The following is a 57,671-nucleotide window of genomic DNA, read 5'->3' as shown; positions in this document are numbered from 1 at the left end:
GAATTTGGCATTGTTTTATAAATACTTTGTAATAAATCCTTTGGGTTAGTTGTAGTTTCAATAATTATATAACTGTTACTTCTATTTTTATTTTCAACTGTTTGTGAAATGAGAAAAGAATATTGAGGATTAAATCCTTCATAAAAAGAGGGTTTTGAATATTTGTTTATTATATAATCTGATTGTTTATCTTGAAAATTTTGGATGATATCAGATTCTTCTTTTTGGTTAGGCTTTTCTTTAACCCCTTCAACGTAAACTATTTTTCCATTAATATAATAAGGAAATCCAAGTATATTAAACTTTTTATCCTTAACAAAAAGCAGTTCTGTAATTGGTCTTCCATTAGGAAAAAGTGTTTTTGAGACGAAAAAATAGTGTTGAAATTCCTGATCGGAAATGAAAAAATTTTCATTTAAAATATAAGATTCGACAAAACTATTTAAGTTAAATATAAATTCTTGTGAGGCTTTACCATAACCACCAATAACATGGTCTAACTCATCTAAAAGTTTGAAATTATAATATGCTGAATTGTAATTAGGATTTATTTCTTTCACGGTTTTTTATAATTATGCCTAACTTGCATACAGGCGAAACAAACCTTCGTATACCCACCCAAATAGGGATAGATTGGCGAAGGTTTGTTTCACTTTATGTCTTTTCAAATATATTAAAATTTTCTTACAAATCATCAAACGGACGTTTTATATGTTGTAAATTTTTGGCGGTAAAAAGCTAGTGGTAAAAAGTCAGGACACTCTATGAGACTTACATTTTGTCCCCCCATTATAAAACAAAAAAAGACACCTCTCAGCATCTTTCTACCTCTTCCCCTTACTCTTCCAGCTACCGTTTTTATCATAATCCCTCCTAAACTCATAAAACTTCCCTCTCAGGTAAAGACCTAAAAACCAAACCACAATAAATCCTATTATTTCATACCATTCCATAACTCAAATATAGAAAGTATAGGAATTCGTCTTTTAACTTGAAATCAAGTAATCCTTTTTTGATAAGAAATAATCCCGAATTGACAAGTGTTAAGTACCAGGAATGATATGTTGTCGTATTTAACAATGTCAAACCCTCAGTAAAGACTAGGGTTGTTATAAAAATAAATTCAACATTATTTTAATCACATTACTTACTATTGCTATATAAAAAAAAGATGCCTCGTGGCATCTTTTTATTTTACAAACCTACAAGTTTAAAAAACTCCGAAAGCTTTATATTTCGAGCCTCGCAAATTTTATTTAAAGTATATAAGGTTATCGTATAATTTTCATCATTATAAATTCTACGGACTGTTTTTTCATCAATATTATGGTTTAGTGCAAATTCAGTTTTTGCCTGAGTTTCACCAATCCATTCGTTAGCAATGAAGTCGCATATTTTCCTATTTAAATCACCCATATAAACAAAATAAGTTGTTAATAATTAATTTTAATCGGACAACTGTCCGATTGTGAAAAATTTATACTATATTTGTTTTAGAATTAATACATTTGCGTTTCTTCATTTAAAAATATTTGAAGCATTCGCTTTGAATCTCGTATCAGAAAATTGGCGTTTTAAAACCACGAGATGATAAGTTAAGATGCTCACGACCATGGCGTGGGCTCACTTATTTGTGGTTAAGGTATGCCAATGCCTCTGATGCAATAAGCTGAGTTCCATGCCATTTTTTTATTCTTTGGCCAGATTATTCCGCTTTTATTCTTAGCACCGCTTCTTCCTTTTTCATAGTCTCGCAGCAGTTTAACCCTCTAAAACACGCATGCCTATGAGTAAAATACAACTACACATCTAAAACAGTCAACGCAAGGCGTTAAACTTGGTTTCAATCATTAAACCACAAATTCCCCGTTAATAAAACGCTCTTTTCTTAATCGGCAGTAGAGACCTATGCCTAGCTTTAAACAAAAACCGCCTATGGCTAAATAAAATGTAATCCATGATTTGATGAATTCTGAACTTTGATTAACTAAAAAGCACCTGCACCGCAAGCTTCTTTGAACAAAAGATCTCATTAATTTAATTTGAATTTATTAATGGTGCAGGATGTTTTATCGTAAGAACAGATAACCAACAACAGATAACAATAAAATGAAATATTACAAACAAATACTAGCAGCATTAATACTGGCATTTATAACACTTATATTCCTTTGGCTTTATGGCTGCAACAAGTATACTGAAAAGGATTATCTAAAATCACAACTAATTAAAACACCATTATGCTTATGATATAGTAAATCACCATTCCTAAAGACTTAAAGACATTCCATTGGATGACTTTAAGACTAAACAAAAGGCCCTCTAACTCTTCTTGGCGGACGAATAGAGGACCATAGCAAAACAAAACTCACATTCCATCTAACCAATAACCAATAATATGAAAAAAAAATCAGTTTATAGGTCTAGGAAGCCATTTATATATCCGTTAATTTTCGGAATATTCCTAAACTCCATTTCTCCAACACTAGCGCACAATCCTTTTCCAAATAATAATAAAGAAAAGGAACGACCAAAAATAAAATTTTGCACCATTGTGCCTTTATGGCAATACAAACAACAAAATCAAATCAGCGGTACTATTACTGATGGTACAAGCCCTTTACCCGGCGTGACAATTTCCATAAAAGGAAAGGCTACAACTGGAACTATTTCTGACTTTACCGGGCAATATACCCTCGCAGCATCGCCTGATGATACTTTAGTCTTTAGTTTCATGGGATTTAAAACCGTTACAGAACCCATAAACGGGCGAAAAACAATAAACATACAACTAAAAGAAGATGCTACCCAACTGCAGGAGGTGAAAATTAATGCGGGTTACTATAGCGTAAAAGAAAGCGAACGCACGGGGAGTATTTCTAAAATCACGGCAAAGGATATTGAAAAACAACCCATAAATAATCCGTTAGCAGCAATGCAAGGAAAAATGTCTGGTGTGAATATTACACAAGCCACTGGAACACCAGGTGGAGGTTTTGATATTCAAATTAGAGGGATAAACAGCATTCGCACTGATGGCAATGCGCCGCTATATATTGTGAATGGGGTACCTTACAGTTCGCAATCATTAGGCTCGGTAATGACATCGGGCAATATTTTGGCAGGATCAGCAAGCCCTCTCAACAATATTAACCCATCAGATATTGAGAGTATGGAAGTACTAAAAGATGCTGATGCTACTGCAATCTACGGTTCAAGAGGATCCAACGGCGTCGTGCTCATAACAACCAAAAAAGGAAAACAAGGAAAAACCAAATTCGATATGAATACGTATTCCAGTTTTGGAAAATTAACTCGTACCATGGATTTACTAAATACAGCACAATATCTATCCATGCGTAGGGAAGCTTTTGCCAATGACGGAATTACAGACTATCCGGGGTATGCCTATGATGTAAATGGTACTTGGGATCAAAACCGTTACACCAATTGGCAAAAAGAATTACTGGGAGGTACTGCAAATACGAATAACATTCAAACTATGGTCTCTGGTGGAAATGCCGAAACTCAATTTTTGTTAAGTGGCACTTACCGTAACGAAACAACCGTTTTCCCTGGGGATGCAAAATATGAAAAATTTGCGTTTCACAACAGCCTAACGCATCGCTCTATTGACAATCGTTTTAAAATGAGCTTTACAGCAGACTATGCTACTGATAAAAATAGCCTACCCGCAAACGACTTGATGTACCAAGCTACAATTCTAGCACCAAATGCCCCAGCTCTATACGATGCCCAAGGAAACTTAAATTGGGAAAATGGGACCTGGAACAATCCGTTAAGCTATTTGGAAGGCAAATATGCAGCAAACACAACCAACCTAATTGCTAATACTGTTCTTTCGTACAACATACTAGAAAACTTGGAAATAAAAACAAATCTAGGATATACAGACTATCATATCTTCGAAAATCGGACATTTCCTTCTACCATGTACAATCCAGCGTATGGACTGGGCAGTGAAGTTTCCACACTTATTATAAACAATGCCAAACGTAGCTCATGGATTATTGAACCTCAGATCAATTGGAAGAAAACAGTAGGCAATTCAGAATTAATGCTATTGGCAGGCACAACTTTCCAGAGGCAAACCGGGCAACAATTGGCACAAATCGGATCAGGTTTTGCAAGTAACAGTTTACTGCACAATATAGCTGCAGCTTCCTATTTAACAATTACTGACGATCAGTTAACCATTTACAAATACCAAGCATTCTTTGGTAGAATTAATTACAATTGGAAAAGTAAATACATCATTAACTTAACAGGAAGAAGAGATGGTTCCAGTCGTTTTGGCCCTGGCAATCGCTTTGCTAATTTTGGAGCTATAGGTGCAGCCTGGATATTCTCAAAGGAGGCGTTCATAAATAATAGTAGTTTCTTAAGTTTCGGAAAATTACGCACCAGTTATGGTACCAGTGGAAATGACCAGATTGGTGATTACCAATTCTTAGACACTTATGAGATTACTGGCAACAATTACAATGGTACTATTGGGATAAAACCTACTCGTCTTTTCAATCCTTCTTTTGGTTGGGAAACCAATAAAAAAAAGGAAGCCGCAATCGACCTAGGTTTTTTCAACGATCGTATTTTCTTAACTACAGCCTATTTTTGCAACCGTTCTTCTAGTCAACTTGTGGGTGTACCACAACCAGGAACTACAGGTTTTTCTTCTTTACAAGCCAATTTAAATGCAACAGTTCAAAATACAGGTTTAGAACTGGAATTGCGAACGGTTAATTTTAGAAAGACAGCGTTCAATTGGACGACTACATTAAACCTGACCCTACCTAAAAATAAACTCTTGGAATTCCCTGATTTAGAGGGATCTACTTACGCCAATTCGCTGGTAATAGGTAAATCATTGAGTATCCAAAAAACATACCACTACACAGGAATTGATCCAGTTACAGGTGTTTATCAATTTGAGGACTACAATGGTGACGGAAAAATTACAGGACCAGAAGACCGCCAATGGATTGAAGATACAGCACCTCAATTATTTGGAGGATTTGGTAACCAACTCAGCTATAAAAATTGGGCACTGGATTTTCTATTTCAGGGCGTAAAACAAAAAGGGCGTAATTACTTATACACCGCTTCTTGGGTAGGCGATTTCTCCAATCAGCCACAAGCGGTTTTGAATCACTGGCCACAAAATGGTACCGATGCCGAAATTCAGCAATATACAACAGGAGCTAATGCTGCAGCATTGGATGCCTATTTTTTATACAGCAACAGTAACGCAACCATAAGTGATGCTTCCTACATCCGATTGAAAAGTATCAGTATTTCATATACTATTCCAAAAGAAGTTACAAAAGGGGGGACAGCAAAAATCTATTTACAAGGACAAAACCTCCTCACATGGACCAAGTACAAAGGTGCCGATCCTGAAAATCAATCCGCTTTCTACTCCCCCCCTTTACGTCAATTTACTTTTGGACTAAACCTTAGCTTTTAAAAACTTTAAATATTGCGATATGAAATACTATAAATTAATACAGTCAATGCTAATAATAGCATTAATAGTACTCCTTTGCTTGTGGCTTAACGGCTGCGAAAGTTTTACGGAGGTAGATTTGCCACAATCACAACTTACTGGTACTGCAGTGTTCGAAGAGGTTACAACAGCAAATGCGGCACTTTCAAATTGCTATTCACAATTAAGAGAAAGTGGCATACTATCTGGAAACCAAGATGGACTTTCAAATGGACTGGGAAACTATTCGGATGAACTAACCTATTATGGAAGTCCCAGTGCGCCTTTAGAAGACTTTTACAATCATACCGTACTCCCCTCAAATCCTATGGTTAGTTCTTTATGGAATAGCAGTTACAGTCAAATTTATGCAGTAAACGCGCTTTTGGAAGGTCTTGAAAAATCAACCGCAATTCCTTCAGAGCAACGTAATATCTTAAAAGGAGAAGGCTTGTTTCTTAGAGCATTTATTCACTTTTATCTACTAAATCTATTTGGAGATATTCCTTACATCGATACAACGGATTATAAAAAGAACAGCACCGTTTCGAGAATGTCCGAAGACGAAGTATATGATAAAATTACAACCGACTTAATGCTATCCAAAAGCATATTAACCGATAATTATGGTACTGCAGAGCGCATTCGACCAAATAAAGGGACGGCAACAGCATTACTAGCACGAGTCTACCTGTACAGAGGAGCTTGGCAACTAGCCGAAGAGGAAGCCTCCCAAGTAATTAATACGAATACATACCAGTTGGAAGCGGATTTAGATAAGGTATTTCTAAAGGAAAGTCCGTCAACAATTTGGCAATTACATCAAGGGATTTCGGGGCTGAATACGCATGATGCCCATACTTTTATTTTTAGTAGCAGCCCTCCTCCAATTACTGCTATAAGTACCAATTTACTAAACGCATTCGAAACTGGAGATAAAAGAAAACAACATTGGTTGGGGAATGTGACGGACGGTACTCAAACATGGTACTACCCATTCAAATACAAACAAATCGCCAATACAGGAAGCTCTCAGGAATTTGCAATTATATTGCGATTAGAAGAACAATACCTCATCCGTGCCGAAGCTAGGGCTCATCAAAATAATTGGATTGGTGCTTTAGCTGATTTAAACCTAATTCGAAACCGCGCAGGATTAGCAGATACGAGTGCCGACACTCCCCAAAACGTGTTGCTGGCTATTCAACAAGAACGCAGGGTTGAATTATTCACTGAATTAGGGCAACGCTGGTTTGACTTAAAAAGAACAGAACAAGCAGATGGGATTTTAAGTCCTTTAAAGCCCGGATGGAAAAGTACCGATAAATGGTTACCCATTCCTCAAACAGAATTACTACTGAACAAAAACCTACATCAAAATCCAGGATATTAAAATGAAAAAGAGGATGGAATTAAAAGGGAATACGAATTGGATTTTTCTCCTTTTGATACTTGGGATTGGCTCTTCTTGGAGCCAATCCTTTTCAAAAAGGCAACTTAAACCCACAGACTATGCACTATGGAGTACCCTTTCAGAGGAAAAAATTTCAGGGGATGGAACTTGGATAAGTTACAAGCTTAATTATCAGTCAGCAAAGGACACATTATTTGTACAAAACACACAAACTGCGAAGAAAAAGTATTTTCCAACTGCAGAAAATGGTCTTTTTAGTCCAGATAGTAAATGGTGGATTGCGCAAGATTCAAAGAAAGGAATGGCATTACTAAACTTAAAAACGGCTGTACTGCAATGGATTCAAAATGTTTCTAAATTTGAGTTTGTAGCTGGTGGAAAATATGTAGTACTAACGAAACAGCAATCACAGAAGGAAGAGTCTCTCCACATACTCCATTTACAAACGGGTAAAGAACAGACGATCAATGAAATTTCAGAATATCGTTTTAATGGGGATGGTACTCTTTTAGCCTACGTAACACCAAAAGAAAATACAGTGAATCTGATTCGAATGAATTCCAATTTTAATAGTGAAACACTAGTTCAAGAAAATGAAGGAGATTTTAAATACCTTACGTGGAATAGTAAAGGCGATGTACTCTCCTTTTTACAGGAATCTAATAACGAGACCGCTAAACTAAAAAACCACAAGCTATACTACATAACCCAATTAGAACACAAACCTAAAATAGTAGTTTTAGATCCATTATTGTCGACAGATTTCTTTAAAGACAAACATATTGTAATTCCCTTTGCTCGCGTGCCGCTTGAAATTTCAGAAGATGGCAAACGAATATTCTTTAACCTAGCTGCTGCAGTTCCTCAAAAGGAAGAAAACGAAACAGTGCAAATATGGAGTAGTGTTGTAACAGGCGTACATCATGGACAACAGCTAGACCCTTCCCATATTCCTAAATTAGCAGTATGGTGGCCAGAGGAAAATAAAATAGTCCAAATAGGAACAGATGATTTGCCAAACGTTTTGTTAACTGGCAATCAAAACTATGCATTGACCTTTAATAACCGGGCCTATGAACCTCAGTATGAATTTGAGGCAATACCCGACTTCTACCTGACCGATTTAAATACAGGAAAAAGCAGTTTAATAGTAAAGAAACAGCTCCATTCCATTGGAAATATAGGAGCAGCACCACAGGGCAGGTATATCAATTACTTTAAAGATAAAAAATGGTGGATATACGATCCTATATTGGAAAAACAGACCAATGTTACAACACTAATTCGATCAGCCGTTTACAACTTAGAATTCGATCAGCCTGGAGCAACGCCGCCTTATGGTAGTCCGGGTTGGACACAGGACGGTAAGCTTATTGTGTACGACCAGTATGATATTTGGACAGTAACTCCAGATGGAAAAAACACCAAAAGACTAACCAAAGGTCGGGAGCAAAAAATTCGTTTCAGAATCTACCAAAATTTAAATGAAAGCAACATCATAAATACCTCATCTAATTTACCAACCCGCACTTTTAACTTTACTAAAGGAACGGTACTTGAGGCCTTGGGTGATAATAAAGCCTCAGGATATTATTACTTGCAAAGCAATGGTCATTGCAATGTGATGGTATATAAAAACGCAAGAATCAGCATGCTGAAAAAGGCAAAGCAAACTGAAAAATATTTATATAAAGAAGAGTCGTTTGAAATGTCCCCACAATTACAGCTTTGGAGCAAAACCATGAAAAAAGAGCAGCTGGCATTGAAAACCAATCCGCAGCAAGATAAATTCTTTTGGGGACTTGCTGAACTGATTTCTTATACAAACCAAAAAGGGCAACCCTTGAAAGGGGTATTATTTTATCCCGCAGGTTTTCAATCTACTAAAAAATATCCAATGATTGTTCACCTATACGAAAGACAATCCGGGATGATGCATCATTATATTAATCCTACACAATACAATTCGGATGGGTTTAATCCGACTAATTATACATTTAATGATTATTTAGTATTCTACCCAGACATTGCCTATGAAGTAGGAACACCAGGACAATCTGCCGTTTCATGCGTACAAAAAGCTATTGATACTGTTCTAGCGAAGGGCATCGTAGAATCCAATCACATTGGTTTGATAGGCGGTTCCTTTGGTGGATATGAAACTGCCTATATTATTTCACAAACTATTAGGTTTGCAACAGCAGTCGTGGGTGCTGCCTGTACAGATCTAGTCAGCAATTACCTGAGTATGGAATCCAGTGGCGAACGCTCCCATATGTGGCGCTATGAATCCGCACAATTGCGAATGGGTGCCTCTTTGTTTGACAATTACAAAGGATATATTGAGAACTCACCTATAGCACACGCTTCCTCAATAAATACTCCAGTGTTGATTTGGACGGGCCAGCAAGACCCTAACGTGAATTGGACGCAAAGTATTGAACTGCATTTGGCGTTACAAAGACTTCAAAAGCCACATACGTTTCTGGTATATCCTGGCCAAGGCCACGCCATTGGCAAGCCTGAGTCTCAAATAGACCTCGATAAAAGAGTAAAAGAATGGTTCGATTTTTATCTTAAAGGAATCCCTTTTTCCACAAAAAGAAGCTAAACTACAAATTGCTACTTACGATGTTCACCTTTTTTATAATGAAAAACTCCAAATTTTCGATTCCCTTTAGGGACGGGGCAAAACGAAAATAATCAATGTACTTTGTTAAAACTAAAACGTAAGTTTAAAAGGATAAAGCGCAATATTTTCGACTCCCTTTAGGGACGGGGTAAAACGAAAATGATACGTACACTTGTTCACTCGCTCCTATTGAATTGTCTGTGAGAGGGTAAAACAATGCCGAACCTGAAATTTTCAAGTTCGGCATTGCCATTTCCCCTACTTAATATAGGGTTGTTAAAGTCCTACTGAATCTTTTTGTAAAGAGCCTGTGGACAAGCTGTACCTGCTGCATTTAGTTTGTACAACTGTTGAGCACCATTAGTACACATTTGTGGATTAAAATTATCCGAACAAACAACACTTGTTTCGGCACAAGTGGAAGGAATTCGTCCGTTAACATCAGCGTAAGTGCTGACATTGGTTCTGGAAATGTTGGCTGCAAAAGCCCCTGCTACCGCTAAAACAATAGCTGCAAAAGGCAATGCCTTTTGTACAATACGTGTTTTCATAATATTTAAATTAAAAGTTTTTGATCTACTCTTTTTTACAGGTTTTCGATCGATTTCCTGACACCGCGCAGTATATTTTATAGGCCTATTGTATCTCCCATTTTTGATTTAAAATTTGCCGGATGAAACCCTTTAGTATACAAACGATACGTAACAATTTTATGACCGATTAATGCAACTACTAAATTATCTACAACCTGAAAATGTTCCATCTTATGTTGCTCTTCATTATTAATATAAAAGCTGAAATCATAACGTTTATGCCTAAAATCATAAACATCAATAATAGAAGCAGTTCGCCACATTTCTTCCGGCTCATACAATCCCATTAAACCAGCATTCACAAAAAGGTAATTCCCATAAGTTGAAGTGCCTTTGTTAACTAATAACGGAGGAGCTGAAAGTTTGCTTTGATTTCTAGAATGAATGTAAGCTACTTTAATACGAGCACGACTAGTCGTATCAATAGTATGTCCTATATAATTTAGCTTTAAATTAGTATCTATGACAAGATATTGATTGCGATAATAGTAGGTATAAATAACTTTCTGAAGTTGTTCGTTATACAAAAGCATCCCGTCTGTATCGAAAAGTCCATCAATTTGTTTTTGCAATAAATGAGGAGCTAATCTTACTTGAATGGTATCACTAATCCTTAAAAGTCCTAAAATAGAATTATGCATTGTACTGCTTACAGCTCGAAAAACAAAAGTTTTCGAATTAATGGGCTCAGATAAAGAAAAATAAGCTTTGCCTTTCATTAATTGTGACGCTTTCCAATCTTTGATACTTCCACTCAAAATAGTTGGGACTGTTCCATCAAAAACATAGAAATAAGGAGGTTTAACCTTTAGAGCAATTCTTCGAAAAGCAATATTTTCATTTTTAAGCTGTATCACGAATCGCTCTTGATGTTGCAAGCTTGTATCTAAAACAAGTATATTTAACGGAGCAGTAATATTACCTAAATATATTTTCCCATCAGCTATTCCCGCTATATAATAAGAATTAAACTGAATATCCTTTTCATGTGTTTTTAATATTGGGTGGTGAGGAAAACGACGAATAAAATTGTTGCGATGATGAATAATATCTTCTGATACTATAAAAAGTAAAATCACAACAGCAACACTGCAAACAAATACGATTGGAAGAGCTATAAAAATAGGTTTCCATTTTTTGACTTGTGCCGTTATTTCATTTTGCCCTAGTATTAGAATCCCAACTAAAGCTAACAAAACAAAAACAATATTAAAAATTAGATGTTGAGTCCAATTCATCTTTTCAAGAATACCCCCACAGGAACAGGGAACAAAAGAGCTGAAATTTAAAATAATGATGATATAAGTAGTAAATAGAATCATCAAACTAAAAGCGGAAAAGAATCCAATAAGTCGATATTTTGGAAAAATCAGAAGTAAGGAAATAAGCAACTCAATAATTGGGACAGCCCACGAAACCCAACTGGCAAAAGCACTTAGTAAGGGTGATTGCCCTAGCTGAACCTGAAAATTCTCAAAATCCAATAGTTTACTAACTGCTGCATAAACAAACAATAATATATACAGCAGACAAATACTGTTGAGAAAAATACTTTTGGTGGTGACACTTAGTTTCATATCGGCGAACTTTAAATTTAATCCGATATAAAATTCCAAAAAACAAATAAATAAAGTGAAGCAAATCGGGAGTATAACTTGTCAAAAAAGGAGTTTTTCTACATCTTTCCTCTTTCCTCTTTCCTCCTCCTATCAAAATTTCCTTTTAATATCCATCGGTTTATACCCAAAATGTTTTTTAAAACCCTTCGAAAAATTAGGATACGTTTTAAAACCTGCCATAGTAGCAATACTCTTTAAGGGAATCATGGTCTGTTGAATTAAAAGATGCGCTTTTTTCAAACGCTCATTAATATAAAACTGATAAATAGTCGTCCGAAAGAGTTGCTTAAATCCGTATTTCAACTTATTATCATTGGTTCCGAAAATATAAGAAAGTTCTTTTACAGAAGGTAATGGGCTATCCAAATGATCTAAAATATAATCATAAACATTTTGAACCATCAGTATATCCGAAGGTCTGCTTAATACAATTGGCAGGTCATTACTATTTGCGGTAATCAAAACAGATTTCGAAATAGTTTCTTCAACTACAGTCGTAACGAAACTAATCAAAATTTTAGAGCAATTCATAAGCCTTGAAATCGTACAATAGACAGGAACTAATAACTTATTTTGTGCAATATAAATTAATTGCACTGAAGCATAATAGTCAGGATCTAACAATATTTCTTCCTCTAAACGATTCCAAAAACACAAGGACTCTTCCGATAACAAATTCTTAAACAACATATTACATAAAAAGTCAGGAGTTAAATTTAATAAAATAGAGGCTTCAGAATTATAACTTACAATTACAAAATCCTCATCTAAGATAAAAGTGCTTTGTACTAGATTTCTATAGGAATGATGAGGGTTTATAAAACCCGCGTGAAAAACAGACTCTTTCATCTCCTCGGCTACCATATTCATAAGTACTACTAATCCTTCCAGTTCATCATCCTCTTCTGTTCTTTGAATCCGATTGGTAAAATTACCACCTGCCATTTCAAGAAGCATTTGTGACATACTGCGCATACGCTGCAGATTAATTTCTTGATCCATAATGTATAATATTAGTCCTAAATAAATACCCTTCCACTAAATATATTCTTCCAAAAAAGCTAAAGCGGCTGACTCATCAGTAAAAAGCTTGGTTGGAACACTTGGCTTACATATTTTAAGATAAAAAGAGGTTATAGTTAGGGAAACACTTTGATGCCCAACTAGACTTACTGCCTTAGTCAGAATAGAACCAGATTGAGCTAAATAGTCCCTTGCAGCTTTGTCAGAATCCACAATTCCTCTGATATCACAAAATATTGGATAGGCTATTTCATTTTGTAACTGTATCCGATCCGCTACAATCCGTTGTGCAGCTTTCAAGTTAATAACACTTTTGGGTTTGTATTTAAAAAAAAGAATGTCATTTCGAATCCAAAATTGAGAAAATTCATTCTCATAGTAATTATGCATCATTTTTATAAAAAATTTAAATAAATCGTCACAATTTAGCAAAAAAAATATTAAAAAATTTATTAAATTAAACAAAAGTAAAACAATTTGATATAATTAAACACAAAAGTTATCAAATCGGGAGTATAAGTTGTCATAAAAGGATTTTCTCACAAATAATAAGATTCTATAAATTTTTTATTCAGAATTTTACCAAATAAATATCAAAAAATAAGTAGATATTTTAGTGAATTTTATTTTTTAACAACTAAAACCTAAATAATATGGCAAAAATCAAACACAACAACTTCATTGACACGATAGATGAAGTAATAGCCGGAGCAAAAAAAGAAGGAGTATTGCATTTATATGCGGAAGATCAAATCTTGAATGGTCGAACCCTACAAATAAAAGGTAAAAAAATGTTTCACTTTGGCACTACCGGGTATTTAGGACTGGAACAAGACAACCGATTAAAAGAAGCAGCAATAACAGCTATTCAAAAGTATGGCACACAATTTCCACTCTCCAAAACCTATATTTCAAATCCGCTATACAGCGAACTGGAATCTAAGATTGAAGCAATGTATGGAATACCTCCGATAATAACAAAAAACAGTACACTTGGTCATCTGGCAGTAATTCCAACAGTGGTAAGGGATGAAGATGGAGTAATTCTTGACCATCAAGTACATTGGAGTGTTCAAAATGCCTGTCAATTATTAAAAATAAGAGGCATTCCGGTAGAAATGATTCGACACAACAATTTGAATATGCTGGAGGATAAAATTAAATACCTGGCGACACGATGCAAGAAAATATGGTATATGGCAGACGGCGTATATTCTATGTTTGGCGATTTTGCTCCCATACCAGATTTGATGGAATTGTGCAAAAAATACCCGCAGTTACAACTCTATTTTGATGATGTACACGGAATGAGTTGGAGAGGAAAAAATGGTACTGGATATGTATTGGACGTTTTAAAAAGTTTGCCAGACAATGTTTTACTGTTTGGTACATTGAGTAAAACATTTGGGGCTAGTGGAGCAACATTACTTTGTACCGATAACCGACTACGAGAAAAAATTAAAAATTTTGGTGGACCACTTACTTTTTCGGCACAATTGGAACCGGCTTCTGTAGCAGCTGCAATTGCATCGGCAAACATTCATCTTTCACCTGAAATCATAAGCTTACAATGCGATTTATCAGAAAAAATAGAATATTTCAAATCATTACTAGAAAAAACTACCCTCCCGATGATTGCCCTTAATAACTCCCCAGTATTTTTCTTGGGCACCGCAATGCCTTTGACCGCCTATAAAATGGTACAACGGCTATTCAAAGAAGGTTTTTATGTAAATCCCGCAATATATCCGGCAGTCCCAATCAAAAACACGGGGATCCGTATCACACTTTCTCGACACAACCAAAAAGAAGAAATAAAAGCATTAGTGGAAGCGATGGAATACCATTTCCCTATAGCCTTGGAAGAATCGGGAAATTCACAACACAAAGTGAATAAAGCTTTTGGCATTGTAGAAACGATTTCGACTGTTGGAAATTTAGAGCCAAAAAAAAACTTAGTATTACAATACGAAGTATCCATAGAAAAAATAAACAAACAGAACTGGAACGAGCTTTTGGGAAAGCAAAGCACGTTTGATTGGGATGGGCTATGCTTCTTGGAAAATGCTTTTACAAATCCGAACTATCCTGAAAACAATTGGGACTTTCATTATTATATAATCAAAGACAAAAAGGGAATTCCTGTACTGGCAACTTTTTTCACTTACGGACTTTGGAAAGACGATATGTTAGCTCCAGAATCCATTTCACTTCAACTGGAAGAAAAAAGAAAACAAAATCCATTATACCTGACTTCAAAAGTATTAGGAATGGGCTCTCTATTTACGGAAGGGAATCATTGCTATATCAATAAAACACATCCATTAGCTAAAGAAGCCATAATGCTTTTATTGGAACAAGTGGAGACATTGTATCATCAACTAAATGCTGATATGTTGGTGTTAAGGGATTTTGAGGAAGAGGAACAATTGAATCATATATTCCACAATCAAGGGTTCTTAAAAATAAACATGCCTGAAACCTGCATCATACAAAATGCTATATGGAATACTCTCGAAGAATATTCCGCTTCGCTTTCTCACCGCTCAAGAAAACATTTCTTGAAAGAGGTACTGCCTTTAGAACAGGCTTTTGATATTGTAATAAAAAATCAATTAACAAACGAAGAATTAGAGCAGGCATATAAATTGTATCTGAATGTGAAAAATATCAATCATGCTATAAATACATTTACCTACCCGATAGAAGTTTTCCAAAAAATGGAGAGCAATCCGCAATGGGAATTCATATTGTTATATCTCAAAAATAAAGAAAAAGAACAAAGTGTAAACCCATTAATCGGAATTCTATTTTGTTATAAAAATACAGCGCATACCTATGTTCCAGCGCTGATAGGAATGGATTATTCCTATGCAAAAGAATTTCAACTCTACCGACAACTTCTGTTTCAGGGAATTAAACGGGCTCGGGAATTAAATCTTAATAAAATTGATTTTGGTGTATCTGCAACTTTCGAGAAGAGAAAACTGGGAGCCACGATAATTCCAAAAGTAGCCTACATTCAAGCCCGAGATAATTTTTCAATGGAATTAATGGGCACACTTCAAAACGAAGACAAAACACGTTAAAACGATACAGGAAATAAAGTCTAAAAATACAGTCGTCAGTTCGAGTGTTTTTCATGGAATAAAATGGAATGAAAAATGTATCGAGAACCGCTTTAGTTCTTCTCTGTTTTGTCATCCCGACGAAGGAGGACACGAGGACATTGTACGAACTGGCGAAGCAATCTCATCAGTCAAACCTTTGCCATTAAAACAACTAACATCAAAAATATAAACTAATCAAGTCTTCATTCCCTTTCCTTCTTATTCCCCTCCTTCGGAGGGGCTGGGGAGGAAGAGAGCTGGGGGGTGAGGTTAAACCAAATAAACATGTTCAAAAGTACTATTGAAGAATTTAATAAAAAAGTAAACATAATTATATCCATAGAAGATAACTATCTCAAAAAAGCAATTGATGGCATTAATTTATGCAACAAAACCTTGGCAACCCTAAAAGAAAGAGTCGAGCAAAACGATTTCGACACAGTACCCGATGAAATTAATTTCTTTAAAAATATCAAACCACTTCCGATGAGTTACCTGATTTATTTTACCGAACTGCGTTCTTGCGAACTTCGCAAACCCAAAGCGGGCACATCCTATCAGATCGAATTTTTTGAAAAGGAAATGCGAAAAATTAATAAATTTTTCTCTCGCAATTTAGATTTTGTTAATTATATGGAGCAAGGATACACCTATATCGATCATCAGTTTTTCACAAGAAACCCAGGTAATAATTTTCCTTTCACACCAATGACAGATTACTATCAATATCCCGAATTTTCCTCCTCACATGACATGCTTTGGGCCAAAGTAAAAGCAATGCACCGATTTATTCATTACATCCGCGAAGCAATGCAAAAACTCAATGCTGGTAATACAATTATGTTTAACGAAAAAAAACACAAAGTACTCCTTTGGACAGCTCCAAAAACGGCACTCACTGAATTAATCTATGCGCTATATTCCAATGGGGCCTTAAATCATGGAGCAGCCGACATAAATACTATAGCCGCTTCTTTTGAGGATTTCTTCAACATCAAAATAGACAATGTCTACAAAACCTATTCAGAGATTAAAGATAGAAAGAGTAGCAAAACAAAATTCTTAGAAGAACTGATGCTGAATCTACAGCAAAAAATCCATAAAGAAGACGAGTGACTAAAAATCGTAGCCAATCGTACCTCCGAAAAACACAGCCAAGAAACACGATCTATAATTAAGTCATAAAGCCTAATAACTTGCCATCCAGTACTATTTTGGTGCTATTTAAAATAATAACTATTCTCACATTAATGCCCCAATTGGGGCATTTTTCATTAGAATAATAGATTGTGTAATCCGAAACTTGAACAAATTCAAAAATGAAAATAAAAGAAACTCAGAAAAGCCCCAAAACGTGCTTTTAAAAATGTTCAAATGTTAAATTACTTCGGTACTACGAAAGCCATTGGGATTAAAAAAGAATAAAAGCAATCAATTTTGTACCACAATAAAGTTATAAAATTAATTATAACCTTAAATCGTTTTAAAATGGCAGCAACAATTATCACAACAGAAGATCTTTTAGAATTCAAAATTGATTTATTAGAAGAAATTAAAAAAATTATCGGATCGCAAACTACCGAACAAACCAAAAAGTGGCTAAAATCCCCCGAAGTACGAAAGTTGTTAAATATCTCTCCAGGAACACTTCAAAACCTGCGTATCAATGGAACACTGACCTACACTAAAATTGGTGGAACTATTTATTATGCAAATCAAGACATTGATAAAGTACTGGAAAACAACAAAGTCAAAGCCAATCCTTAACTATTCAAATAGTCGCGGCTATTGTCTTCCCGCCCACGTCATGTCGAGCGCAGTCGAGAGACGACGGGACCTTCTCACTATTCACTATTCACCGTCATCTCGAGCGCAGTCGAGAGACACTATTCACAACTCACTTTTCACTACAAAAATGAACTACATCAAACACCTCACCGGATTTTTTAATAAAATCAATTATGAACCCAACCTAAATCCAACGCACATTTCGCTCTATTTGGCACTATTCCAATGTTGGAACGTAAACCGATTCAAGAATCCAACAGGCATTTCTCGGGAAGAAATCATGAAAGCCAGCAAGATCAATTCAAAAGCAACGTATCATAAATGCATGAAAGAATTAGAACTTTTAGGGTTTATGGTATACAATCCGACATTCAATCCACACTCTTGCTCCAACATCATTATGATCAATTTTTCTGAAAAAGAAAAAACAATTTCAAAAATACCACACTCAACCCATTCAAAAAATGAACCCGTTCACAATTTGACCGAATCAAAAAATGAACATGTCATTGAACAGGTAAATGAACAGCTCTATATATATAATAAAAAACAAACAGTTAAAAACAATTTAAACAATACAAAAATAGATATAGAAAAAATTTCAAGAAATGAACCAGTTCAAAATTTGAATCCTTTGATAAATCCAAAAGAGAAAGAAATAAAAACGGAGACCGGTCAGCAAATACTTCCAGTATTCGCTGCTACCAATAAAAAACAAACTGAAAGCGGGCAGCAAAAAGAAAAAAGTTGCGCCAAAAAAGAAAAAGCTGTTGAACTCGATTTATTTTTTGAAACCACAGTGCCATCACTCGAAATGATACTGGAATACTTCTCTTTCAAGGAAAGCTCCCAAATAGAAGCCAATAAGTTTTTCAATTACTACTCCAGCATCGGTTGGCTCATAGGCGGAAAAACAAAAATGAAAGATTGGAAAGCAGCAGCAAGAAACTGGATGCTCAACACTGCCAAGTTTGCTGCTAACACCCAAAAATCCGATTACAACGCCCAACCAAAACCGATGCACCTGCACACGGTAACACAAAAAAACTATGATGAACCATTGTAAATCAGTCCATGAAACCTTCTTGGTCCACAAAGGTTTCAAAGTGTATAATTTTCAAAAATGTCTCGAATACCTAGAGAACCAAGGAAAAACAACCTATGGAAGTTCGTTTCAAATCAGCGAAATGGATCACCCCACCATCTACAAATTGTTGATTTATATGATAAAAGATCAGAAAGCAGCCGTGAGCCAAAATATAGACTTAACAAAAGGCATTTTAGTATCAGGTTCAATTGGTTGCGGAAAAACATCCCTAATGAACTTAGTACGTCCTTTTGCTTATCATGCATCCGAGTACAAAATCAAAACATGTAGGGAAGTCTCGTTTGAATTTGCCAAAAATGGCTTTGAGGCCATCAACTGCTACACGCTAAAGCAAACCAATCAATCGAAACTAACCGGTTATTGCTTTGACGATTTGGGTGCCGAACAGCAAATAAAGCACTTCGGAAATGATTGCAACGTCATGGCTGAGGTACTCATCAGCCGTTACGAACAGTTTGTCGAAAACAAATCCGTCACGCACATCACCACAAACCTTTCCGCCTCCGAAATTGAAAACAACTACGGCAACCGGCTCCGCTCCAGAATGAGACAAATGTTCAATTTGATAACATTCGACCAAAACACCAAAGACAAACGATAAAGTCATTGCGAGGAACGAAGCAATCCCATCACGAGAGGCTCAACCCTCCTTTCACTATTCACTATTCACCGTCATCCTGAGCGAAGACGAAGGACACTATTCACCACTCACTACAAAAAAATGAGAAAAATCAACACCTTCTGGAACTGGTTCCAAGACAACAATCAAACCATCAAAAACCTCATCAACGAAACCCCTAAAAACCAAAAACACATAAGTTTTTGGATAAACAAAAACCTGAGTTACTATTGCAAAGAGATTGACTTTATGATTGTCTTTCCAAAAAATGGAAATACAAGATCCGAATTCATAATAACTGCCAACGGCAACCCGGAATACTTTAACCAGGTAATTGATTTAGTAGATAATTCACCGAAATTGAAGAACTGGAAATTTACTGCGTTCATTCACCCCATGGAAAACATTGAAAAAGTAATGGCTGGACTTGACAAACCTTATGTTTTTCAGGACATAACACTAAAAGCAAGTGAATTAAAGTTTATGGCAATAAATTATGAAGAAAACATCCAAAAACTGGATATAATCATATTCTTCAAATATTTCAATATCCATTGTAATAACAAAACGCTCAATCAGGCAATTTATATTATCCTCCAAGATCTTATAGGAGAAAAATCACTCTATCAAAATATCAATTTGATTCATTTGGCTCAGATGCCGGATAACACAGAAGAATTAATTTATTTACATGATTTGCAAAGTTTTATAGACACTTTCATATAAGTTTTATGAAAAACATAGCCCTTAAAAACAATCATAAACTACTGTATTACAACTGACTTCTAAAAAACATGCGCTTTTTTAAAGTTTTTTTTGGTCTAATGTGGGAAACCGTAAAATTAATCAAATCAATAATCTCAAATTTGATCAATTACATTGTGCTCGTACCGTATTTGTAAAATAAAACCGAAGAATGTTAATAACTATTTTTTCAGTATAGTCATTATGTGAATTAAACACGGTATATTTGCAGTATAGACATTATGTATAAAATGACGATAAACGAAGTAATAACGAAAGAAGGCTTGTTTTCTGGATATTCATTCAGAGAAAAAGTTGAACATAATCCCAATGGGCATGTTGGCATTATTCAAATGAAGGACATTTTTAATGATTATTCAAGCTTTGATTTTTTAAATCTTGATAAAGTTAGTGATATTTTATTTAAAGATAAATTTTACCTTACCAAAGGTGATATTTTATTCGTTTCTAAAGGAGTTAACAACTATGCAATAGTAATTGGTAATGTTGCTTTTCCAATAGTTGCATCCGCCACTTTCTTTATTATTAGAGTCAACAAAGAAAAAATTATTCCGGAATATCTCGCATGGTTTATGAACCAAAAAGAGGCTCAAAATTATTTCTCTGAGAAAAAAGCAGGAACCTATGTTCCAAATCTAAACAAACAAGATATTATGGATTTACCTTTGAAAGTCCCTCCTCTCAAAATTCAAAACTACATTGCTAAAACGGCAATCCTTCTCAACCAGGAAGTATCAATTTTAGAAAAAATAAAAACGAATCGAAAAGAATTAATTCAAGCACAACTTATAAACCTTATTAAAAATGACTAATACAAGACCAACGCAAGACCAGATCAATAAAAGCCTTTGGTCAGCCTGTGATACTTTCAGAGGAGCTTTCGACTCCTCGGAATACAAAAACTACATATTAGTTTTCATGTTTATGAAATACATGAGTGATGTTTGGAAAGATCACTATGAAGAATACCAAAAACAATATGGGGACGATGAAGAATTAATCCAAAGAAAACTGCAAAGAGAACGTTTTGTTTTACCCGATAACTGTTCTTTCGATTACTTATATGAGAAAAGAAACGATGCAAATATTGGAGAAGAAATCGATAAAGTATTAGCTAAAATTGAAGATAAAAATCTATCAAAACTCGAGGGTGTTTTCAGAAATATATCATTTAACTCTGATAAATTAGGGCAAACCAAAGACCGTAACAGAAGACTAAAAAACCTGTTGACTGATTTTGCAAATCCAGTATTGGATTTCAGACCTTCAAAATTAGGCAAAGTTGAAGATGTTTTAGGAAATGCATATATGTACCTCATTGGGGAATTTGCCAGTGGTGCGGGGAAAAAAGGCGGGGAATTTTATTCGCCGGATGAAGTGAGTGAATTATTGGCCCGATTAGTCAACCCAAAACCTGGAGATAGAATATGCGATCCCACGTGTGGCTCGGGTTCGCTATTGATTAAAGTAGGCGAACAAGTAAAAGACAAAAATGGAAATCGCTCCAAAGATTTTGCTTTATACGGTCAAGAAAGCAATGGAGATACATGGGCATTAAGCAAATTGAATATGTTCCTGCACGGCATGGATAGTGCTCGGATTGAATGGTGTGACACCATCAACAATCCGCAACTTATTGAAGGCGACCACCTGATGAAGTTTAATGTCGTTGTAGCAAATCCGCCTTTTAGTTTAGATAAATGGGGGGCAGAAAATGCCGAAACAGATCGTTTTCAAAGATTCCTCAGAGGAACTCCTCCCAAAAGCAAAGGTGATTATGCTTTTATCTTACATATGATTGACACTACCTTGCCTGATGGAAGAATAGGAGTAATTGTTCCTCATGGAGTATTATTCAGAGGAAGTGCCGAAGGAAAAATTCGTCAAAAATTAATTGAAGAAAACCTACTCGAAGCAGTTATCGGCTTACCAAGTAATTTGTTTTTTGGTACCGGAATCCCAGCTGCCATAATGATATTCAACAAAGCAAAGAAATCTAAAGAAGTTTTATTTATTGATGCCAGCAAAGAATACCAAGATGGTAAAAAGCAAAACAAACTTCGTGAAAACGATATTGAAAAAATTGTAAGTGTTTACCAAAATTTCGAGTCTGTCGAGAAATACAGCAGCGTGGTATCATTACAAGAAATAAAAGACAACGATTTCAACCTCAATATTCCGCGTTATGTGGATACATTTGAAGAAGAAACCCCTATAGATTTAGCTCTAGTGAAAACAGAAATCAAATCGTTAGAAAACGAGTTGGTCGCTGTAAGAAAGGAAATGGAAGAGTATTTAAATGAATTAGGACTATGAGTGATGAATTAGTTGTTAGAGCAAGAAAAGCTATACCACATGGTACTGCTAGGAAATTGTGGGTTAAATCTGGTGGTAGATGTCAATATGATAGTTGTAATATTCCTTTATGGAAAGACAGTTTGATGCAAAAAGATTTAAACAAATCATACATATCTCATATTGTTGGCGCAAAGGAAGATGGTCCTAGAGGTGATGCTATATTATCTAAAGAACTAGAAACCGATTTTGAAAATTTATTACTTCTTTGTGATGAGTGCCATCGCAGAATAGATAAACGCGAAGTTGAAAATCATACGAGAAACTCACTTATAGAAATGAAAAAAAAACAGGAGAGAAATATTGAGCTTTTGACCAGCTTAACTCCTGATAAAAAGAGTCATATAGTTTCTTTTACTGCTAAAATAGGTTCTTTTGAACCAACGATTAATTTTGGAGATTGTATTCAGGCATTATTACCTGAATATTATCCTGTTAGCGATAACATAATTCAACTTGGAACCTCAAATTTGGCAATTAAAGACAATAAAGAGAATTATTGGGAGATTCACTCAAATCAACTAGAAGAAGTGGTGAAACAACAAATAAAACCTCTTGTTGTTCAAGAAAAAACGCCACACTTTTCAGTTTTTGCATTGGCTCCACAACCTTTGCTTATTAAACTTGGAACATTAATTTCTGAATTATCAATTAGTGAAATATACCAGCTTCACCGGGAACCAAAACAAACTTGGAAATGGCAAAACGACGAAGATGCTATTGAAGTAAAATTGATTGAGCCAACAAAAATATATTCTGAGGTTGCACTCGTGATTAGTTTAAGTGATAATGTTTCTGATGATAGAATTCACAATGTTTTAGGGAAAGACGTATCAATTTGGAAAGTTACGGTTGATAATCCAAATCGTAATGTTTTGAAGAACAAACAGACCCTCATCAATTTTAAAAACCAAATAAGAAACGCTTACAGCAAAATAAAGCTCCAGTATCCAAATGATAAACCAATTCATGTTTTTCCCATTATGCCAAATTCCTGTGCTGTTGAAACAGGGAGAGTTTGGATGGAGAAAGCAGATTTATCTCTAGTTATCTATGATCAAAACACAGCTAATAACGGCTTCAGTAAAGCAATTGAAATAAAAAACAAGTAATTATGTTCGAACTATTCAAGACAACTAACAAAGTTAACGACTTACTCGAAAATATCGGGCAAGTTTTAGATATTACTGAAGCTCAATACGAACTAGTTAAAAACCGTTATTCTGCTGTTGCAAATCAGCTTTCAAAAGAAGGCACTGACTTAAGCAGATACAAACCCGAGATACTACCTCAAGGTTCTTTTTTATTAGGCACGATGATTAGACCAATCATGGAAGATGATGAGCTTGATGTAGATTTGGTTTGCCGATTAACCGGTAAAAAATCAGATTGGGTGCAAAAACACCTAAAAGATGCCGTGAGAGACCAATTAATCGCAAATAATGATGATTACAGACGAATGCTTGATGATGAAGGAAATCGCTGTTGGACATTAGTTTATACAAGCGACAAATTTCATTTAGATATTTTGCCCTCAATGGTTGGAAATAACAATCACGTAAATCTAAGTGAAAGAAGCTTCAGTAATTTAAACAAATCAGATTTAGAAGAAATATCCTTGAGAATTACCGATAAAAGAGAAACTAATTATCATACTGAATCTAACCCTAATTATTGGTTAAAAAGTAATCCGTTTGGCTATGCAGCCTGGTTTAAAGAACGATGTTCAATATCTAACCGCAGAACTATTTTTTTGAGCGAAATTATTAAGCCACTACCGGATTACAAAAAGGACAAAGAGCCATTAATAAGAGCCGTTCAGGTATTAAAAAGACATAGGGATATTATGTTTGGTGGTGACGAACACAAGCCTATTTCTATAATCATCACAACATTAGCAGCGAAAGCTTATAATAAAGAGAATAATGTGATTGATGCACTTGTGAACATACTTGCCAACATGCAAGATCGTATGAAAAGAGTTTACTGTGATAAGAAGCATTACAAGGAAATTTGGTGGATTGAAAACCCCGTTAATGAGGAAGAGAACTTTGCCGATAAATGGCCCCTTGAAAAACAAAAAGAAGATAACTTCTTCTCTTGGTTGGAAAAAGCAAAAAGTGATTTTAGCTCACTTAAGAACATGAATCCTTCTGATGCGTACAGACTTTTAAAAAACATTATAGGCACAAGATCAGTAAATGAAGCGGTTAGAAATCTTGGCTATGATGAATTAATTACTGAAAATTTAAAACCCGTAAACTATTCTTCTCAGATGCTCTCGGTTGCACATCGCGAACAACCAAGATGGGGAATGTCATTAGTCTATAATTGCGATATATATAGTAGATATAATGATGTTTCAGACAACAAAAAATCAAAGTCTATTTATAGCCAAACAGTTATCCCTAAAAATTGTGACATCTATTTTACGGCAACCACCAACGTACCAAAACCTTACGATGTCTATTGGCAAGTGGTAAATACTGGCGACGAAGCTAAAAATGCTTTTATGGGATTAAGAGGGGGTATATTTCATGCTAAAACTTTGGGAAAAGGTGGTTTAATTCAAAAAGAACATTCTGAATTTACAGGAATACATTGGATGGAATGTTTTATAGTTAAAAATGGGGTTTGCGTGGCACGCAGCTCCGAATTTTTTGTCAATATTAAATAAATAATTATGAATAACATCACTATCACAACACCGATGCAACACCGATGCAACACCACAATTCCATCAGGTTGGAAAATAAAAACATTAGACCAAATAGGAACATTCCTAAAGGGAAAAGGTATAACAAAATCAGAAATTGTTGAAACAGGAAAACCTTGTATTCGTTATGGTCAGATCTACTCAGAATACAATTATTTTGTTGAAGAATTCAAATCTTTTATAAACGATATTTCTGCAAAAAACAGTAACCCGATTTTTAAAAATGACTTATTGTTTGCTGGTTCCGGAGAAACACTTGAAGATATTGGTAAATGTGTAGCTTACATAAAAAGTGATGAAGCTTATGCAGGTGGAGATATAATAATTTTACGTCCTCATTCTGAGGATGCCCATTATTTAGGGTATCTGTTAAATTCTGATGAAGTAAAAAAACAAACTTTTAAATTAGGTCAGGGGCATTCTGTAGTTCATATTTATTCCAGTAGTTTAAAAAATCTTAAAATCACTCTTCCTCTCTATCAAGAACAACAAAAAATAGCTCAAATCTTATCTACTTGGGATAAAGCTATCGTGTTGCAACAAAAGCTTATCATTCAAAAACAACAAAATAAAAAAGCAATAATGAAAAAATTGCTTACTGGGGAAGTTAGGTTTAAAGGGTTTACGGAAGAATGGAATGAGGTGAGAATAAAAGACACATTAAAATATGAAAGACCTGATAAATATATAGTTGAAAGCGATGTTTATTCGGATGAACACATTACACCAGTTTTAACAGCTAACAAAAGCTTTATTCTTGGATATACCAATGAAAACGAAGGTATTTATAGTAATTTTCCAATAATCCTATTCGATGATTTTACAACCGATAATAAGTTTGTTGACTTTCCATTTAAGATTAAATCATCTGCTATAAAAATATTAAATATTACAAATGAAAAGTTTGATTTAAAATTTATTTTTGAGAGAATGCAAATCTTTAATTTCCCAAAAGAAGAACATAAACGATACTACATTTCAGAATATCAATACCTAAAATTTAAATGCCCTGAATTCAATGAGCAAAAAAAAATAGCAACATATTCAGTTGCAATCGACCAAGAAATAAATGCATTACAAAAGCAATTAATTGCAATGCAGGAACAAAAAAAAGGATTAATGCAGCAATTGTTAACTGGTAAATTGAGAGTTAAAATTTAGAAACAATGGAAAAAAAAATATTTAAGATATTATCAATTGATGGCGGTGGCATAAAAGGTCTTTACAGTGCTTCATTACTCGCTAGAATTGAAGAAAAAACAGGAAAGAGAATTACAGATTATTTTGATATGATTTGTGGTACTTCAACAGGGGGTTTAATTGCATTAGGTTTAAGCACTAATATTTCTGCTCAAAAATTATCCGATTTATACTTTGAAAGAGGAAATGAAATATTTCCAGTATCAAATTTTAAATTTTGCAGATGGTTTCAAAGAAAGTGGCAATTTCTAAAACAATTATTGCTTTGGGGGAAATTTTCAAACGAACCTTTAAAAGGTATTTTAGAAGAGACTTTTGGAAATAAAACAATGGTGGAAGCTAATAATTTATTATGTATTCCAAGTTTCAATCTTATCAAGGGTGAACCTCGTGTATTTAAGTTTCCTCATAAAGAAGGTAATTTTTTCATGGATAAAAATATTAAAATGGTTGATGTTGCTTTAGCCACAGCAGCTGCACCAACGTATTTGCCTATTCATGAACACGATAATATCTTGTACGCTGATGGAGGATTATGGGCAAACAACCCAACATTATGTGGTTTATTAGAGGCCTTGCAATTCTTTGTAGGTGAAGGAAAAGAGTTTGATACATTTAAAATTTTATCGGTTTCAAGTGTTCCTCAACCAAGTGGTTGGGCGTCAACTAAAAAAAAATCCAAATCGTTTAGACACTGGGGTAATAAATTGTTTCAAGCTTCAATGGATGGTCAAACTTATTTCAGTGATTTTTTTATGAAAAAGATTATTGATAACATTCATCCTAAAGGAACATATTTTAGAATTCCTTCACCCAAATTGTCAAAAGACCATATTGGAGTGATTGACATGGACATTACTCATGAAGAAGCTCTAAAGACATTAAAAGCAATGGGAGATCATGACGGATACCATTATGCTATTCAACCTGAAATTCTTGAATTTTTTGAACAACCAAAAAACTATAAAACAAAATAACATGGCTAACTGTAACAAACTATTTTTAGATTTTGATATAAATCTAAATATTCCAAAAGCAAAAAAAGATAAACTTAAAGTATCAAAAGAAGAAATTAGAACCAAAATTAGAGATTATTTCAAGGTAAATCATAAAGAATATAAACCTGAATTTTACATTCAAGGTTCATACAAAGTGGGCACGACAATTTTAACAAAAGACAATGAATGTGATTTAGATGACGGTGTCTATTTCAGAAGAGACCAAGGTGTTTCAGGAACTACATTACAAACTTGGGTTAGAAATGCAGTTGATGGTCACACATCAACACCGTCAGAACATAGAAAAAAATGTGTCAGAGTAATTTTTAAAGCAGAATACCATATTGATCTTCCGGTTTATTATCTCCCAAGTGATAGCGAACATCCTTTATTAGCAATAAAAAATGAAGAATGTTCAGAAAGTGATCCAAAAGAATTTGTTGAATGGTATAAAAATGAAATCAAGAATACACCTCAGGTTTTGAGAATTTCAAGATATTTGAAAGCATGGGGTGACCATAAAAGAGATAAAATGCCAAGTGGTCTTGCAATGAGTATTCTTGCAGCCAATAATATCAAAAAAAATGATAGAGACGATATTGCTTTACGTGATACTTTAGAAAAAATAAAAGAAATATTAGATAATTCATTTGAATGTATCGTTCCTGCAACACCAAACGATGATTTGTATGGTGAATATGACCAAACTAGAAAAGACACATTCATGAACAATTTAAAATCGTTTATTGAGGATGCAAACAAAGCTATTCATGAAAAAAATCAGCGAAAAGCAAGTAAATTATGGAAAAATCATTTAGGTGATAAATTTCCAGAAGGTGCTGATGAAGATACCGACGCAAAAGAACATTCATTAAATGCTTTAAAACAAAGTATATTAGGTGGTAGTGCTTATGCTCAAAAAAGCGGAAATATTACTGAGAATAATACAGGTGTAAAACATAAAGAACATAAAAATTTTGGAGGGAATTAGATTTAATAGAAGTAAACCAAAAGCAAGGCAACAAAAGCTTCTTAATAAGACCATTTTAATTAGAGAGAAAAAATTAATTCAAAGTAATTTTGACTTCTTAAAATGTACTATTAAGAACGATAGTCTTGTATGCGAAGGAGTTTGTACACCAACCTCAATTTCTGTTGAATATAAATTTCAAATTATTTATAATGGTAAAACATCCCCAAAAGTAAATATAATTGAGCCCCAAATAAATTACAATGATGACATTCATATGTTTCCTTCAGACAATAGTTTATGCCTTTATCATTCATCTGATATGATTTGGGAATACAAAAAGCATCATCTTTTTGATACTATTATTCCCTGGACAATTGAATGGTTTGTGTTTTATGAGCTTTACTTAATTTCTGGTAAATGGGAACATCCATTTGTATCACATAAAAGCATTAAAGAGTAATCTCCTATGAAGACATATTATATACTAGAGAGTATCGAAAAATTTAAAAACGATGCATTACCAAAAGTAATTTATGATATACTTAAATGGGCATTAATTGTTGCCATATTTTATCTTAGCACATACTTTTTACCAAAAGATTTTTCAATTATTAAATTTCTATCAACAGAATATTTAATCAAATTGTATTGTTCAATTTTTTATACACTGGTAGTTTTTGCAATTACTTTTCTGTTTTTTAAGAAGATATATGCTAAAAAATATAATGCATTACAAAAAGACAATTTTACCGATGAACTAACAGGGTTAAAAAACCATAAAGCATTAAGCGAATGTCTTACAAAAATGATAGGGGAACTTAAAAGTGACTCAAAAATAAAAACAATATCAGTCATCATATTAGATGTAGATAATTTTAAACATTTTAATACAATATTTGGACATACCAAATCTGACCAAATTTTAAAAAATTTAGGGCAGTTACTTAATAATGATAAAAGAGTGACAGACGAGACATTTCGACAATTTCTAAGAGGTGACGAATTTGTAGTTATAGCAAAAGACACAAATCTTGGAGAGGCGGTTAAAGCAGCAGATAGAAAAAGGAAGATGATTGAAAATAATATATTCAATGTGAATGAAGTCTTCTATAAATTAACAGTATCATGTGGAGTTACAGAGTTTAAAAAAGACGAGGATACTTTTGATACATTTCTTAATAGAGCAAGCCAGGCATTAATGACAGCAAAAAATACAAAAGGTAAAAACAATACTAAAAGTCATTATTAATTATGAATATAAAGCTGCGTCAAATTTTAGGAACATGGAGACATACAAACGGAAACTTATTAATTGACTTTAATATCAGACACATCAATCATGGTGAAGATGTTACTCAAGCAATGTTTACTATTTATCAACGTGAACCAGAAAATACAATTCATTATGAGTGGCAAGGGGCTATTGAAATTGTAAACCATGAAAATGATATTCCGGAAATAAGTATTAATGATATTATCAAAACTGAGGAAAAACCAGAGTACGAAAAACTAAAAATATGGTCCTTTAATCCTGGTGAAATGTATTTGGAACTAGGCAATGGAGACAGAGTGATTTTTACTAAATTAGGAACTATTTTTGGTTAAACTAAAACTATAAAATTTTAACATGACTATAGCACAATTATCATATCTAAAGGAAAGTGAAGATAAAGTAGAGTTTAAGGAAGCTAAAAACAACTTCCCTTTTGAGGGTGGCAGCCATAAAGAACAATCAGATCGGAGAAAATGTTTTCTGGGTTATGTTGTCGCTCTCAGTAATGAAGGAGGTGGAATGCTTGTTTTTGGCATGACCGACAAAGAACCTAGAAATGTGGTTGGAAGTGATTTTGCAAATGGAAAAATTGGTAATCTGGAAGATGAGGTTTACAAAAGATTAAACGTTAGAGTACATTGTCAAGAGCTATTTGATGAAAAGAACAGCAGAGTTTTAGTAACTCATATTCCTACTCGACCACCCGCAAGATTAATGAAATATGAAGGAGTAGCATTAATGAGAACGGGCGATAGTTTGAGAAATATGTCGGATGATGAAATGTTTAAAATACTTTCTGAACAAGAACCTGACTTTTCGGCTAAAATCTGTGAAAACTTTTCTATTGATAAAATTGACGTTGATGCAATTACTATCCTAAAAGAAAAGTATGCCCAAAAACAAAAGAATAAAGCTTTCCTTCAAGCAACAACAGAGCAAGCATTGATTGATTTAGGATTAATGATTGATGGTCGCTTGACGTATGCAGCACTCATTCTATTGGGTAAATCCGAGGTTTTAAAACAATTACTTCCAAACGCTCAGGTAAATATTGAATACCGAAATAGAGAAGATCAAATACCTTTCGATAAAAGATACCCTATCATAAATCCGCTATTCAAAGCTATTGACGAAATATGGGAAATAATACAGCTTCGGAATAGTGATAATAAAATCAATCAAGGTGCTTATATTTTTGACGTGCCCTACCTTAATGAAGAAGTTATTCGCGAAGCCGTTCTAAATGCAATTGCACATCGTGATTATACAATATCCAGTGAGGTAGTCATAAAACAAAGTCCGGAAAGTTTAAGAGTATTAAATCCTGGAGGTTTCCCCAAGGGTGTGACATTGGATAATTTAATCCGGATAAATAGCACTCCAAGAAGTAGGCTTCTTACCGAAATTTTAGAAAAAACGGGACTTGTTGAACGTTCTGGCCAAGGCGTAGATAAAATATATAGAATTACTTTAAACGAAGGAAAATCGGAACCCGATTATACAAAATCAGACCTTTTCCAGGTTGAACTTTATTTGAATGGTAAAATGGAGGATAAAGCATTTCATATTTTTATTAGAAATTTTTATGAAAGGGTTCAAAACGAAGACTTATTAGGCCCACATGATGTTATAGGATTATTTAATATCAAAGAGAATAAAAGCGAAAAAGTAGATAAAGAGATTATTCAAAAACTGGAAGATTTACAATTGATAAAAAAATCTGGTGGAATAGCAAGTAATCGGTATGTATTGAATGACGAATATTACGAACTAAAAAACAGTAAAGCAGAAGTTGCAGGGTTTAGAATAAATGACCTTTCAATAATTTACACAATCCTAAATAAAAACGGAATAGCAAAAATGGGGGATTTTGTAAAAGCTTTTGATAAGGATTTAACACGAGATCAGGTTCGGTATTTAATTGAACAATTAATGGGTATTGTTCTCAATAAATCTGGTGAAGGAAGAGCAACAGAATATTCTTTTATTAAAGAATTCAAATCAGTAGATGATTTGATTAATCATCTAGCAAAATGATTTCAATTCCCCAAAAGGAGAATAAAAAGGATCATATATAGGTTAAAATAGCTCTTGAAGTACTGATATTACAGGAAATCTAATTCCCCAAAAGGAGTGTAAAATTCCCCAAAAGAATTTATGAGCAAAATAGGTTTGACAACCAAATTAATTAGAGATTTATTAAAAGACAAAGGAATTTCAATTCCCCAAAAGGAGTATGAAATTCCCCGTAAAAAACATTTCTAACAAGCGTACATACTGATTTACAATGGTTTTAAATTCCCCAAAACTCCTGTTTAAAGGACTAAAATTAGTAATATTTATTAGAGATTTATTAGAGCTTATTAGAGAAAGCACTAATCACCAATGAATAAAAAAGGCAATCAATGAATACAATGATAAATTACACAGAAAACAACGACTCTCAAAAACCAGCAATTAATCTGCTTCGCAAATTAGGCTGGACATACATTACACCTGAAGAAACAGTTAAGGAAAGAGGCGGTTTGTTTTCAAATGTAATTTTAGAAGATATTCTAGGGGAAAGATTGAGCCACATCAACAGCTTTGAATACAAGGACAAGGAATATCCTTTTTCCCAAACTAACATTCAATCGGCTATCAACTTCTTGAAGAACATCCCGGAAGAAAGTTTAGTAAAAACCAACGAAAATGTTCATGATCTGCTTACACTGGGAAAAAGCTTCAACGAAACCATTCAGGGTGATCGTAAAGCTTACACATTAAAATACATAGATTGGGACAATCCGGAAAACAACGTTTATCACATTACGGAAGAATTTGTAGTGGAAGGGACTAAAGAAAAAAGACGACCAGATATTGTGCTTTTTGTAAACGGAATTCCCTTTGTAGTGATTGAAAACAAACGTAGAGATAAAAACGCATCGCTAACGGAAGGCATTTCTCAACACATCAGAAACCAAAAAAGAGAAGAAGGAATTCCAAAATTGTTTCACTATGCCAAAATATTGCTGGCTGTACAACCCAATGAAGTAAAATATGGAGCGGTAGGAACTCCTGAAAAATTCTGGGCGGTTTGGAAAGAAGACAACGAAAAGGAAACCCAGAAAATCATAAATGCATCAAAAAACGGATGCAAAAAGGAAGACCGTCAAGCAACAGCACAAGACAAAGCATTATTGAGTTTGTGTAGTATCAATCGTGTAATGGAGTTTGTCTATAAATACATGGTTTATGATGCTCCTGAGATCAAAGTACCACGTTACCAACAATACTTTGCTGTACTGAATACAATTGAAAGAGTGAAAGAAACCAATACTTCTAATAGTCGTAAAGGGGGTGTAATCTGGCATACTACAGGAAGCGGAAAATCATTAACAATGGTAATGATTTCTAAAGCTTTAGCATTAGAAAAAAGCATCAACTCCCCTAGGATTATTGTAGTGACCGATAGAATTGATTTGGACAACCAAATCTACAAAACTTTTAGAAATTGTGGCAAATCAGTAGAAAAAGCGAAAAGCGGTAGCGACCTTATCGAATTACTTCAAGACAAAGGAAATGAGATTATAACCACTATTATTGATAAATTTCAAACAGCATCAAAAAATACTTCTTTCATTGACAATTCAGAAAATATTTTTGTTTTGGTAGATGAAAGCCACCGTAGTCAATATGGTTCCGCTCATGTCAATATGAAAAGAGTATTGCCTAATGCATGTTACATCGGTTTTACAGGAACACCATTAATGAAAAACGAAAAAAGTACTGCCAAAAAATTTGGCGGATTTATTCATAAATACACCATTGACCAAGCGGTAAAAGATGGAGCGGTATTGCCTTTATTATATGAGGGACGATCAGCGCAATTGAGTATAAACAAAGCCCAAATAGACAAAGGATTTCAAAGATTGGCTAGTAATCTTAACGAAGATGCTCAAAAGGATTTAAAAAAGAAGTTTGCAAGTATTAGCAGAATATATGAGAGTGAACAAGTGATTAACGAAATTGCTTATGACATTTCAAAACATTACACTCAAAACTGGCAAGGAGGGATTTTTAAAGCACAATTAGCAGTGCCTCGAATTGAAACAGCCATTCGATATCAAAAATATTTTGAAGAACAAACAGACCCCAAATTAAAGATAAATACAGCTGTAGTATTCACCCCACCGGATAGCCGACAAGATTATGATGATGTGTGGAAAGAAACTAGTAATGAAGCCAAAAAATATTGGAATTCACTAATGGAAAGACACAACGGTCAAGAGGAATACGAACGATACATTATAAACAAGTTTAAGGACGAAGGAACTGAGGTAGAGTTAATCATTGTGGTAAGCAAATTGCTTACTGGATTTGATGCACCTAGAAACACCATTTTATATTTAGCCAAACCATTACATTCCCATAATTTATTACAAGCTATCGCTCGTGTAAACAGATTATTCAGCGGAAAAGAACACGGGCATATTATTGATTACGTTGGGATTTTAGGTAAACTCGACGAAGCTCTTACCTCATACGCTGCTTTTGAAGATTTTGACGAAGACGACTTGACCAATACCATTGTTGATGTATCAGAAGAAATCCGAAAAGTGCCTATCCATCATGCTAATGTTTGGGATTGTTTCAAAGGAGTTTACAACAAAAAAGACATCGAGGCATTGGAAAGACACCTTGCACCCAAAGATGTTAGAGATGATTTCTATGATACGTTGAGTTGTTTTGCCAGAACTTTACAAACTGCCTTGGCTTCCAATGAATTTTATATCGAATTTACAGAAGAGCAAATCCATTTCTATAAAGAAGAATTAAAACTCTTTGTCAAATTAAGAGCTTCACTCCAAAACAGATATGCTGAGGTAATATCATACAAAGAATATGAACCCAGAATAAAGAAATTGTTAGATATCTATGTTCAGGCAGATGATGTTATGGTAATTACAAAAGAGCTTAATATTTTCGACAAACAAATGGTTAATGAAGCCATTGAAGAATATGGTAAAACCCCAGCTTCAAAAGCCGATTTCATTGCGCACAAAATGAAAAAAGTGATTACGGAAAGCATGGAAAAAGATGAAGTTTTTTATAAAAAATTCTCGCAATTGATTGAAGATGCCATTCGCTCGTTCCACGAAAATAGGATGTCAGAAACAGAATACCTAAAGGCAGTATTGAACATTAGAGACCAATTTGAAAATGGATATCTTGAAGACATTCCGCAAACACTAATGAACAAACCGGAAGCAAGAGCATTCTATGGTGTACTCTCAGAAGTATTTGAAAAAAGTTTTAGTAAAGAAGTAGCAATAGAACACAAAGATCTACTGGCTAATATAGGTATTGATATCTCTCAAATAATTGAAAGGCTGATAATCCGAGACTGGAAAAAGAACATAGATGTCATTAAGGAAATGGAAAATGAGGTTGAAGATTATCTTATGTCCCATCGCAAATCTTTAGGAGTTGATATAACCTTTGATGATTTAGATGTAATTCTGGAGAAATGTTTAAAAGTTGCTAAAAATAATTATTAAGATGCACAACATACAATACGGAACCAAACAGATTACATTTTCTATTGCCAATAGAAAAAGGAAAAGTATTGCCGTTGAGGTGCATCCTGACACATCGGTACAAATCAAAGCACCCTTGGATTGCCAACTTGAAGATATAAAACGTGTTGTTACAAAACGTTCCAAATGGATAATAACACAACAGAAATTCTTTGAACAATTCCTTCCGGAAACACCAAAACGAGAATATGTAGCAGGAGAAACACACAGTTATTTGGGGAGAAAATATATTCTGAAAATAATAATTTCCGATGAAAACAAAGTAAAACTCCAAGGAGGGTTTTTAGCGGTGTATTCACAAAAGAACGAAGAAGAATACATCAAACATTTACTCACCGAATGGTATTACAAAAGAGCCACAAAAGTATTTGAAAAAGTGTATGAGGAAGCATTCCAAAAATTCAGTCAATACAATATCCAAAAACCTGAAATACAAATCAAAAGAATGAAAAAAAGATGGGGTAGTTATACTTCTTCCGGAAATATTCTCATCAATCCAGAATTAATTAAAGCGGCAACTGTATGTATCGAATATGTCATGATACACGAGTTATGTCATTTAATCGAAAGAAACCATTCCAAAAAGTTTTATACTCTTTTAAAGAAAATAAATCCTGATTGGCAAAGATGGAAGTTGAAATTAGAGAAAGTATAGTTGAATGATTATCAAATAAGAGGAATTACATGATTTTAATTTAATTTTATATGAATAATAATTATTTAGAATTTAACAATTGGGCATTTCAATATTATTTGGAAAGGAACTCAGTTTCCAATTTAGGTACTCTTGCCATTGAAGTAACTGAAATTGAAAATTATTGCAAAGAAAATGATTGTGATTTAAAATTTAAAGAAATTATTAATTATGATTGGTCAAAATTATTGCACCACGAAACTAATAATATTCCTAAATATTTTGGACTAATTGCTTTGCAATGCTTTGCTGCATCAAGGATGCAATATGATGGTATTAGTAAGACAGGTATTAATGATTATCAAACAAGATTTAATGAGGTTACCGGAATTACAAACACGCAAGAGTTACAAAGTAAATTCAAATCTGAATTTACTGGCAACCCAATTCAAGAAAAGATATGGATTGAAGCTAAAAAATTCTTGTCTAATATGGATTTTGAAATACACATACCAAACCCATCAAATGGAGCTGGAAGATATGTTCAATACCCCACTAGTGGCATAATATATTAAATTAGCGCTAATATTCTTTAGTATATCATTTTTTTTCATATTGCTATATTATTTATTTAATCTAAGAAAGTCTCCTTTTACCAAATCATTTGCGTTTAAAAATTGTGAATGATATTGAACACCTGTTCCAATTTTTCCAAAAGGTGGCGCTATAAAAGATTTTTGTACTGTAAATGTTCTTAAAACCTCATAAGAATTTAGTGTAGTACTATTATTTGGAGATAAAGCTCTAAATTCCACTGGTTCGTGTGGGAGCGGGGGGGCTCTATGCTTTAATCTTGTTTAATAGCGTTATCTGGTATTTTTATTTCAAACAACTCCTTATATTTTTCTAAATTATTATTGCTATTTATAGGGTAATTTAATAGGATAAAACTGTTTTCAGGATTTTCTTTTTCATATATGACCAAATAATCAGTATTCAAATCAGGCTTTTCATTAGGAATGGAAACAAAATTATTTTCATAATAACCGTTTTCAATAATCTTTTCATTTATGTTATAAATAAATTTTATAGAGTTTCCACTTTGTCCTTTATAACCTTTTCCTTTAGTAACAATATAGAGTTTTATTTTCCCTTTTGTTAAAGAAAAATCACTTATTAGGGATGTTATTTTGTTGTCTTCTTGTACACGCCTAGTCATTAAATAAACGGCACTAAAAATTAAAATTATTAAAATCAATTTCAATTGAAAATTTATATTTTTTCCATTTTTTAAAATGTAAAACAATGCACAAATAATAAATATTACTAGCAATAAACCAGTAGTTTTTGTGCTACTTTGTAGATTAAAAATTTCTTTCATATTAAATTAGTGGGTTAGTTTTTCAACTTAGGTTTCATTTTTGGGAAATAAAAGTTTAATGGAATGACTGTTGTGTTTTGCATTGGAAATTTAGGAATCACAAAAGTTGAATTGTAATAATATGGATTAACTTGGAATTCCAAATTGTTTTTAAATTTTAATGCGTCATTTTTCGTTTGTTCAGAAATAGACAAATTGCTTTTTTCGACTTTATATTCAAAAACACCACCTACAGCACCTGATATAGCGCTTTGAATTATCATTGTTGGGTCAAATGAATTTTCTAAACTCTTATTGAAATCTCCTGTTTTGTAATAATTATACGCAAAAGCTCCAGTATAGGCAGAAAAAATTTCTTTTCCAGCACCTGTTATAACTTTATTCCAATTATAATTCTGAGTATTAAATGGTTGTTGCACATAATTATCCGGTTGTAGGAATCGATGCAACTTGGGAACTTCACACTGCTTCATAGACTTCGTATAAACGATTAGTTTTGAGGAAGTCTTCGTGCAGCGGGGTTCTCGCAATTGTACTTGCTTAATTCATTTCTAATTCTATTACTTTAAGCAAACTTTATCAATTTCGTTTCATAATCGTCCTTTAAATAAATTCCCCAATTAGTATTTGAAAATTCAACTGCTAAAAAATAAATCGTCGTATCCCCTTGAACAATACTCAATACTTGTGCATTATATTTTTGTTTATATATCGGATCCTCAACAGTAACAAATTCATCTAAATAAATCCATTTATAATCCCAAATATTAAGGTTTTCAATATAAAATTTATCGAAACAAGTAATTAATTTTTTAAATATCCAAACCCGAGAATTCTGTATGTTTTCCATTGTCATTGTTTAATTATGTATGATTTTGTCCTGAGGTAATCAATGTTGTATGGCAGCTTATATTGAGTTCCCATTCCTTTTTGAAAATAATATGGTTTAATTGTAGAACTTTCTACATTCGGAATTGGTTTTATAACCTTGTATGAATTTAATTGAATCTCTTTAACATTATACTCAGGCGATAATGATCGTTGTGTAAACGATGTTCCTTCTGGTGAAGCATAACTTCCAGATTCTGGTCCAAATCTAGTTATTACTTGATTTTTATCTAATGTAATGGTTTGTTCGGTTCCCTTTATAGCTCCATTATTTGATGGATAGTCTAATTTTTTTCCATTAAAAGCATTCACTCCATTCTTAACAGAATTAGCATAAGCAGCACTTGCACCAGCTATCCCACCTGTTACGAGTCCCATAGAAAAACCTTGACCCGCTGCATTAAACGCATCGTTTAAATTAGCCCCACCAATCAATGACATACTAAAACTCATAACTCCGCCAGTAGCACCACTACTTAAAGAACCAATAATAGTACCTTGCAAAATCGGGCTGGTCACTTTAATACCATTTACAACTACATTTCCTATAGCTCCACTTGCCCACTGTCCTAATTGCCCACCAACTAACCCTGTAACACCGCCCATTAAAGCCCCTTTAACAGGATCTGTGCCAGACAGCCACGCATTAGTTCCTCCTACAATTGCTCCTCCTGCTGCCCAACCAGCAGGGCCATACAAAGATAAAACACCTGCTGCCGCCCCTGCACCAAATGCGGCAAAACCTTGACCTATATTGTGTATATTACCTTGCCAAATATTTACACCTAAATTTACAAGTCCACCTATTACTCCAGCTATTGCATCATCAATTCCAAACCACTCGCCATTAATATCTGTGTACTTGAGTGGGTTGTTAATACAATACCCATATCGGTTAAAGTTCTGTGTATTACTAGGGTCTTGCACATAATTATCAGGTTGCAGAAATCGATGCAATTTAAGGTCATACAAACGCCCGTTCATGTGTATCAATCCCACACTTTGCAAATGCTCATGACCAGTATAACCTCTATCCAGTATAGTAAGACCATTTAACGTATTACCCGCTCCATCCTGTACTTTAGCAATAGTTCCCCATGCGTCAAAGAGGCGTTTTTCGAGTACTTGACCAATGGCATTGGTGATGGCTAGTATTGAACCTTGGTAATCGCGGTGTAAATATAAATAATTTTGCGTGGTTCCGTCGCTTTTTAATACTATCGGTGCAGTATAGCCATCGCCGCCTATGTAGGTTACAAACTCTAGCACTCCAGTGGTCATATTTTGTTTTATTTCCATACTACCATCGGCAGAATAGTGCTTGCGGTATTGTCGTTGCAGTTTGTCCTCTTGCATGCCACCATAAAACATTGTACTGCGGCTGTTATCGTCGTTATAAGTAAAACTGATTTTATCTACTCCTGTTTCTTCAATTTGTACCGGGCTCTTAAAGGTGTTGTAGCTAACATTAAGCTCTCTTTTTAGGGTAGCAGGATTTGTTGTTTTTCGAATTTGAACATCATCAAACCATACAATACCTTGTGCATTGTTGTCTAAACGGATGTTTAATTTTTTTATATTAGCCGGAACAAGAACCGTTTTTTGTACATATTTCCATTGGTTGATGGTGTTTTCAACTACATTGTCAACTTGAGTATAATACCCTGTTTCATTCACCGTTTTCATAAATAAAAACAACTCTGCTTGTGGACTGTTACTAAATATCCAAGCTGAATAGGTGTATTCTGTAGCAACAGTATTATCAATAGTAATCCATTTGTCAGAATGTACAACCTTTTCAGTTGTCGCTGTATTATTAATTTTCAAGGAATAATTACCCGTATTTGCTTTGCTGTTATCATAAGTCATTACGTTGGGTTCCGATGATATTGCCCAACCTTGTTGTGTTTCCATACTGTCACTATAAATTCCTTCTCTGTTTGCATAGTAGCCGTTGGCTTCAGGTGTAAGTGTAATCGAAGTGTTTTGATATGGTTTAGCAGATGTGGTATAGTTGTAGGTTCCTAAACTATTTTGCTTTATTTTTCCAGAATCTTCATAGGTTTGGCTTTCTTGTACACCCAATGCATTGGGATAACTAGTTAATCGATCCAGACTGTCGTAGGTAAAATCATCATTTGTGTTAAACATACTATTGGTACGACTGGTCAAGTTTCCTTTTTGTGAATCAAAAACGGTATTGAGAGTCATGATATTCAATGGATTATTCCCAGTTGTATCCTGCTTGGACTGGGTTGTAAAACCAAATGTGTCGTAGGTATTGGTTATTGCAATACTATTTCCCATAATAGCAGTTCCTAATTGACCTCTCGCAGTTGTTGTATTGATTTGCCAAAGAACTTGTTGCGTTGTATCATCGAGTATTTGCCAAGGATAACCATTTTTATAGGTGTTTTTTATCGTTTTGGCACTTGTTTTCCCTGATGCAAATGCTGTACTTGTTTCTTTATCAATTCTACCAAAGGCATCAAAGGTGATTTGTTTTGTAAATGTAGCATAAGGTGTAGTTTCGGTAGTTTTGTATAGTCTCTTGTAACTATCATATAATACAGCATTATTGGTAATAGTTCCTTCGGCAAGGTCTTCAAGTATACTGGCTGTTAATAGCTTTGTTGTAGCATCATAAGTATAAGTGGTTTTAGTATTAGTATTAGTTCCGTTTATTATTTTTTGAGTCAATTTACCCAGATTATCAAGCGTATAAGTCGTTGATCCATTAGGAGTGGTTTCTTTTGTGGCTTCACCTAATGAGTTGTATGCATATAGGTAGGTTCCAGCCGATGGGTCGGTGAGTTTGGTTTTTCTGCCCCAGCCATCTTGCTCTAAGGTAGTTACCACTCCTGCATAATCTGTAGTTTTCAAATTGCCATTGGCAAAATATGTATAATTGATAGTTCCACCCGGAGTTTCAGTCATTGTTACCACATTGCCTATGGCATTTTTAGTAGATGACTTGGTTATTGTTCCATCATTTACCGTTGTGGTAAGACCGGAATAAGCAACAGTAGTTGTTTTGCCAGTAAATGCGTTGCTCTGAATTAATCTTCCATAAATATCATATTGTGTAGTATTCCATTGTGAAGGTTCTTCTCCAAAGTAAGGTTCACTTACTTGCGTATTTCGGTCATAAATATCATATAAATAGGAAACACTAACCGGATTCCCATTAATATCTTTTACTTGTGATTTTATTTTTCTGCCCAAATCATCAAACACTTCCAAACTATAACTTCCGTCATCCCCCCTCGTAGCAACAGTATTTTTTTCGCTACTGATCATATATTCATAGACATTATTTTTGCCTAGATAATCGGTAGTTTTTATTTTCTTAAACCATGAATCATAGAAATAGGAGGTAACTGAGCCATAGGGATTTGTCTCTGAGTTTAATAAGCCGTTGCTGGTATTGTAGGTAAACGTAGTCGATAAACCTTCGATGTCAGTACTTTTTATTAGAAAGCGCCCCGAGGTATCGTATTCATAATTAGTAATCCTTGGCGTGAGTGCTGGTGCTGTTATCGTTTTTTTTGTAATATTACCAAAAGCATCATACCCATTATCTTCGATAATATAATCTGTATTATGTCCCTTTTTCTTGATTTGAGTCAGTAAGTGATTGGAATAAGTATATAATTCTTCACTACTTGTTGCATCTCCTAAAACTGATACATTACTGATTTTACTGGTTGGGCGCCCTATATAATAAGTTGAGCCAGCCGGCTGGTCATCATAAGAAACATCGTTTATAGTAGTTTGCACCACCGTATTTCCCTCTTTTAGATAAGTTGTTGCGGCTATAGGACTGTTATAGCTATCATAGCTAGTGGTCGTCTCACTATTGGTATTGTCTAAACCATTTTCTTGCTGAACAATCGTGTTTTTGAGTTTAAAAACTTTATTATCTGATAATTCACTTTCATATGTAAGCACTGATTTTGAAATGAAATTAGTTGTAGGAGTGTATGAAGGCGATGCGAATCCTAATACAGAATAGTTTTCAGTATTGGCACCTCTTAGACCGACATCAAATTTTGAAACACTTGATATAAGAGGACTTGAGTTATCATGCCAATTGGTTCTCATGGTTGCGCGGAAACCTAGAAATCCCAATCCCTCTAAATTGGAAACAGCACCATGATAAGAAAATAGCTGTTTTTTATAAACGGTGGTACTTTGTTTCTCCAGTTTAGTTACTACTTGAAAAGACGGAGCAATCAATATATCCGTATTAGGAAAGAGTTCAATGGAGCCATTGTTTGTATAAATGGAATTATAGTCTTCTCTAGATTTCGGGTCTAGTGGTTGATAAGTAATAGTTTCAGTAACTCCTTTTCCAGTAGTAATGGTGTTTAATAAATGTTCTTTATTAAAGTCTTTAGTAGATTTAAAATGATATATTTTATTATCTGATATTGCAGCCAATTCAAGATTAAAATTAGGTCTTTCTGAAGTTAAAAATATTGGCATCGAATAAGGTTTTGCTCCAGTAATTTGCCCTGTGTTTTTGGTAACAGAGTTAACGAAATTAGAATCCATATTTTTCCAAATTCCTATTACATATCCTGCACTGTTGGTTGAATATCTCCCTGATGTTGAATAGGAAATCAAATCGGTTTTTCCATCTCCATCTATATCATTAGCAATTAAATTATTTATTTCTACAAAATCGGAAGTAATATAATTTGTTCTGTACGGAATATTATAAGTTACACTCGTTTTAATAAAACTAGATCCGGTAGACATATACTTCGCATAATTATTACCTCCTTTAGGGATGATAAAATCAGTCTTACCATCACCATTATAATCTCCCATTAAAATAGGTTTATCTAGAGCAATATCAGTGTCAGTCGTTGTGGTTTGGTATAATAGAACAAATTGTTTGGCGTCATTGAGAGAATAAACTTTTACCTTTCCTGTATCAAAAACATAAATGTCTGATTTTCCATCACCGTTAAAATCTGCGACCATAAACTTGCTAGACGAATTTGATGTAATATAACCGGCTCCATTAACAAAGTTATCTGTTAGTCTTCTGTCAAGATTTACAAAATAGGAACTCCCTCCAGGACGCGTTACGGTATATCCAGAGCAGCCCGATTGGTATGAATATGTAATTTCTTTTTCGATAACTACTACATCAGTCAGACCATCACCATTAAAATCACCATTTACATAGTGTTTAGGAATATCCGTTTGTGAATACACATGAGTAGGACCAGATGGGTCTGGTTCAATTGCTTTTTGATTAGTATAATCTTCTTGAATTCCAGGCTGTTGATAACCACCACCATAATCACAAGTATAATAATAATCAAGAGTAAATTTTGGGAATTGATACGATTTTTCGTATTGAAAATAGATTGAACCTGTTGTTCCAGTAGAATAGGTACTAAATGTGGTAGTTCCTGTTGAAAGCCCCTTAAGGACAGTCCAACCTTGCATAGGCATTAATTTATTATTCCAACTTAACCATGAAACAGGGAAAATGTCATCAAATTTACCTACGGGATGTTCCCAACCTATGTTAATTCCAGATTCAGGGCTTAGACCGTTAAAAAGCCAATACTTTGCTTTGCTATCTGAACCCGTTGTAGGATAAATTAAAAAATCCATATTTCCATCTCCGTCGAAATCACCCGAAACAGTAGAAGCATTTTGGGAGGATATGTTTCCAACAGTTAAATCGGTTGTAATTGGTGAATATTTAATAGATTCGCTAGTGTTTTCGTAACTAAAAACTGTAGGATTAAAGGTTTTTGAATTATCACCACTTTTTTCAATTATACTTGTTAAACGTTCGTAGCCCAAAGAAGTAGCATCATAACCTAAAGTATAATTTCTAAAACCAATACCATTACCGACGACTTTTATTTCGGACAAAATAGTGTTTTTTAAGAAACTTTGCCCTCCAATATATGCTTGTTCTGTTCTTTGACGCGCTTTGTAAACAAATTGAATTTGATTGATTGCTGTAGCGGAAAGCAGAGCACCATAGTTGACGCTTGCAATAGTCAAATTGTTATTGGCAAGTGTATAATGATAACTAATCCTTATGCCTTGCGGATTTTCCCAATACGTAATTGCCCAATCTGTAATAGAACGAGAGTCAGTCGAATTTCCATAATAGGCTTTTGATCCATCGGGATATTGTACTATAAAATAGGCTGGGCCAAAATTAGTACCGCTTGGATGAACTCCATAGGATGTAATTTTAACATTAGAGAATCCCTCGGTTTCATATACTGTGCCGTTTGCACCATAAACCCCCGCTGTGCCATTTTTTACCAACAATCGTTGTCCGTCAAATGCAAAACGGTCTAAACTATTAAAATCCACACCGTCTATTGTTTCGTCATGAAACTTTGTGGCAGGAATTCGAGTAATGGCAGAAACACCCGAGATATTCCAACCATAACCAGCCATTCCATTACCTCCCTGACTATTGTAAGTTAATCCTATTTGCGGTACTACTCCATTTATCCCAGCTGGAACAGCAATGGGAATATTGTAAGTTGCGCCTCCAGTAAGTGAAACGGATAGTTGACCTTCGGTTATCCCGAGTTCTGCGGAATTTCCAGTAGGAGCACTTGTTGTATTGAGTAACTTGGAAGTTTCATTATTTCGACTGGTAGTATTGGATTCTTTTTCTGGAGTAGTCGAAGTTCTTTTAATTGGAATCAACCCCTGAACTGGAGTTCCACCCATATCTTGCGCTGATATAAAGATGCTGTATCCTAAAAGGATAAGAGTAAAGTAAAATTTCTTCATATATTATTGTTTGATAATTTTGATCGATTTTTGTTCTCCATTGCTATAGAATAATAAAACGGTGTATATACCAGTAGAGTAACTTTGGAAAGGAATATTTAAGGTGTTGCTTTTTTCGAGCCCAGAATATGATTTTAATGTTTGTCCATTCAATCCATACACCTGTATTGAAGTCACTAAATTATCGACTAAAGGTTCCCACTTAAGGTATAATTCTTCCTTTACTGGATTTGGATAATAGGAGATTAAGTCCTCTGGAAAGAATTTTTGTAAATCATCTTGGGTTAATGCTTTTATTTTTTTTGGTGCGGTGGTCGAATTTTTTGAAAGACATCCAAAACATAAACTTCTTTGAGTTTGGTTTCCTGCATTATCATAACTGAATGTTATTTTGTCTTGAGCTTGACCTATAATACTAGACAGTAAGAGCAATAATAAAGGTAAAATTTTATTCATATTTGTTAGGTTTTAAATGGTCTATGTTAAATAAATCTGGGTTTTAGTCTGATAATTAGTATAATAGATTGGTTTTTATTCAAATAGAAATTAGTGATTGTAGTCATGTACAATCGTTTATTTAATTTCTCTGGTAGAAACTGTTTTGTAAAATTCAAATGTCAGATAAAATTCCAACAGATCTCAATTTGACACAGAAACTATATTCTTTCCAAAAAAGGATTACAGGTCGAAAGTATAAAGAAGAAATGAAAAGTGGTTTTTTGGGATTTAACTTTTAACAAAATAGGTAGCTTAACTATAAACTATGTTAAAAAGAAGAAAGGTTTACCTCCTAAAAATATCCCTAAACTGATATAACAAGCGTTCAATCAGTCGTAAATCTTGGGTAACTATATCAGCAGTGCCACTCATTTCTTGTTGAAAAGTAATTTGTTTTTTGTAGGAAGTTTCTAATCCGTTGACTAAGGAAACATCGATCAATAAATTCCTTTCCTTATCAGGAGTTAAAGAAATGTTTTTAATTTTCCCTTTGAGCATACCAAATTCTCTATCAGGAAAATTAGCCAATCTAATGTTTACATCTTGTCCTATTTTAATTTTTCCGGAATTTAGTACAGGAGCTTTCACTTTACCAATATAACCATTTTCGTTTTTAGGAATAATTGTAAAAACATTATCGCCAGCATTCACGGTTTGATTTTCTGTCCAAATTTGTAAAAAAGTAACCTTGCCAATTATAGAGGAACGCAAGACATATTTTAACTCCCAATCTCTTATGACTTTTTTGAGTTGATAAAAGGATTGAATGACATTGCGCTCTAAATTTACATTGTCCTTACTTTCATTAATTTGTGTAGTTTTACTATTTCTATTTAACTCGTTCAAAGACGATTTTAATTGAGAAATGGTGCTCAATAAAATCTTATAACTCCTATCAACTTGAAGATAACTCAATTGATGCTTTTCCAATTCTTGTGAAGCGATAATACCCTTTTTAAATAAACTTTCATTTCGGTTTAAATCAATCTTAGCGAGGGCAAGTTCATTCTGATTAATAATTTTCTGAGATTCTAACAAATTTAAACGTTCTTTTAATTGTATGGCTTCATAAGTTTGTGACATGCCTTCAACTTGATATGGTTGCAATTTTGAATTTAAATCATCGGCAATACTTTCTTTTTGAAAAAAGGCAAAAGAACTTTCGATTTCGCCCAATTGAGCAAATTTTAATAGCTCAAAAGGGAATTCAATTTTATTTATGTGAATAGTATCAACAATTTTTTTTAGCAAAAAAACATCTTTATAATAGGCTGAATTCTCAATAATGGCAAGGGGAGTACTTTCTGATACATCCACTCCATCTTTTACTAAAATAGCTGTAATTCTACCGGATACTTTGGCTATTAATTTTTCGGGAGGAATGTTAGTGGTAATGACAATTTGAGTTGTAATAATATCCGGATATTTTATAAACCAGGAAGTGAAAAGTAGCATTAGAATAATTCCGAAAATCAAAATTGTTCCCCATCGAATCATCCAATGTGGCACTCGTGTGAGAATTTCTTGAACTTCTTCACTTCTTAATTCTATTTTTTTTTCTGGCATTTTTTAAATTTCAATATATTATTTTACAGTTAAACACTGGAAAACAGATTAATTTCCCAATTGCAACTGATTTCGGACCAATTCATAATAACTTCCTTTCAATTTTACTAATTCCTGATGATTGCCAATTTCAACAATTCTTCCTTTTTCAAGTACTACAATTTGGTCGGCATTCATAACGGTACTTAATCGGTGGGCAATAACAACTACCGTCTTATTTTTAAAGAAGATATCCAGTTTCTGCATAATCTCCTTTTCATTATTGGCATCTAAAGCTGAAGTAGCTTCGTCAAAAAATAACATTTCTGGGTTTTTATAAACTGCCCTGGCAATTAATAAACGTTGTTTTTGACCCGTACTCATCCCGACTCCTTCCATTCCTATTTTAGTATTATAGCTCAGTGGATAGTCTTGAATAAAGTTTTTAATATTTGCTACATCGGCAGAATAAACCAATCGCTCTTTATCAATTATATCAACACCAATCGCTATATTATTAGCAATAGTATCATTAAAAATATAGCCCTCTTGCATCACTGTTCCCACGTGAGCACGCCAAGTGCGTTGGGCAATATTCCCCAAGCTAATCTTGCCCAAAAGGGAGGTGCCCGAAATTGAATTTTCGTTATTGACTTCTCCGTCCAGAATTCCAAACTCAGATCCCTTCGCCGAAGGAGAGGGGTTGAGGCTGAGAGAAATTTCACCACTATTAGGTTCGTAAAATTTTAGTAACAACTTCATCAAAGTGGTTTTACCACTTCCACTTGTGCCTACAATAGCGGTTACTTTATTTGCTGGAATAGTTAAGTTTAGATTTTCTAAAACTGGAATATCAGACCCAATATATCGAAAACTTAAATCCTTTATAACAATATCAGTATTATTAGGGATGTCGTGTATTTGAGTTTCTTCTTGCTGGCTTTCATCTTCTTTCTCGTGTATCTCGGATAAACGAGCCAACGATATTTTGGCATCCTGTGCTTCTCGAATAAAATTGATGAGTTGTAAAATTGGACCATTCAAACTACCCACAATACTGCTAATTGCCAACATCATTCCTAAAGTGATTTGCCCGTCAATAACCAGTTTTGCAGAAAGAAAAATAATTACAATATTTTTTATTTCGTTAATGAAATTAGAACCTATATTTTGAGTTTGTTCTAAAGCTAGACCTTTCATAGAAACTTTAAACAAACGTGCTTGGACATATTCCCATCCCCAACGTTTTTGTTTTTCGGCATTATGCAATTTTATTTCTTGCATCCCATTGATGAGTTCAATCACTTTACTTTGTTCTTGAGACACCTCGGAAAACCGCTTGTAATCTAGTTTTTCTCTGCGTTTCAAAAACAGAATTACCCAAAGAAAATAAAGGAAACTTCCCAAAAAGAAAACCATAAATATTTTCAAGTTATAATAGGCTAAAACGCCTCCCATGATAAGCATATTGATTAAGGAGAACAATACACTTAATGACGAAGTGGTTAGCATTCGTTCAATACGATGGTGATCATTGATACGTTGCATAATATCTCCCGTCATTCTTACATCAAAATATGAAATAGGCAGATTCATTAACTTTATGAAAAAATCTGAAATTAGTGAAATATTTATGCGAGTAGATAGATGTAATAAAATCCAACTACGAATTAATTCTAATCCTGTCTTGCCTACAAAAAGAAACAATTGTGCGAACAGAATCAAATAGATAAAATGCATATCTTGATTGCGAATACCAACATCTACAATGCTTTGAATAAGAAACGGAAAAATAATTTCCAATAAACTTCCAGCTAGTAAACCAATAATTAACTGAATTATAAATGATTTGTAAGGATATATATACTTAAAAAGTAAACTAAAACCAAACACTTTTTTATCTTCACTTTCAAATTCTGATTGATAAAATTTTGGTGTTGGTTCTAGCAATAATGCAATACCTTCCTCAGTAGTTTTCGTTGCATTGTTTCCAATCCAAAAGTTTAAAAATTCTACTTCTGAATATTCTATAAGTCCAATGGCGGGGTCAGAAATATAATAGATTTGTTTTCTTATTTTATAAATAACCACATAATGATCTTTGTTCCAGTGCAATATACAAGGTAAAGGGACTTCTCCAAGTTTTTTTAAAGAAAGTTTTACACCAAGTGTTCTAAAGCTAATTTTCTCAGCTGCTTCACTTAGCATCAGCAAATTACTACCTGCTCGTGTGGTTTGGCTATAATCCCGGAGTCCTTGAATATTTATAGTTTTGCCATAATGTTTGGCAATTATTTTTAAGCAAGTAGGTCCACAATCTTTTGATTCTGTTTGTAAGTATTTAGGAAATTTTTTCAATGGTAACAATTAATAGAACAAATGTTAATTTTAATAATTAATGCGGAAAGTAAACTTTTGAGTTTGACTCGCTTTTTTAAATTTCTCTTTCAAAAGGGAATCTAATTTTTGTTTATTTAAACCAATTTTATTTTCTAAAAACAACAACAAATCAGTGTTTTCAACTCCACTATTAAGTGCCTCTTTCAGTAATTCTATCCCCTCTTTTTCTAAAATAATATCTGCAATTAATGCCCCCACAAAATAATAGGTGTCTATTTCCTCTATTTGAGGTAATTTTTCAAAATTAGCCAAATCAATTTCTGGATTTGCATTTATATAATTTTGGATTCTATCCATATAATGTAAAAAAGGCTTCCCTAAATGAGATTTTTTATCATTTGTGTATACAGACAGACCTGATAACAGTAGATAATTTGCTTTTGTATATTTAGAATTAATGACATGAATTAATTCATGCATATGATATTCACCCGCATTAGAATTTGAATAAACAATACTATTTTGGATATCAAAAAAACCACATAAACTTGGGGTTCTTCCCATGGAAATAATATACTCGTACCCCTTCATTTTGTGTATTTCATCACAATCGCTAGCTATATAATAGATCAGATTTTTTAAATCTAAATCAAATAATTCATTCAATTTATTTAAAAATTTATCTGCTTTTAGAGCATTTTCATTATTAAAAACATAGTCATTTGGATAATAATAATTAATCATGCCAACCTGCTTACTTTTCCATCTATTTGTATAAAAAGGCAAATAATTATATAATTTAAAAATTCCATTTTCTTTTTTTGCAACCACATTTGTTATTGCTAAAGGACTAAGAGTATTGACATCACTAATCCAGTAATACATCGAGTGAATCAAGTAATCATTGCCGTATTCGTTAATGTATAACACCGTGTTTTTAGGTTGTAAAGCATAGAGAGAAGGACTTAAAAAACCTTCGGATTTTAGCAAATCATAACTTTTGTATTTCTTTTTTTCGGAATCATTCCAATAAGGGTTGTCATAAATCGAATCTGGATTTGATAATAAGTAATTTTTCCATAATTTGAAAATGGTATTAATATCTTCATTTTTTATATCTATTCCACCACCTAATTGGGTCTCAATTTTTTGAGAAAAGGATTGTAAACTTAAAAGTAATACGAGTATTCTAAAACTATTTTTCATGTAATTCATAATTTAAAGCATTTGGGGTTTCTAAACACAAAAGACTTGGAGTATTTTCCCAATCATAAAATCGCAACATTTGGTATCCAAAACCACTATAGCCCATGAACAATCCTAATAATTCCATTTGACCTCCATCTCCACAATTAAATTTTTTATTTTCACTAAAATCATCACATAATTTATCTAAATAATTCCAAATGTAATTGTTGTTTTCTTCTTTAATACTTAAGCCTTTTAAAATTTCAAGATTGCCAAAATCACCATGACAAATACATTGATTCCCTAAAAAACCATTTTTAATAAGGTTGTTTTTTGCAATGTTAATTTCTTTGTCAAGGGTATTATCATTATTGAATTGTTTTGTCAGTAGGCGCCCTAATCCTATACCCCCAGAACCGTGACACCATGCACTTGAATCAAAATTTTCTCCTAAATCTCTTCTGTCGAGCCAGCCATTAATTTTATCGTCATAAAAACTTCTATCGAAATTCAATGCTCGATTTGCAATATTGTTTATATTTTCATCTTCTATAAAGGTTAATGATTTGAATAGGACATAGGATATACCAGCAGTTCCGTGTGAAAAACCTCCTAATTTATTTATTTTTTCTGTTCCAGAATCGTTAAAAACCCACGAGGCGTAATCTGAATTCAAATGAGCCTCTTTTGAGATAATAATTAGAGAAATCCCAATGATTTCATCAATCTTATTTATTAAACCTTTTATTGTAATTTCTTTCTTCATATTCAATAAAAAATCTACTAATCCTGACAATCCAAGAAGATAGTCACAATTTTTAACTTGTGGTAAAATTAATTTAATCTGATCAAAAATTATATCTATGGTAGACCAATCAATGTATTTCTCTCCTAACACCTCCTTCACATGAGTGCTCAGATAAACGAAGCTCATAGGGTGTGAATAGGGAGATATTGGAAAATTATTTAAATAATCGTTTGAGACATTATCATAGTATCCACTTTTAATCATAGAAATTGTAGCACCTTCTATTTGATTAAATATCTTTAGCGCATTTTGCTTATAAATAGTTTTTTTAGTATACTTATATAAATACAGATAGAATAATCCAACGCCAGATTGACCATCATATAAATCATAATTAAGTAACGAAATCCCATATCTACCATCTGCCGGATCTCTTACTTTAGAAATCCAATTGATTTTGTTATCTATCTCAAAAAGAGTATTATTTAAGGTGTCTCCAATTTTTATCGCTGACTTTAATAATTTTAACTTTATAGCGTCAATTTTATTTTTTTTATCGTTTACATTTAAAACAATATTGTGTTTTGAATTTAAAAAATCATCTTTTTCAATATGTAATCCCTTCATTTCCAATGCGAATGTGCAGGATTTTTTTATTATTTCTAATTGAAATTTTAAATTAGAAATAGTTAAATTTTCTACTCTATCAACAATAAATTCTGTGGGATTAAATTTCCAATCATTACTAATAATTTCATTTTTACCGTCATACAAAAATCCTTTTGTATCAAACCAATAATAAGGTATATCGAGTTCAAATAATTGATTTTTAATCGATTGAAGCAATTTTATTTTATCAATCAAATAATTATCTGATTTTGTCATTCCAACAAGGTATTCAATGGTAGAATCAATATCAGTAGTGTTTTGCAGGTATTCAGGGATATTTATTTCCCTATATAATAAAGAATATATTGAGGTAGGGTGCAAAATAACTCTAAATTTATGATTTGAAAAATTTGAGTTTTCAGAAAAAAACTCCTTAAGTGATTTCTTATTTTTTATTGTTAAATTATAAAAACTTGTAAAACCATTTAATACATTGTTAAGTAAATTTTCATTTAATTCAACATGCTTGTTATTTATTTTTGGCAAATGTTTGTCTTCTTCTTCTGAAAATAATTCAAACGAGTCCACATATTCAAAATTTGATTTATTTTTCTTCCAAGATTTTGACTTTATTGTTTGAGAGTTAAGTTCAAAAAAGGTTGAGGATAAAATATCCCTTTCAAAATTGTTATTCATCATCCAATCAGGTAACATTCCTATTTTCATTACGCTTTCCTCGTACATATAGGCAACACTCTCTTTCACTAAGTATTTGGGTCTTGCAATTAAACATTCCAGATCAAAGTATCCGGGTCTATTGTTAGAGATAATTAAATTATCTGGAATGATGTCCACAGTTCCCAATAAGTGGAAGATAAAGAGTAACTTTCCTTGATTAAAATAAAACTCATCTATCTCAAGATTTGTTAAAAAATTATTTTTGTACTCAAGTTGACTTACCCAACAATAATCATCTGTTGATAAAGATTTGGGAAGAATAAAATCGACTGTATCTAATTGATTGTAGAAATCAACCACTTTTTCAAAAAATAATTCATTTAGAAAATTCCTTGGTTTAAAAAATAAAGATGTACTTGCTAAAAAATCAATTCTAAAAACATACTTATTACCACTATGTAAATCTCCTAGGAATAATTTCACATCCTTTATTTTTCCTTTTATCCCAAAATGTAGGTTAAAACTAGAATAATCAGCAATGATTTTATTGAAAAAATAATCGAAATAGTCAATTGCTTGATTTATAAATTTTTCTATTCTTTTTTGAATTATTGGGTATTTTTCGAAAAAATACTCCAACCATTCTTTATTCGTGGTTAATAAAATAAAATTTTTAAAAACATCTTCTTCAGTAGACCCGACCAAAATCCCCCCTTTTTTAGCAATTTCATATTCGTGAACGAGAACAAAAGATAAAAAATTATCTTTAAGAAAAAGAATTGTTTGGTTAAAAATACTTGTTTTAAAATCAATTTTGCTTTCTATGCAAAATTCCAATTTTAATATTTTTTTTGACAACTCTATTTCTATGTATTCGTTTATTTGATATATGGCATAAAAATAATTAGCCTCAACAAAACTCGTGTCGACATTCTTATTTAAATTAAATTTAAACATAATTCCTTTTTGTTAAAACATCGTTAAAAATCACTATTTTAATTAAAAAGCAGAGGTATCCATTTAATTATGAATGTTTCTCTGCTTTAGGTAATTAGCTGTCCAAAATTGTTTAACAAATTATTTTATAACTGGAGGTCTTTTTGGACAAGTACAAACTGCAGTGCTTTCACACGAAGAACTTGATCCTGTTGTACAAGAGCTTCCTCCAAAGATTTTAGAAAGATTCTTTCTAGAAAGTTTTTCATATTTACTTTCAAAAGTGGCTAAATTTAATTTTTCTTTTAATGACATTTTTAATTATTTATATGATTAATAAATATTTTTATTTCTCCATGAAATCATTATCAATTCCACATTTTCTTAATCCACAACGTGCACTTTGCTTCTTAAAAAAAACGAATGTGAGAAATTCTATTCTGAAAAATAGAAAGAAGAAATGGAATATCCATAATTCAACGACTACCTTTAACAAGAGGTGTAGTTTTTAAGTAAATTATGTTAAAATTTATGGAGCGGGATTAAATAAATCTCTGAATTATTGACTCTTTCACTAAGCCAGAATGATCAGTCATCGGATTGTATTTAAATAATCCCTGCTTTGTAGCTCTTTTTTAAAATAATATTAGGCCTCAATACGCATTTTTTATTCTAATTCTGTAATTTTTTTAAATTGAGTTTTACTCCCAATGTTCTAAAACCAATTTTCTCGCCAATCTCACTCAATAATAATAAATTTCTTCCTTCGCGAGTGGTTTCTGATAGATTTCAAAGCTGTTGGATGCTTAAGGCTTTTCCGTAATGCTTGGCTACTATTTTAGACAAATCGGGCCACAGTCTTGTGCCTTGCGTTGTTTGTAGAAGGGTAATGACTTTGTCATTCTCGAACTCGTTTTTGTAAAATAAATAGGTTGTGAGTATAGTTAAGCATCTTTCTTTATTAATTCCTACATACCATAAAATTTGATTGCCCTTTGCTTTAATGAGTTCGTGCTCCACTCTTCCCATTCTCCAGTATATGGACTGTAACCACATTTTAACGGCTTGGATAAGTCTATGTCTCCATCAAAATGAGTACGTTCAGTATAAGCACGGCAATCAGTACAGATATGACGGAACTCACAATCTTTGCAAACCTCTATCTGGTCTTTCGTGATTTCCCAGTATTTTTTGAAATCTACATGGTTTAGGGCTTCTCCGAGGGTGGTATCTTTAATATTGCCAAAACTCTGTAACATTGCAGGACAATTTTTTATATTGCCGTCCTTGTCAATAGAGATTTTTTTATTAAGGCAGGAGTTGTGATTTATAGATTCTAAGACTTTGGGTAAATTTGTATTGAAATATTTTAAATCTACAATACCACAAGAAGATAATTTCAAATCCTTATTACTAAAATTTACTGTAAATCTAAAAAAATCATTGTTTTTAAGTGTTTTTTTCTTACAATTATAAAAAACCATACTATGTATTCTCAAAGTCTCCTTATTAAGACGTTGCAAAAAATCGAGATTTATTTCTTCATAAAAAGGAGAGACAATTTCAATCCCCTCCAAAACAGAATTTTTAAAACAATTATCGATCTCAACATAATCATCAATAGAAAGGGGTCTTGCAGAATAAATGACCAAATGTTTTAATTCTAATTCTTCTATAGAAGTTTTTATTTTATGCAAAACATCAAGACTACTAAATTCCATAAACAAATTGGATAATTTACTATAGTCATTATAATCGTACGTAAGCGGAGGGAAATTTCGATCCCAATCATCGTTACTGATAAAACCATATTCTTTTTCCATTAAAAAATTCAGATATCCCTCAGCAATTTCTTTAGATTCATCATCATAAGAATTTATCACATCATCTATAGAATTTTTTCCTAACTCAATAACAAATTCAAGTAATTCTAAAGGATATAGCTCTGAAACGTTTCTTTGTAAATCAGATATTAGAACTCTTCTTATTCCTTTGGTAAGCAAAATATTTGAGAACAGATTAAAATAATTCATAACATTCTTATTAGGGATTTTAGGGGATGCGACCTAACCATAAAATCAGTATTATATTTTTCACATGACACAAAAAAGATAGTGTCTTCTCTTTTACTTCTTTTGTTTTTCTTTTCCCTAAAAGGTTCTATATACTTAAACGTAAGAGGTAATTTGTTCTTTTCCTTAAATTTTTTTTTCATAAATAACTGGCTAATTCCCTTTCTAGGGAGTAATTACATTTTGCTGACAAACCTGAAAATTGACCGACTGGATTAACTTCTAAAAAATAGTATTTATCCACATTCTTTAAAAAATCTAATGAACCACAATTTAGATCTAATGACTTCATAAGGATGTGAATTTTTTTTTCAATTTCTATTGGAAGATTATAGCTAACGTTCCTATTTGGGTTTTTAAGATTATATCTTCGAAAATCAATTTTAGTTTGTTCATCTTTTTGTGAGAAAATCGCAAATGACCAAATTTTTCCATCCAAATAAAAACTACGTATTTCAAAATCCTTCTCTATTTTTTCTTGAAAAAAAGAGATAAAAAAATTCTCGTTTTCAAGTTTGTCTACTACGTTAGTATACATAATTCCATCTCTATCTTTATCAATATTTTCTATAATCACATTTTGTGTGATAGACTTTATAATAGTTTCATTTAGAACAACATCGTTTGTGTTTTCCGCTAAAAAATATTTTGGAACATCCAGTCCACATTCTCTTGCTCTATCTAAAACAGTCAATTTGTTAACATTTTTAGTTGATTGTTTGTTTATATGTCTTTTAGACTCCAATATTGTCATTACATAATCCTGAAGCCAATGTTGAGTTTCATCCATATATAAATTGATAGCTTTATTTATATATCGCAAATTCTTAAACTTTAAACCTTTTCTGCGATACCATACGCTACTTACTTCATCAAGAAAGAAACTATTTTTTTGACTTTCAAGAAATATTCTTTTTTGATAAACCTTAATATCAAAAACTTCATTTTCATTTATGCGAATAAACTTTTTATTCATCAAAGTTAACCACCTTGCAACTTCCGTTGTTGTGAGTTCTTGGTTTATTGAAAATATTAATATCATTTTTTAAAAACTTAATTATCTTACTATTTTACATTATCGATTAAGCTTTTCAGACCTATGCTTCTCCTATTACGGTTTACTTTTTTAAGATCTGAAAAATTAAAAAGGTATTCACCATAAAGAATTTCCCGCTTATTCTCATGTTCATGTCGGTCTATCATTGTTGCATATTCCCTGGGTGAACATTCTCCAGATTTTACATAGAGCAGTAATGTATCCTTAAAATAGGGATAATATTCTGGTACGCCACCACCCATGTGACTCAAAAATGTCAGCATAGGCATAAACACACCATCATTTCCTGTCATACCGATTTTTTGTGGTGACGGATATCCATAATTTTCTATCGTCCATTTAAGAAGTCTAGCATTTATTCTATCATTTTTAACAGTGTTTAATGGATCTGAACGTTTTAGTTTTTGGTCACGAACAAAAGCAACAGAAAATGAATCAATTAGTTGTTTATTCATATTGCTTTTACTATCCGCTATTTTTTGCTCAACACTTAAGCTGTCTATTCCATATTTTGCACAAAGGGGAATCAATGTTTTATAATGTTCACTATAAGGAGCCACTAAGACAAGTAATTTATATAAGCTCTTTTTTTTACCAAAGTTTTTACTGTACTTGTCAGAAAAAACAATATAGGTTTCATATTTGTCATAGGTCGAGTAGCTCTTGGGCGGATTGTATTTTTTAAATAGTTTTTTATATCGTTTTATAAAAGCAGTGGTATCACGATTAATCTTATAAACACTATCAATGGTGTTCGCTTTATTGTAATACGTAATGTAATTTCTGCTTTTACAGGAGGAAGCAGTAAAACTTACTAACGCAATGAAAACTGCAGTAAAAAGAAATGATCTCATAATTTTATGTTTTTTTTAAAGTACATTTTTCAACCTCAAGGAAATATAAAAACGTTTCTCATACCAAAAATACTTGATAATCATGTGGATTCAATATAAGGTTTGGATATGCAAATAAAAACTGCACATTAAGTTAAGCTACATTTTTGTAATTAATTTGATTGTTAAATTCTTCAATAG

43 protein-coding genes (1 of these 43 running past the window's edge) are annotated in these 57,671 nt (G+C 33.1%); 23 read left to right on the top strand and 20 right to left on the bottom strand.

The features are described from left to right. Positions 1–560: the start of a hypothetical protein gene (locus EKL98_RS11455; RefSeq protein WP_126562543.1), read on the bottom strand. The gene continues 703 nt to the left of window position 1, outside the view; the window shows 560 of its 1,263 coding nt (coding positions 1–560); its start codon is at positions 558–560; its stop codon lies off the left edge, out of view. Between the two features lie 634 nt (positions 561–1,194). Next, positions 1,195–1,416: a helix-turn-helix domain-containing protein gene (locus tag EKL98_RS11450; RefSeq protein ID WP_091256188.1), complete on the bottom strand. Its 222-nt coding sequence runs from the start codon at positions 1,414–1,416 to the stop codon at positions 1,195–1,197. A gap of 982 nt (positions 1,417–2,398) precedes the next feature. Here EKL98_RS11450 and EKL98_RS11445 point away from each other — a divergent pair. From EKL98_RS11445 to EKL98_RS11435, 3 genes are read left to right on the top strand one after another with little or no spacing between them, the layout of a single operon-like run. Then, on the top strand, positions 2,399–5,488 hold the full coding sequence (locus tag EKL98_RS11445) for a SusC/RagA family TonB-linked outer membrane protein (protein WP_126562541.1): 3,090 nt from the start codon (positions 2,399–2,401) through the stop codon (positions 5,486–5,488). A 19-nt stretch (positions 5,489–5,507) separates the two neighbouring features. Then, complete coding sequence (locus EKL98_RS11440; protein WP_126562539.1) at positions 5,508–6,899, top strand: RagB/SusD family nutrient uptake outer membrane protein; 1,392 nt, start codon at positions 5,508–5,510, stop codon at positions 6,897–6,899. A 1-nt stretch (position 6,900) separates the two neighbouring features. Next, complete coding sequence (locus EKL98_RS11435) at positions 6,901–9,531, top strand: S9 family peptidase (protein ID WP_126562537.1); 2,631 nt, start codon at positions 6,901–6,903, stop codon at positions 9,529–9,531. A gap of 305 nt (positions 9,532–9,836) precedes the next feature. Here the strand turns inward: EKL98_RS11435 and EKL98_RS11430 are convergent, their stop codons facing one another. The 4 genes from EKL98_RS11430 to EKL98_RS11415 form a co-directional block, all read right to left on the bottom strand. Beyond that, positions 9,837–10,103, bottom strand: a complete 267-nt coding sequence (locus EKL98_RS11430; protein ID WP_074722541.1) for a DUF6520 family protein — start codon at positions 10,101–10,103, stop codon at positions 9,837–9,839. Between the two features lie 77 nt (positions 10,104–10,180). After that, entirely contained in the window at positions 10,181–11,722 is a 1,542-nt protein-coding gene (locus EKL98_RS11425; RefSeq protein WP_199740695.1) for a MauE/DoxX family redox-associated membrane protein, read from the bottom strand. Between the two features lie 132 nt (positions 11,723–11,854). Beyond that, entirely contained in the window at positions 11,855–12,766 is a 912-nt protein-coding gene (locus EKL98_RS11420) for an AraC family transcriptional regulator (RefSeq protein ID WP_126562536.1), read from the bottom strand. Positions 12,767–12,802: 36 nt separating this feature from the next. After that, positions 12,803–13,252: a DUF7793 family protein gene (locus tag EKL98_RS11415; RefSeq protein WP_233589425.1), complete on the bottom strand. Its 450-nt coding sequence runs from the start codon at positions 13,250–13,252 to the stop codon at positions 12,803–12,805. A 188-nt stretch (positions 13,253–13,440) separates the two neighbouring features. Between EKL98_RS11415 and EKL98_RS11410 the strand changes: the two genes are divergently transcribed. The 20 genes from EKL98_RS11410 to EKL98_RS11315 all read left to right on the top strand — a co-directional run bounded on the left by EKL98_RS11410 (position 13,441) and on the right by EKL98_RS11315 (position 36,480). Further along, entirely contained in the window at positions 13,441–15,876 is a 2,436-nt protein-coding gene (locus EKL98_RS11410) for an aminotransferase class I/II-fold pyridoxal phosphate-dependent enzyme (protein WP_126562534.1), read from the top strand. Positions 15,877–16,182: 306 nt separating this feature from the next. Then, the gene (locus EKL98_RS11405) at positions 16,183–17,013 is read left to right on the top strand and encodes an RteC domain-containing protein (protein ID WP_126562532.1); all 831 of its coding nucleotides are present in this window, start codon (positions 16,183–16,185) and stop codon (positions 17,011–17,013) included. Positions 17,014–17,385: 372 nt separating this feature from the next. Then, a complete protein-coding gene (locus tag EKL98_RS11400; RefSeq protein ID WP_126562530.1) occupies positions 17,386–17,664 on the top strand; it encodes a helix-turn-helix domain-containing protein in 279 nt (92 codons plus the stop codon). 148 nt (positions 17,665–17,812) lie between these two features. Next, entirely contained in the window at positions 17,813–18,751 is a 939-nt protein-coding gene (locus EKL98_RS11395; protein ID WP_126562528.1) for a transcriptional regulator, read from the top strand. Beyond that, positions 18,735–19,394 carry an ATPase gene (locus tag EKL98_RS11390; protein ID WP_126562526.1) on the top strand — a complete coding sequence of 220 codons (660 nt, stop codon included), beginning with the start codon at positions 18,735–18,737 and terminating at the stop codon, positions 19,392–19,394. The genes EKL98_RS11395 and EKL98_RS11390 overlap by 17 nt, the downstream gene beginning before the upstream one ends. 120 nt (positions 19,395–19,514) lie before the next feature. After that, positions 19,515–20,138: a hypothetical protein gene (locus EKL98_RS11385; RefSeq protein ID WP_126562524.1), complete on the top strand. Its 624-nt coding sequence runs from the start codon at positions 19,515–19,517 to the stop codon at positions 20,136–20,138. Positions 20,139–20,407: 269 nt separating this feature from the next. Then, the gene (locus EKL98_RS11380; protein ID WP_158618331.1) at positions 20,408–20,989 is read left to right on the top strand and encodes a restriction endonuclease subunit S; all 582 of its coding nucleotides are present in this window, start codon (positions 20,408–20,410) and stop codon (positions 20,987–20,989) included. Next, positions 20,982–22,493 (top strand): type I restriction-modification system subunit M, encoded by a 1,512-nt coding sequence (locus EKL98_RS11375; protein ID WP_126562521.1) that lies wholly within the window; start codon positions 20,982–20,984, stop codon positions 22,491–22,493. Before EKL98_RS11380 ends, EKL98_RS11375 begins: the two co-directional genes overlap by 8 nt. Then, the gene (locus EKL98_RS11370; RefSeq protein ID WP_126562518.1) at positions 22,490–23,644 is read left to right on the top strand and encodes an SAVED domain-containing protein; all 1,155 of its coding nucleotides are present in this window, start codon (positions 22,490–22,492) and stop codon (positions 23,642–23,644) included. The genes EKL98_RS11375 and EKL98_RS11370 overlap by 4 nt, the downstream gene beginning before the upstream one ends. A 2-nt stretch (positions 23,645–23,646) precedes the next feature. Then, positions 23,647–25,209, top strand: a complete 1,563-nt coding sequence (locus EKL98_RS11365; protein WP_126562516.1) for a nucleotidyltransferase — start codon at positions 23,647–23,649, stop codon at positions 25,207–25,209. A gap of 6 nt (positions 25,210–25,215) precedes the next feature. Further along, complete coding sequence (locus EKL98_RS11360; protein ID WP_126562514.1) at positions 25,216–26,409, top strand: restriction endonuclease subunit S; 1,194 nt, start codon at positions 25,216–25,218, stop codon at positions 26,407–26,409. Between the two features lie 5 nt (positions 26,410–26,414). Beyond that, the gene (locus EKL98_RS11355; RefSeq protein WP_126562513.1) at positions 26,415–27,425 is read left to right on the top strand and encodes a CBASS cGAMP-activated phospholipase; all 1,011 of its coding nucleotides are present in this window, start codon (positions 26,415–26,417) and stop codon (positions 27,423–27,425) included. A gap of 1 nt (position 27,426) precedes the next feature. Further along, positions 27,427–28,437 carry a CBASS cGAMP synthase gene (locus EKL98_RS11350; protein ID WP_158618330.1) on the top strand — a complete coding sequence of 337 codons (1,011 nt, stop codon included), beginning with the start codon at positions 27,427–27,429 and terminating at the stop codon, positions 28,435–28,437. Then, on the top strand, positions 28,424–28,879 hold the full coding sequence (locus EKL98_RS11345) for a hypothetical protein (RefSeq protein WP_126562508.1): 456 nt from the start codon (positions 28,424–28,426) through the stop codon (positions 28,877–28,879). Before EKL98_RS11350 ends, EKL98_RS11345 begins: the two co-directional genes overlap by 14 nt. A gap of 6 nt (positions 28,880–28,885) precedes the next feature. Further along, complete coding sequence (locus EKL98_RS11340) at positions 28,886–29,668, top strand: GGDEF domain-containing protein (protein WP_126562503.1); 783 nt, start codon at positions 28,886–28,888, stop codon at positions 29,666–29,668. 2 nt (positions 29,669–29,670) lie between these two features. Continuing rightward, positions 29,671–30,024, top strand: coding sequence for a hypothetical protein (locus EKL98_RS11335; RefSeq protein WP_126562500.1), 354 nt, complete (start codon positions 29,671–29,673; stop codon positions 30,022–30,024). 22 nt (positions 30,025–30,046) lie between these two features. After that, positions 30,047–31,729, top strand: a complete 1,683-nt coding sequence (locus EKL98_RS11330; RefSeq protein WP_126562498.1) for an ATP-binding protein — start codon at positions 30,047–30,049, stop codon at positions 31,727–31,729. Between the two features lie 368 nt (positions 31,730–32,097). Next, entirely contained in the window at positions 32,098–35,232 is a 3,135-nt protein-coding gene (locus EKL98_RS11325) for a type I restriction endonuclease subunit R (protein WP_233589422.1), read from the top strand. Between the two features lies 1 nt (position 35,233). Beyond that, positions 35,234–35,926 (top strand): M48 family metallopeptidase, encoded by a 693-nt coding sequence (locus EKL98_RS11320; RefSeq protein ID WP_126562495.1) that lies wholly within the window; start codon positions 35,234–35,236, stop codon positions 35,924–35,926. A 50-nt stretch (positions 35,927–35,976) separates the two neighbouring features. After that, the gene (locus EKL98_RS11315; protein WP_126562493.1) at positions 35,977–36,480 is read left to right on the top strand and encodes a hypothetical protein; all 504 of its coding nucleotides are present in this window, start codon (positions 35,977–35,979) and stop codon (positions 36,478–36,480) included. Positions 36,481–36,528: 48 nt separating this feature from the next. Here EKL98_RS11315 and EKL98_RS18580 read toward each other — a convergent pair whose 3' ends face one another. The 14 genes from EKL98_RS18580 to EKL98_RS11250 all read right to left on the bottom strand — a co-directional run bounded on the left by EKL98_RS18580 (position 36,529) and on the right by EKL98_RS11250 (position 57,491). Next, positions 36,529–36,720 carry a glycohydrolase toxin TNT-related protein gene (locus EKL98_RS18580; RefSeq protein ID WP_126562491.1) on the bottom strand — a complete coding sequence of 64 codons (192 nt, stop codon included), beginning with the start codon at positions 36,718–36,720 and terminating at the stop codon, positions 36,529–36,531. Positions 36,721–36,752: 32 nt separating this feature from the next. Beyond that, on the bottom strand, positions 36,753–37,286 hold the full coding sequence (locus EKL98_RS11305) for a hypothetical protein (protein ID WP_126562488.1): 534 nt from the start codon (positions 37,284–37,286) through the stop codon (positions 36,753–36,755). 14 nt (positions 37,287–37,300) lie between these two features. After that, a complete protein-coding gene (locus tag EKL98_RS11300) occupies positions 37,301–37,759 on the bottom strand; it encodes a hypothetical protein (RefSeq protein ID WP_126562485.1) in 459 nt (152 codons plus the stop codon). A 92-nt stretch (positions 37,760–37,851) separates the two neighbouring features. Then, entirely contained in the window at positions 37,852–38,136 is a 285-nt protein-coding gene (locus EKL98_RS11295) for a hypothetical protein (RefSeq protein ID WP_126562483.1), read from the bottom strand. A gap of 2 nt (positions 38,137–38,138) precedes the next feature. Next, positions 38,139–44,966 carry a glycohydrolase toxin TNT-related protein gene (locus EKL98_RS11290; RefSeq protein ID WP_126562480.1) on the bottom strand — a complete coding sequence of 2,276 codons (6,828 nt, stop codon included), beginning with the start codon at positions 44,964–44,966 and terminating at the stop codon, positions 38,139–38,141. Between the two features lie 3 nt (positions 44,967–44,969). Continuing rightward, positions 44,970–45,422, bottom strand: coding sequence for a T9SS type A sorting domain-containing protein (locus EKL98_RS11285; RefSeq protein WP_126562477.1), 453 nt, complete (start codon positions 45,420–45,422; stop codon positions 44,970–44,972). A 327-nt stretch (positions 45,423–45,749) separates the two neighbouring features. Continuing rightward, a complete protein-coding gene (locus EKL98_RS11280) occupies positions 45,750–47,030 on the bottom strand; it encodes an HlyD family secretion protein (protein ID WP_126562475.1) in 1,281 nt (426 codons plus the stop codon). Positions 47,031–47,078: 48 nt separating this feature from the next. Beyond that, on the bottom strand, positions 47,079–49,367 hold the full coding sequence (locus tag EKL98_RS11275; RefSeq protein ID WP_126562473.1) for a peptidase domain-containing ABC transporter: 2,289 nt from the start codon (positions 49,365–49,367) through the stop codon (positions 47,079–47,081). A gap of 30 nt (positions 49,368–49,397) precedes the next feature. After that, positions 49,398–50,555: a hypothetical protein gene (locus tag EKL98_RS11270; RefSeq protein WP_126562471.1), complete on the bottom strand. Its 1,158-nt coding sequence runs from the start codon at positions 50,553–50,555 to the stop codon at positions 49,398–49,400. After that, complete coding sequence (lanM, locus tag EKL98_RS11265; protein WP_126562469.1) at positions 50,545–53,529, bottom strand: type 2 lanthipeptide synthetase LanM; 2,985 nt, start codon at positions 53,527–53,529, stop codon at positions 50,545–50,547. The genes EKL98_RS11270 and lanM overlap by 11 nt, the downstream gene beginning before the upstream one ends. 120 nt (positions 53,530–53,649) lie before the next feature. Continuing rightward, complete coding sequence (locus EKL98_RS17615) at positions 53,650–53,823, bottom strand: hypothetical protein (protein WP_158618329.1); 174 nt, start codon at positions 53,821–53,823, stop codon at positions 53,650–53,652. A gap of 653 nt (positions 53,824–54,476) precedes the next feature. Then, positions 54,477–55,541: a grasp-with-spasm system SPASM domain peptide maturase gene (gene gwsS / locus EKL98_RS11260; RefSeq protein ID WP_126562467.1), complete on the bottom strand. Its 1,065-nt coding sequence runs from the start codon at positions 55,539–55,541 to the stop codon at positions 54,477–54,479. 178 nt (positions 55,542–55,719) lie between these two features. Further along, positions 55,720–56,622 carry a grasp-with-spasm system ATP-grasp peptide maturase gene (gene gwsG / locus EKL98_RS11255; RefSeq protein ID WP_126562466.1) on the bottom strand — a complete coding sequence of 301 codons (903 nt, stop codon included), beginning with the start codon at positions 56,620–56,622 and terminating at the stop codon, positions 55,720–55,722. Between the two features lie 23 nt (positions 56,623–56,645). Then, positions 56,646–57,491 carry a hypothetical protein gene (locus EKL98_RS11250; RefSeq protein ID WP_126562464.1) on the bottom strand — a complete coding sequence of 282 codons (846 nt, stop codon included), beginning with the start codon at positions 57,489–57,491 and terminating at the stop codon, positions 56,646–56,648. Positions 57,492–57,671 lie beyond the last annotated feature (180 nt).

Source organism: Flavobacterium bomense, assembly GCF_003970355.1.
This window is presented reverse-complemented; position numbering and strand designations above follow the sequence as displayed.

Bases quoted from the DNA above. Each gene is read 5' to 3' on its own strand.
- EKL98_RS11280 (WP_126562475.1), bottom strand. From the start codon at position 47,030: ATGCCAGAAAAAAAAATAGAATTAAGAAGTGAAGAAGTTCAAGAAATT.
- EKL98_RS11250 (WP_126562464.1), bottom strand. From the start codon at position 57,491: ATGAGATCATTTCTTTTTACTGCAGTTTTCATTGCGTTAGTAAGTTTT.
- gwsG (WP_126562466.1), bottom strand. From the start codon at position 56,622: ATGATATTAATATTTTCAATAAACCAAGAACTCACAACAACGGAAGTT.
- EKL98_RS11335 (WP_126562500.1), top strand. From the start codon at position 29,671: ATGAATATAAAGCTGCGTCAAATTTTAGGAACATGGAGACATACAAAC.
- EKL98_RS11290 (WP_126562480.1), bottom strand. From the start codon at position 44,966: ATGAAGAAATTTTACTTTACTCTTATCCTTTTAGGATACAGCATCTTT.
- EKL98_RS11395 (WP_126562528.1), top strand. From the start codon at position 17,813: ATGAACTACATCAAACACCTCACCGGATTTTTTAATAAAATCAATTAT.
- EKL98_RS11385 (WP_126562524.1), top strand. From the start codon at position 19,515: ATGAGAAAAATCAACACCTTCTGGAACTGGTTCCAAGACAACAATCAA.
- EKL98_RS11425 (WP_199740695.1), bottom strand. From the start codon at position 11,722: ATGAAACTAAGTGTCACCACCAAAAGTATTTTTCTCAACAGTATTTGT.
- EKL98_RS11445 (WP_126562541.1), top strand. From the start codon at position 2,399: ATGAAAAAAAAATCAGTTTATAGGTCTAGGAAGCCATTTATATATCCG.
- lanM (WP_126562469.1), bottom strand. From the start codon at position 53,529: ATGTTTAAATTTAATTTAAATAAGAATGTCGACACGAGTTTTGTTGAG.
- EKL98_RS11410 (WP_126562534.1), top strand. From the start codon at position 13,441: ATGGCAAAAATCAAACACAACAACTTCATTGACACGATAGATGAAGTA.
- EKL98_RS11295 (WP_126562483.1), bottom strand. From the start codon at position 38,136: ATGGAAAACATACAGAATTCTCGGGTTTGGATATTTAAAAAATTAATT.
- EKL98_RS11435 (WP_126562537.1), top strand. From the start codon at position 6,901: ATGAAAAAGAGGATGGAATTAAAAGGGAATACGAATTGGATTTTTCTC.
- EKL98_RS11450 (WP_091256188.1), bottom strand. From the start codon at position 1,416: ATGGGTGATTTAAATAGGAAAATATGCGACTTCATTGCTAACGAATGG.
- EKL98_RS11330 (WP_126562498.1), top strand. From the start codon at position 30,047: ATGACTATAGCACAATTATCATATCTAAAGGAAAGTGAAGATAAAGTA.
- EKL98_RS11355 (WP_126562513.1), top strand. From the start codon at position 26,415: ATGGAAAAAAAAATATTTAAGATATTATCAATTGATGGCGGTGGCATA.
- EKL98_RS11270 (WP_126562471.1), bottom strand. From the start codon at position 50,555: ATGAAAAATAGTTTTAGAATACTCGTATTACTTTTAAGTTTACAATCC.
- EKL98_RS11285 (WP_126562477.1), bottom strand. From the start codon at position 45,422: ATGAATAAAATTTTACCTTTATTATTGCTCTTACTGTCTAGTATTATA.
- EKL98_RS11430 (WP_074722541.1), bottom strand. From the start codon at position 10,103: ATGAAAACACGTATTGTACAAAAGGCATTGCCTTTTGCAGCTATTGTT.
- EKL98_RS11320 (WP_126562495.1), top strand. From the start codon at position 35,234: ATGCACAACATACAATACGGAACCAAACAGATTACATTTTCTATTGCC.
- EKL98_RS11375 (WP_126562521.1), top strand. From the start codon at position 20,982: ATGACTAATACAAGACCAACGCAAGACCAGATCAATAAAAGCCTTTGG.
- gwsS (WP_126562467.1), bottom strand. From the start codon at position 55,541: ATGAATTATTTTAATCTGTTCTCAAATATTTTGCTTACCAAAGGAATA.
- EKL98_RS11300 (WP_126562485.1), bottom strand. From the start codon at position 37,759: ATGAAGCAGTGTGAAGTTCCCAAGTTGCATCGATTCCTACAACCGGAT.
- EKL98_RS11390 (WP_126562526.1), top strand. From the start codon at position 18,735: ATGATGAACCATTGTAAATCAGTCCATGAAACCTTCTTGGTCCACAAA.
- EKL98_RS11420 (WP_126562536.1), bottom strand. From the start codon at position 12,766: ATGGATCAAGAAATTAATCTGCAGCGTATGCGCAGTATGTCACAAATG.
- EKL98_RS11315 (WP_126562493.1), top strand. From the start codon at position 35,977: ATGAATAATAATTATTTAGAATTTAACAATTGGGCATTTCAATATTAT.
- EKL98_RS11400 (WP_126562530.1), top strand. From the start codon at position 17,386: ATGGCAGCAACAATTATCACAACAGAAGATCTTTTAGAATTCAAAATT.
- EKL98_RS17615 (WP_158618329.1), bottom strand. From the start codon at position 53,823: ATGTCATTAAAAGAAAAATTAAATTTAGCCACTTTTGAAAGTAAATAT.
- EKL98_RS11365 (WP_126562516.1), top strand. From the start codon at position 23,647: ATGTTCGAACTATTCAAGACAACTAACAAAGTTAACGACTTACTCGAA.
- EKL98_RS11380 (WP_158618331.1), top strand. From the start codon at position 20,408: ATGACGATAAACGAAGTAATAACGAAAGAAGGCTTGTTTTCTGGATAT.
- EKL98_RS11350 (WP_158618330.1), top strand. From the start codon at position 27,427: ATGGCTAACTGTAACAAACTATTTTTAGATTTTGATATAAATCTAAAT.
- EKL98_RS11360 (WP_126562514.1), top strand. From the start codon at position 25,216: ATGAATAACATCACTATCACAACACCGATGCAACACCGATGCAACACC.
- EKL98_RS11305 (WP_126562488.1), bottom strand. From the start codon at position 37,286: ATGAAAGAAATTTTTAATCTACAAAGTAGCACAAAAACTACTGGTTTA.
- EKL98_RS11370 (WP_126562518.1), top strand. From the start codon at position 22,490: ATGAGTGATGAATTAGTTGTTAGAGCAAGAAAAGCTATACCACATGGT.
- EKL98_RS11440 (WP_126562539.1), top strand. From the start codon at position 5,508: ATGAAATACTATAAATTAATACAGTCAATGCTAATAATAGCATTAATA.
- EKL98_RS11325 (WP_233589422.1), top strand. From the start codon at position 32,098: ATGAATACAATGATAAATTACACAGAAAACAACGACTCTCAAAAACCA.
- EKL98_RS11405 (WP_126562532.1), top strand. From the start codon at position 16,183: ATGTTCAAAAGTACTATTGAAGAATTTAATAAAAAAGTAAACATAATT.
- EKL98_RS11340 (WP_126562503.1), top strand. From the start codon at position 28,886: ATGAAGACATATTATATACTAGAGAGTATCGAAAAATTTAAAAACGAT.